53 protein-coding genes (2 of these 53 cut by a window edge) are annotated in these 56,762 nt (G+C 69.1%); 17 read left to right on the top strand and 36 right to left on the bottom strand.

Annotated elements, in window-relative coordinates:
- The 3 genes from ilvC to AB4Z09_RS12300 all read right to left on the bottom strand — a co-directional run.
- Nucleotides 1-885, bottom strand: the 5' portion of a protein-coding gene (gene ilvC / locus AB4Z09_RS12310; protein ID WP_174914848.1) for a ketol-acid reductoisomerase. 117 nt of this gene lie to the left of the window's left edge; only the first 885 of its 1,002 coding nucleotides appear in the window; the start codon lies at nt 883-885; its stop codon lies beyond the left edge, outside the window.
- Between the two features lie 77 nt (nt 886-962).
- Nucleotides 963-1,466, bottom strand: coding sequence for an acetolactate synthase small subunit (gene ilvN / locus AB4Z09_RS12305; protein ID WP_174911658.1), 504 nt, complete (start codon nt 1,464-1,466; stop codon nt 963-965).
- Nucleotides 1,463-3,403, bottom strand: coding sequence for an acetolactate synthase large subunit (locus AB4Z09_RS12300; RefSeq protein WP_174911661.1), 1,941 nt, complete (start codon nt 3,401-3,403; stop codon nt 1,463-1,465). Before AB4Z09_RS12300 ends, ilvN begins: the two co-directional genes overlap by 4 nt.
- 268 nt (nt 3,404-3,671) lie before the next feature.
- Here AB4Z09_RS12300 and AB4Z09_RS12295 point away from each other — a divergent pair, with 268 nt between their 5' ends.
- The 3 genes from AB4Z09_RS12295 to AB4Z09_RS12285 all read left to right on the top strand — a co-directional run bounded on the left by AB4Z09_RS12295 (nt 3,672) and on the right by AB4Z09_RS12285 (nt 7,289).
- Nucleotides 3,672-4,205, top strand: coding sequence for a PH domain-containing protein (locus AB4Z09_RS12295; RefSeq protein ID WP_442239813.1), 534 nt, complete (start codon nt 3,672-3,674; stop codon nt 4,203-4,205).
- Nucleotides 4,206-4,392: 187 nt separating this feature from the next.
- Nucleotides 4,393-6,234 (top strand): dihydroxy-acid dehydratase, encoded by a 1,842-nt coding sequence (ilvD, locus tag AB4Z09_RS12290; RefSeq protein ID WP_174911663.1) that lies wholly within the window; start codon nt 4,393-4,395, stop codon nt 6,232-6,234.
- 155 nt (nt 6,235-6,389) lie between these two features.
- Nucleotides 6,390-7,289: a hypothetical protein gene (locus AB4Z09_RS12285; RefSeq protein WP_442239808.1), complete on the top strand. Its 900-nt coding sequence runs from the start codon at nt 6,390-6,392 to the stop codon at nt 7,287-7,289.
- Between the two features lie 78 nt (nt 7,290-7,367).
- Here the strand turns inward: AB4Z09_RS12285 and AB4Z09_RS12280 are convergent, their stop codons facing one another.
- Entirely contained in the window at nt 7,368-8,279 is a 912-nt protein-coding gene (locus AB4Z09_RS12280; protein WP_442239807.1) for a DoxX family protein, read from the bottom strand.
- Between the two features lie 111 nt (nt 8,280-8,390).
- Here AB4Z09_RS12280 and AB4Z09_RS12275 point away from each other — a divergent pair, with 111 nt between their 5' ends.
- Complete coding sequence (locus AB4Z09_RS12275; protein WP_174911666.1) at nt 8,391-9,536, top strand: PQQ-dependent sugar dehydrogenase; 1,146 nt, start codon at nt 8,391-8,393, stop codon at nt 9,534-9,536.
- Between the two features lie 3 nt (nt 9,537-9,539).
- Here the strand turns inward: AB4Z09_RS12275 and AB4Z09_RS12270 are convergent, their stop codons facing one another.
- From AB4Z09_RS12270 to AB4Z09_RS12250, 5 genes are all read right to left on the bottom strand, one after another.
- Nucleotides 9,540-10,772 (bottom strand): cation:proton antiporter, encoded by a 1,233-nt coding sequence (locus tag AB4Z09_RS12270; RefSeq protein WP_174911668.1) that lies wholly within the window; start codon nt 10,770-10,772, stop codon nt 9,540-9,542.
- 22 nt (nt 10,773-10,794) lie between these two features.
- A complete protein-coding gene (gene gatB / locus AB4Z09_RS12265; protein WP_174911671.1) occupies nt 10,795-12,306 on the bottom strand; it encodes an Asp-tRNA(Asn)/Glu-tRNA(Gln) amidotransferase subunit GatB in 1,512 nt (503 codons plus the stop codon).
- 22 nt (nt 12,307-12,328) lie between these two features.
- Complete coding sequence (locus tag AB4Z09_RS12260) at nt 12,329-13,360, bottom strand: ATP-dependent 6-phosphofructokinase (RefSeq protein WP_442239806.1); 1,032 nt, start codon at nt 13,358-13,360, stop codon at nt 12,329-12,331.
- 82 nt (nt 13,361-13,442) lie between these two features.
- A complete protein-coding gene (locus AB4Z09_RS12255) occupies nt 13,443-14,105 on the bottom strand; it encodes a response regulator (protein WP_114722520.1) in 663 nt (220 codons plus the stop codon).
- A gap of 9 nt (nt 14,106-14,114) precedes the next feature.
- On the bottom strand, nt 14,115-15,278 hold the full coding sequence (locus AB4Z09_RS12250) for a sensor histidine kinase (protein ID WP_114722605.1): 1,164 nt from the start codon (nt 15,276-15,278) through the stop codon (nt 14,115-14,117).
- Nucleotides 15,279-15,520: 242 nt separating this feature from the next.
- Between AB4Z09_RS12250 and AB4Z09_RS12245 the strand changes: the two genes are divergently transcribed.
- From AB4Z09_RS12245 to AB4Z09_RS12235, 3 genes are read left to right on the top strand one after another with little or no spacing between them, the layout of a single operon-like run.
- On the top strand, nt 15,521-16,174 hold the full coding sequence (locus tag AB4Z09_RS12245) for a hypothetical protein (RefSeq protein WP_442239805.1): 654 nt from the start codon (nt 15,521-15,523) through the stop codon (nt 16,172-16,174).
- On the top strand, nt 16,171-17,532 hold the full coding sequence (locus tag AB4Z09_RS12240; protein ID WP_442239804.1) for an alpha/beta-hydrolase family protein: 1,362 nt from the start codon (nt 16,171-16,173) through the stop codon (nt 17,530-17,532). Before AB4Z09_RS12245 ends, AB4Z09_RS12240 begins: the two co-directional genes overlap by 4 nt.
- A 44-nt stretch (nt 17,533-17,576) precedes the next feature.
- Nucleotides 17,577-18,104 carry a mycothiol transferase gene (locus AB4Z09_RS12235; protein ID WP_174911683.1) on the top strand — a complete coding sequence of 176 codons (528 nt, stop codon included), beginning with the start codon at nt 17,577-17,579 and terminating at the stop codon, nt 18,102-18,104.
- Here the strand turns inward: AB4Z09_RS12235 and AB4Z09_RS12230 are convergent.
- From AB4Z09_RS12230 to gatC, 3 genes are all read right to left on the bottom strand, one after another.
- On the bottom strand, nt 18,031-19,545 hold the full coding sequence (locus AB4Z09_RS12230; protein WP_442239803.1) for a flavin-containing monooxygenase: 1,515 nt from the start codon (nt 19,543-19,545) through the stop codon (nt 18,031-18,033). The genes AB4Z09_RS12235 and AB4Z09_RS12230 overlap by 74 nt on opposite strands.
- Nucleotides 19,546-19,673: 128 nt before the next feature.
- Nucleotides 19,674-21,158: an Asp-tRNA(Asn)/Glu-tRNA(Gln) amidotransferase subunit GatA gene (gene gatA / locus AB4Z09_RS12225; RefSeq protein ID WP_442239802.1), complete on the bottom strand. Its 1,485-nt coding sequence runs from the start codon at nt 21,156-21,158 to the stop codon at nt 19,674-19,676.
- Nucleotides 21,155-21,454: an Asp-tRNA(Asn)/Glu-tRNA(Gln) amidotransferase subunit GatC gene (gatC, locus tag AB4Z09_RS12220; protein ID WP_031938977.1), complete on the bottom strand. Its 300-nt coding sequence runs from the start codon at nt 21,452-21,454 to the stop codon at nt 21,155-21,157. Before gatC ends, gatA begins: the two co-directional genes overlap by 4 nt.
- Before the next feature lie 186 nt (nt 21,455-21,640).
- Here gatC and AB4Z09_RS12215 point away from each other — a divergent pair, with 186 nt between their 5' ends.
- Nucleotides 21,641-22,291 carry an ACT domain-containing protein gene (locus tag AB4Z09_RS12215; protein ID WP_114722526.1) on the top strand — a complete coding sequence of 217 codons (651 nt, stop codon included), beginning with the start codon at nt 21,641-21,643 and terminating at the stop codon, nt 22,289-22,291.
- A gap of 2 nt (nt 22,292-22,293) precedes the next feature.
- Here AB4Z09_RS12215 and AB4Z09_RS12210 read toward each other — a convergent pair whose 3' ends face one another.
- The 7 genes from AB4Z09_RS12210 to AB4Z09_RS12180 all read right to left on the bottom strand — a co-directional run bounded on the left by AB4Z09_RS12210 (nt 22,294) and on the right by AB4Z09_RS12180 (nt 30,353).
- A complete protein-coding gene (locus AB4Z09_RS12210; RefSeq protein WP_114722527.1) occupies nt 22,294-22,782 on the bottom strand; it encodes a GNAT family N-acetyltransferase in 489 nt (162 codons plus the stop codon).
- Nucleotides 22,783-23,056: 274 nt separating this feature from the next.
- A complete protein-coding gene (gene ligA / locus AB4Z09_RS12205) occupies nt 23,057-25,201 on the bottom strand; it encodes an NAD-dependent DNA ligase LigA (protein WP_254623014.1) in 2,145 nt (714 codons plus the stop codon).
- Between the two features lie 79 nt (nt 25,202-25,280).
- Entirely contained in the window at nt 25,281-26,312 is a 1,032-nt protein-coding gene (locus AB4Z09_RS12200) for a methionine synthase (protein WP_174911691.1), read from the bottom strand.
- Nucleotides 26,309-27,397 carry a tRNA 2-thiouridine(34) synthase MnmA gene (gene mnmA / locus AB4Z09_RS12195; protein ID WP_174911695.1) on the bottom strand — a complete coding sequence of 363 codons (1,089 nt, stop codon included), beginning with the start codon at nt 27,395-27,397 and terminating at the stop codon, nt 26,309-26,311. Before mnmA ends, AB4Z09_RS12200 begins: the two co-directional genes overlap by 4 nt.
- Complete coding sequence (locus AB4Z09_RS12190; protein WP_174911698.1) at nt 27,398-28,624, bottom strand: cysteine desulfurase family protein; 1,227 nt, start codon at nt 28,622-28,624, stop codon at nt 27,398-27,400.
- A gap of 53 nt (nt 28,625-28,677) precedes the next feature.
- The gene (locus AB4Z09_RS12185; RefSeq protein WP_442239801.1) at nt 28,678-29,526 is read right to left on the bottom strand and encodes a lysophospholipid acyltransferase family protein; all 849 of its coding nucleotides are present in this window, start codon (nt 29,524-29,526) and stop codon (nt 28,678-28,680) included.
- Nucleotides 29,523-30,353 carry a GNAT family N-acetyltransferase gene (locus AB4Z09_RS12180; RefSeq protein ID WP_114722533.1) on the bottom strand — a complete coding sequence of 277 codons (831 nt, stop codon included), beginning with the start codon at nt 30,351-30,353 and terminating at the stop codon, nt 29,523-29,525. Before AB4Z09_RS12180 ends, AB4Z09_RS12185 begins: the two co-directional genes overlap by 4 nt.
- A gap of 581 nt (nt 30,354-30,934) precedes the next feature.
- Here AB4Z09_RS12180 and AB4Z09_RS12175 point away from each other — a divergent pair.
- Nucleotides 30,935-31,108, top strand: a complete 174-nt coding sequence (locus AB4Z09_RS12175) for a hypothetical protein (RefSeq protein WP_254622588.1) — start codon at nt 30,935-30,937, stop codon at nt 31,106-31,108.
- Between the two features lie 123 nt (nt 31,109-31,231).
- Here the strand turns inward: AB4Z09_RS12175 and AB4Z09_RS12170 are convergent, their stop codons facing one another.
- Nucleotides 31,232-32,188: an electron transfer flavoprotein subunit alpha/FixB family protein gene (locus AB4Z09_RS12170; RefSeq protein ID WP_114722535.1), complete on the bottom strand. Its 957-nt coding sequence runs from the start codon at nt 32,186-32,188 to the stop codon at nt 31,232-31,234.
- A gap of 45 nt (nt 32,189-32,233) precedes the next feature.
- Nucleotides 32,234-33,034 (bottom strand): electron transfer flavoprotein subunit beta/FixA family protein, encoded by an 801-nt coding sequence (locus tag AB4Z09_RS12165; RefSeq protein ID WP_114722536.1) that lies wholly within the window; start codon nt 33,032-33,034, stop codon nt 32,234-32,236.
- 240 nt (nt 33,035-33,274) lie between these two features.
- Between AB4Z09_RS12165 and AB4Z09_RS12160 the strand changes: the two genes are divergently transcribed.
- Genes AB4Z09_RS12160 through AB4Z09_RS12150 form a run of 3 tightly spaced genes read left to right on the top strand, consistent with a single transcriptional unit; the run spans nt 33,275 to nt 36,917 of the window.
- Nucleotides 33,275-34,090, top strand: coding sequence for a class I SAM-dependent methyltransferase (locus tag AB4Z09_RS12160; protein WP_429519861.1), 816 nt, complete (start codon nt 33,275-33,277; stop codon nt 34,088-34,090).
- Nucleotides 34,087-35,673: a 1,4-alpha-glucan branching protein domain-containing protein gene (locus AB4Z09_RS12155; protein ID WP_174911704.1), complete on the top strand. Its 1,587-nt coding sequence runs from the start codon at nt 34,087-34,089 to the stop codon at nt 35,671-35,673. The genes AB4Z09_RS12160 and AB4Z09_RS12155 overlap by 4 nt, the downstream gene beginning before the upstream one ends.
- A complete protein-coding gene (locus AB4Z09_RS12150; RefSeq protein WP_114722537.1) occupies nt 35,673-36,917 on the top strand; it encodes a glycosyltransferase family 4 protein in 1,245 nt (414 codons plus the stop codon). Before AB4Z09_RS12155 ends, AB4Z09_RS12150 begins: the two co-directional genes overlap by 1 nt.
- 29 nt (nt 36,918-36,946) lie before the next feature.
- Here the strand turns inward: AB4Z09_RS12150 and AB4Z09_RS12145 are convergent, their stop codons facing one another.
- The 3 genes from AB4Z09_RS12145 to ald form a co-directional block, all read right to left on the bottom strand.
- Nucleotides 36,947-37,726 (bottom strand): acyltransferase, encoded by a 780-nt coding sequence (locus AB4Z09_RS12145; RefSeq protein WP_442239800.1) that lies wholly within the window; start codon nt 37,724-37,726, stop codon nt 36,947-36,949.
- A gap of 53 nt (nt 37,727-37,779) precedes the next feature.
- Nucleotides 37,780-38,127: a hypothetical protein gene (locus AB4Z09_RS12140; protein WP_254622589.1), complete on the bottom strand. Its 348-nt coding sequence runs from the start codon at nt 38,125-38,127 to the stop codon at nt 37,780-37,782.
- 123 nt (nt 38,128-38,250) lie between these two features.
- Nucleotides 38,251-39,375: an alanine dehydrogenase gene (gene ald, locus AB4Z09_RS12135; RefSeq protein ID WP_174911707.1), complete on the bottom strand. Its 1,125-nt coding sequence runs from the start codon at nt 39,373-39,375 to the stop codon at nt 38,251-38,253.
- Between the two features lie 194 nt (nt 39,376-39,569).
- Between ald and AB4Z09_RS12130 the strand changes: the two genes are divergently transcribed.
- Nucleotides 39,570-40,877 carry an outer membrane protein assembly factor BamB family protein gene (locus tag AB4Z09_RS12130; protein ID WP_442239799.1) on the top strand — a complete coding sequence of 436 codons (1,308 nt, stop codon included), beginning with the start codon at nt 39,570-39,572 and terminating at the stop codon, nt 40,875-40,877.
- A gap of 3 nt (nt 40,878-40,880) precedes the next feature.
- On the opposite strand, the gene AB4Z09_RS12125 is transcribed toward AB4Z09_RS12130, so the two are convergent.
- From AB4Z09_RS12125 to ctaD, 8 genes are all read right to left on the bottom strand, one after another.
- Complete coding sequence (locus AB4Z09_RS12125; RefSeq protein WP_174911712.1) at nt 40,881-42,038, bottom strand: THUMP-like domain-containing protein; 1,158 nt, start codon at nt 42,036-42,038, stop codon at nt 40,881-40,883.
- 17 nt (nt 42,039-42,055) lie between these two features.
- Nucleotides 42,056-43,039 (bottom strand): class I SAM-dependent methyltransferase, encoded by a 984-nt coding sequence (locus AB4Z09_RS12120; RefSeq protein WP_114722542.1) that lies wholly within the window; start codon nt 43,037-43,039, stop codon nt 42,056-42,058.
- A gap of 129 nt (nt 43,040-43,168) precedes the next feature.
- Nucleotides 43,169-43,948 (bottom strand): enoyl-CoA hydratase/isomerase family protein, encoded by a 780-nt coding sequence (locus AB4Z09_RS12115; protein WP_174911715.1) that lies wholly within the window; start codon nt 43,946-43,948, stop codon nt 43,169-43,171.
- A gap of 10 nt (nt 43,949-43,958) precedes the next feature.
- Nucleotides 43,959-44,822, bottom strand: a complete 864-nt coding sequence (locus tag AB4Z09_RS12110) for an NUDIX hydrolase (RefSeq protein ID WP_442239798.1) — start codon at nt 44,820-44,822, stop codon at nt 43,959-43,961.
- 55 nt (nt 44,823-44,877) lie between these two features.
- Nucleotides 44,878-45,708 (bottom strand): ABC transporter ATP-binding protein, encoded by an 831-nt coding sequence (locus AB4Z09_RS12105; protein WP_114722545.1) that lies wholly within the window; start codon nt 45,706-45,708, stop codon nt 44,878-44,880.
- Nucleotides 45,709-45,768: 60 nt separating this feature from the next.
- Nucleotides 45,769-46,518, bottom strand: a complete 750-nt coding sequence (locus AB4Z09_RS12100) for a peptidyl-tRNA hydrolase (protein ID WP_174911721.1) — start codon at nt 46,516-46,518, stop codon at nt 45,769-45,771.
- Nucleotides 46,515-47,738, bottom strand: coding sequence for a phosphoserine phosphatase SerB (serB, locus tag AB4Z09_RS12095; protein ID WP_174911724.1), 1,224 nt, complete (start codon nt 47,736-47,738; stop codon nt 46,515-46,517). The genes AB4Z09_RS12100 and serB overlap by 4 nt, the downstream gene beginning before the upstream one ends.
- A 154-nt stretch (nt 47,739-47,892) precedes the next feature.
- Nucleotides 47,893-49,629 (bottom strand): aa3-type cytochrome oxidase subunit I, encoded by a 1,737-nt coding sequence (gene ctaD, locus AB4Z09_RS12090; RefSeq protein WP_114722548.1) that lies wholly within the window; start codon nt 49,627-49,629, stop codon nt 47,893-47,895.
- Nucleotides 49,630-50,020: 391 nt separating this feature from the next.
- Here ctaD and AB4Z09_RS12085 point away from each other — a divergent pair, with 391 nt between their 5' ends.
- The 3 genes from AB4Z09_RS12085 (at nt 50,021) to AB4Z09_RS12075 (ending at nt 52,529) form a co-directional block, all read left to right on the top strand.
- Complete coding sequence (locus tag AB4Z09_RS12085) at nt 50,021-50,986, top strand: ABC transporter substrate-binding protein (RefSeq protein ID WP_441346827.1); 966 nt, start codon at nt 50,021-50,023, stop codon at nt 50,984-50,986.
- A 99-nt stretch (nt 50,987-51,085) separates the two neighbouring features.
- A complete protein-coding gene (locus AB4Z09_RS12080; RefSeq protein ID WP_174914853.1) occupies nt 51,086-52,045 on the top strand; it encodes an ABC transporter substrate-binding protein in 960 nt (319 codons plus the stop codon).
- Nucleotides 52,046-52,052: 7 nt separating this feature from the next.
- Nucleotides 52,053-52,529 carry an NUDIX hydrolase gene (locus AB4Z09_RS12075; RefSeq protein WP_174911729.1) on the top strand — a complete coding sequence of 159 codons (477 nt, stop codon included), beginning with the start codon at nt 52,053-52,055 and terminating at the stop codon, nt 52,527-52,529.
- 15 nt (nt 52,530-52,544) lie between these two features.
- Here AB4Z09_RS12075 and AB4Z09_RS12070 read toward each other — a convergent pair whose 3' ends face one another.
- Nucleotides 52,545-52,931 carry a VOC family protein gene (locus tag AB4Z09_RS12070; RefSeq protein WP_174911731.1) on the bottom strand — a complete coding sequence of 129 codons (387 nt, stop codon included), beginning with the start codon at nt 52,929-52,931 and terminating at the stop codon, nt 52,545-52,547.
- Between the two features lie 144 nt (nt 52,932-53,075).
- On the opposite strand from AB4Z09_RS12070, the gene AB4Z09_RS12065 reads away from it, so the two are divergent.
- On the top strand, nt 53,076-53,564 hold the full coding sequence (locus AB4Z09_RS12065) for an RDD family protein (RefSeq protein ID WP_174911734.1): 489 nt from the start codon (nt 53,076-53,078) through the stop codon (nt 53,562-53,564).
- 78 nt (nt 53,565-53,642) lie between these two features.
- Here AB4Z09_RS12065 and nrdF read toward each other — a convergent pair whose 3' ends face one another.
- From nrdF to nrdE, 3 genes are all read right to left on the bottom strand, one after another.
- On the bottom strand, nt 53,643-54,644 hold the full coding sequence (gene nrdF / locus AB4Z09_RS12060) for a class 1b ribonucleoside-diphosphate reductase subunit beta (RefSeq protein ID WP_442239797.1): 1,002 nt from the start codon (nt 54,642-54,644) through the stop codon (nt 53,643-53,645).
- 255 nt (nt 54,645-54,899) lie between these two features.
- Complete coding sequence (locus AB4Z09_RS12055) at nt 54,900-55,811, bottom strand: hypothetical protein (RefSeq protein ID WP_442239796.1); 912 nt, start codon at nt 55,809-55,811, stop codon at nt 54,900-54,902.
- A gap of 207 nt (nt 55,812-56,018) precedes the next feature.
- On the bottom strand, nt 56,019-56,762 hold the 3' portion of the coding sequence (gene nrdE, locus AB4Z09_RS12050; protein ID WP_442239795.1) for a class 1b ribonucleoside-diphosphate reductase subunit alpha. It continues 1,443 nt past the right edge of the window; only the last 744 of its 2,187 coding nucleotides appear in the window; the start codon falls outside the window, past its right edge; it ends in the stop codon at nt 56,019-56,021.

Raw genomic sequence — 56,762 nt, 5'->3', positions numbered from 1 at the left:
GCCGTTCTCGACGTTGGCGACCAGGCGACGGGTGAACTCACCCGACTGGATGTCGGCCAGGATGGCCTTCATGCGCTCCTTGGTGCCGGCGTCGATAACGCGCGGGCCGGACAGGTAGCCACCGAACTCGGCGGTGTCGGACACCGAGTAGTTCATGCGGGCGATGCCACCCTCGTACATGAGGTCGACGATCAGCTTGAGCTCGTGCAGCACCTCGAAGTAGGCCATCTCGGGGGCGTAGCCCGCCTCGACCATGACCTCGAAACCGGTCTTGACCAGTTCCTCGGTGCCACCGCAGAGCACGGCCTGCTCACCGAAGAGGTCCGTCTCGGTCTCTTCCTTGAACGTGGTCTTTATGACGCCGGCGCGGGTGCCACCGATGCCCTTGGCGTAGGACAGAGCCAGGGCCTGGCCCTCACCCTTCGGGTCCTGGTGGACGGCGATCAGGGCCGGGACGCCCTTGCCGTCGACGAACTGACGACGCACCAGGTGGCCGGGGCCCTTCGGGGCGACCATGCCGACCGTGACGTTCTCCGGAGCCTTGATCAGGTCGAAGTGGATGTTGAGGCCGTGGCCGAAGAACAGCGCGTCGCCGTCCTTCAGGTTCGGCTCGATGTCGTTCTTGAAGATCGACGCCTGAGCGGTGTCGGGGGCGAGCACCATGATGACGTCGGCCCACTCGGCAACCTCGGCCGGCGTGCCTACGGTCAGGCCCTGCTCCTCAGCCTTGGCGCGGGACTTCGAACCCTCCTTGAGGCCGATGCGCACATCGACACCGGAATCGCGCAGGCTCAGCGAGTGCGCGTGGCCCTGGCTGCCGTAGCCGATGACCGCGACCTTGCGGCCCTGGATGATCGACAGGTCTGCATCGTCGTCGTAGAACATCTCGACTGCCACAGTTCTTACCTTCCCTCTGGGTTCTATGAACGCTTGATTGTCTGTTGTTGTCGGGTGTGACGGTACTAGCGGGTGGCCGTGATGGACTTCGGCCCACGGCCGACCGCCACCACACCGGACTGCACGATCTCGCGGATGCCGAACGGATCGAGCATGCGCAGGAGCGCATCGAGCTTGGAGCGGGTACCCGTGGCCTCGATCGTGACGGCCTCCGGCGCGACGTCGATCACCTTGGCGCGGAACAGGTTCACCGTCTCGATGACCTGCGTGCGCACGCTGGCATCTGCGCGCACCTTGATCAGGATCAGCTCGCGCGCCACCGACGCGTCGGTGTCCTGCTCGACGATCTTGATCACGTTGACCAGCTTGTTGAGCTGCTTCGTGACCTGCTCGAGCGGGAACTCGTCGACCGTCACGACGATCGTCATGCGCGAGATGTCGGGGACCTCGGTGCCGCCGACGGCGAGCGACTCGATGTTGAATCCCCGGCGGGAGAAGAGTGCGGCGACGCGGGCCAGCACGCCCGGCTTGTCCTCGACGAGAACACTGAGGGTGTGACTGGTGCTCACTGGCGATCCTCTCCTGCTGCGGCCTCGCCGGCACGCTGCTCGCGTTCCATGGCCTCGTGGATGGCGGCGGGCTCGGACACAGCCTCGTCGTCGTCGAACAGCGGCCGGATTCCCCGGGCCGCCATGATCTCGTCATTGCTGGTGCCGGCGGCGACCATCGGCCACACCTGGGCGTCGGCGCCCACGATGAAGTCGATGACGACGGGCTTGTCGTTGATCGACTGTGCGGTGCGGATCGCGTCCTCGACGTCCTCCTCGCGCTCGACCCGGATGCCGACACAGCCGAGAGCCTCCGCCAGCTTCACGAAGTCCGGGATCCGCACCGCGCCATGGGTGCCCAGGTTCGTGTTGGAGTAGCGCTCGTCGTAGAACAGGGTCTGCCACTGGCGGACCATGCCGAGGTTGCCGTTGTTGATCAGCGCGACCTTGATCGGCACGCCCTCGACGGCGCACGTGGCCAGTTCCTGATTGGTCATCTGGAAGCAGCCGTCACCGTCGATTGCCCACACCTCGGTGCCGGGCATGCCCATTTTGGCGCCCATCGCGGCGGGCACCGCGTAGCCCATGGTGCCCAGGCCGCCCGAGTTGAGCCACGTGCGCGGCTTCTCGTAGTTGACGAACTGCGCGGCCCACATCTGGTGCTGGCCGACGCCGGCGCAGTAGATCGCATCGGGGCCCGCGAGGCGGCCGACGGTCTGGATCACGTACTCGGGCGAGAGCGCGCCATCCGCCGGGCGGTCGTACGCCAGCGGGTAGGTGCGCCGGATGCCGTCGAGGTACGCCCACCACTCGGTGAGGTCGAGGGTGGTGCCCGTCGCCCGGTCGGCACGGATCGCCTCGATCAGCTCGGTGATGACCTCCTTGCAGTCGCCCACGATCGGGACGTCCGCATGGCGGTTCTTGCCGATCTCGGCAGGGTCGATGTCCGCGTGGATCACCTTGGCGTCGGGCGCGAACGAATCGAGCTGCCCGGTGACGCGGTCGTCGAAGCGAGCGCCGAGCGTGATCAGCAGGTCACTCTTCTGCAGCGCAGCAACGGCGGCCACGGTGCCGTGCATGCCCGGCATGCCGCAGTTGAGCTGGTGGCTGTCCGGGAACGCGCCGCGCGCCATGAGCGTGGTGACGACGGGGATGCCGGTGAGCTCGGCCAGTTCGAGCAGCTCGGGCGAGGCGTCGGCCTTGATCACGCCGCCGCCGACGTACAGGACCGGCGACTTGGCGTCGGCGATGAGGCGCGCAGCCTCACGGACCTGCTTGCCGTGCGGCTTGGTGACCGGGCGGTAGCCGGGCAAGTGCATCTCCGGCGGCCACGAGAATGTGGTCTGCGCCTGCAGGATGTCCTTGGGGATGTCGACGAGAACCGCGCCCGGGCGGCCGCTCGACGCCAGGTAGAACGCCTCGGCCAGGATCCGCGGGATGTCGACGCCGTCGGTGATGAGGAAGTTGTGCTTGGTGATCGGCATGGTGATGCCGGAGATGTCGGCTTCCTGGAAACCGTCGGTCCCGATCAGCGAACGCGCCACCTGGCCGGTGATCGCGACGACAGGGACCGAGTCCATCTGAGCATCGGCGAGCGGGGTCACCAGGTTGGTCGCACCCGGACCCGACGTCGCCATGCAGACGCCGACCTTGCCGGTCGCCTGGGCGTAGCCGGTCGCGGCGTGACCCGCGCCCTGCTCGTGACGCACCAGGACGTGCCGAACCTTCTGCGAATCGAAGAGCGGGTCGTACACCGGCAGAACGGCACCACCCGGGATACCGAACACAGTGTCGACCTCGAGCTCCTCGAGGGCGCGGACCACGGACTGCGCGCCGGTGACCCGCTCGGGGGCGACCTGACGACGGTTACCGGTCGGCGTGGCGGCGGCCGCGGTTGTCGGGCTGGCTGCTCCCGACTTGCGCGGCGTGGGTTGAGGCCGTGCGGTTGGTGCGCTCACTGGAAAGTCCTCTGATTCTGGCTCCGGGCAACAAAAAACCCTCGTCAGCATCCGCTGTACGAGGGTGGCGCGTCGTTATCTGGCGAGTTGTAAGAACCGGCTCAGGCGACGACGCGCCGGCCGATTACGAGCAACTCATTCTGCTTCACGCGCTCGACGGTAGGCGCGTCAATGGTAGACAGTCAACTTTGGTGAGTGCGCTGTCCCAGAATGTAAGATGCCTCGGCTGCAGTGCGAAGATGTAGAGGTGTCATCTCCTCAGCAGCCCGTGCCACCGGTGCCATCATCCCATACGCCCTCAGACGACCGACAGGTCATCCGGATTTCCCCACTCGCCCTGATGGCGTGCTTGTTCCTGTTGTTCTGCTTGAGCTTCCCGGTTCTCGGATGGCCGGCCGCGTTCGGCTGGACGCTGGTGATCCCGTTCCTGATCGGGGCCTGGGTCTTGCGCGTGCGGACCACCGTCGGCCCGGACGGCCTCGAGCTGCGCCGAGCCTTCTCTTCGCAGTCCATATCGTGGGATCAGATCAAGGGCTTCCGCTTCCCCAAACGCGGCTGGGCACGCGCCGAACTCCTCGACGGCAACGAGGTCTCCCTGCCCACCGTGACCTTCGGACGCCTGCCGCAACTCGCGTCGGCGAGTGGCGGCCGCATCACCGACCCGTACGCCGCAGCCCGCGAGGCACAGGCGGAGAAGTCTCGCGCCGAGGCCGCGGCGGCCGACGAGGCCGCCCAGTCCATCGAATCTCCGGGGGCCGCGAAGCCCGAGTCCGCCGGCGATTCGGAGCCGGATACCGACTAGCTCGCGCGCGGGGGTAGCGTCCAACCAGGATGTCTCTCGCTCCCACCGGAGATGACGAGGCTGCCACACCAGCCGAAATCGGGTCCAGCGACCAGCACCTTCACGGACCCACCAGTTCACGTATTACGCCGCGCTCGGCGAGCACAGCCCGCCGCCGAGAACCGCTGATCGACGAAGGAATTCGCCCATGCCCCCGCTGAGGTCACGCACCACCACCGTCGGACGCAACGCTGCCGGAGCCCGTTCGCTCTGGCGCGCAACCGGTATGACCGACTCCGACTTCGGTAAGCCGATCGTCGCGATCGCGAACTCCTACACGCAGTTCGTGCCCGGCCACGTTCACCTGAAGAACGTCGGCGAGATCGTCGCCGAGGCCGTCCGCGCAGCGGGTGGCGTGCCGCGCGAGTTCCACACCATCGCCGTCGACGACGGCATCGCGATGGGCCACGGCGGCATGCTCTACTCGCTGCCGAGCCGCGAGATCATCGCCGACTCCGTCGAGTACATGGTCAACGCGCACACCGCCGACGCCCTGGTGTGCATCTCGAACTGCGACAAGATCACCCCCGGCATGCTCAATGCCGCGATGCGCCTGAACATCCCGACGGTCTTCGTCTCCGGCGGCCCGATGGAGGCCGGCAAGGCCGTCGTCGTCGGCGGCGTCGCGCAGGCCCCCACCGACCTGATCACCGCGATCTCGGCGAGCGCCAACGACTCCGTGTCCGAGGAGGGCCTGGACGAGGTCGAGCGCAGCGCGTGCCCCACGTGCGGTTCGTGCTCGGGAATGTTCACCGCCAACTCGATGAACTGCCTCACCGAGGCACTCGGACTCGCACTGCCCGGTAACGGTTCCACGCTGGCCACCCACGAGGCGCGTCGCGCCCTCTTCAGCAAGGCCGGCACCACCGTCGTCGAGGCGGCGCTGCGCTACTACCGCGACGAGGACGAGTCGGTTCTGCCCCGGAACATCGCCTCCCCCAAGGCGTTCCGCAACGCGATGGCACTCGACGTCGCGATGGGCGGCTCCACCAACACGGTGCTGCACACCCTCGCGGCCGCGCAGGAAGGCGAGGTCGACTTCGACCTGAGCACCATCGACGAGATCAGCCGTCGCGTGCCGTGCCTGTCGAAGGTCTCCCCCAACTCGGACTACCACATGGAGGACGTCCACCGCGCCGGTGGCATCCCCGCTCTCCTCGGTGAACTGCGCCGCGCGAACCTACTCGAGACCGACGTCTCGACCGTCCACACCAAGAGCTTCGACGAGTGGCTCGACACGTGGGACATCCGCTCCGGCAAGGCGTCCGACGAAGCACTCGAGCTGTTCCACGCAGCCCCCGGCGGTGTGCGCACCACCGAGCCGTTCTCGACGAACAACCGCTGGTCCGCGCTCGACACCGACGCCGAGGGCGGCTGCATTCGCGACCTCGAGCACGCGTACACCGTCGAGGGCGGCCTGTGCGTGCTGCGCGGCAACATCGCCGTCGACGGCGCGATCCTCAAGACCGCGGGCATCGACGAGGAGCTGTTCTCGTTCCAGGGTCCGGCCGTCGTCGTCGAGTCTCAGGAGGCGGCGGTCTCGGTGATCCTCCAGAAGCAGATCAAGCCGGGCGACGTCATCGTCGTGCGTTACGAGGGCCCCAAGGGTGGTCCGGGCATGCAGGAGATGCTGCACCCCACTGCCTTCCTCAAGGGCGCCGGTCTCGGCAAGGTGTGTGCACTGGTCACCGACGGTCGCTTCTCGGGTGGCACGTCCGGCCTGTCGATCGGGCACATCTCCCCCGAGGCTGCGTCGGGCGGTGTGATCGGTCTGGTCGAGGACGGCGACCAGATCCGCATCGACGTCGCGACCCGCACCCTCGAGGTCCTCGTCGACGACGAGACGCTCGCGCAGCGCCGCGCCAAGATGGAGGCCTCCGAGCGCCCGTGGCAGCCGGTGGATCGTCAGCGCTCGGTCACCACCGCACTGCGCGCCTACGCGGCGCTGGCCACGTCGGCCGACAAGGGCGCCGTCCGCCACGTGCCGTAAGAGGTCCTGCCGCTCCGCTTTTCGCTGTGCCGCGTCCCCGATCGGGGGCGTGGCACAGCCGTTTCCGGAGCGGCAGATCTGTGGATACCGAGAAATCCACCCACAGATCGCGGATCGAGCACCGTCGACGGCTCCGGCGACGTCAGGCTCGATACATGGAATTCGACGGCACACCACTGGTGTTCAGGTCCGACGCACTCGGTCGCGGCTTCACCGACCACGAACTACGCGCGGCCCGACGGTCGCGGGAACTGCTCGCGGTCCGACCCGGGGCGTACGTCCGCGCCGCCGACCTCGCCCGACTCGATTCCGTCGCGCAACACAGACTGGCGGTCCTCGCCGCGGCGTCGGCGTGCCCGGATGCCGTCGTCAGCCACGTGTCGGCGGCGGTACTGCACGGGATCGCCGTGTGGGCCGTGCCGCTGCGGCGGGTGCACTCCACCCTCGACCGCGCCTCCGGCGGCAAGATCACCACTCGTCGACATGTGCACGTCGCACGGCTGCCCGCCGAGGTCATCGTCGTCGTGGACGGTGTGCCGGTCACAGCGCCCGCCCGAACGATCGTCGACCTCGCGCGGACGACGCCGTTCGAGAGCGCGGTGGTGTCGGGTGACAACGCGCTCGCCACCGGACTGGTGACGCCCGAGGATCTCGAGGACGCGCTCGTCCGGTGTCGTGGCCGACGCGGGGCGGCGCGGGCGGCCGCGTTCATGGACGGTCGGAGCGAGAGTGTCGGCGAATCCCGCAGCCGTGTACTGATCCACCGTGCCCGGCTGCCGGCGCCGGAACCACAGCGGGACCTGTTCGACGGCGATTCCTGGATCGGCCGTGTCGACTTCTGGTTCGAGGGCGAGCGCGCGGTCGGCGAGTTCGACGGGCTCGGCAAGTACGCCGAGCATCTGCGCCCCGGTCAGACCACCGAACAGGCGGTCATCGAGGAGAAGCTGCGCGAGGACCGGATCCGCACGGCCGGATACGGCGTCGCGCGATGGGGTTGGCGGGAGCTGAGCACACCCGAGGAGGTGGTGCGACGGCTGCGGCGCGCATTCGGCTGAGCCCGCCGCCGCTCCGGAAATGGTCGTGCCGCTCCCCCGATGGGACCAGCGGCACGACGAGAACCGGAGCGGCAGGCGTCAGATGACGGGGTTTGCCCCGTTGAGGAAGATCCACACGCCGACACCCACGGCCGCACCGAGGATCAGGATCACCGTCGATCCGACGTACGGGCGGGTGGCCCACTTGCGGCGGCCGTCCAGGGAGATCCGGCCCGGACCGGTCAGGATGATCGCGGCCGYGGCCGCACCGAGCACCGTCTCGTACTCGATGCCCTCGGGCGCGAAGTACTCGAGGCCGGGCACCATGGACTGTTTGAGGCACCACGCGTTGATCATCACGGCGACCACCGTGGCGGCCGCGATCGGAGTGAGCAGGCCGAGGATCAGCAGTGCACCGCCGGCCACCTCGCCGACCGCGCCGGCCACCGCAAGAACCCGCGCGTGGTCGAACCCGGAGTCCACCAGGATGTCCCGGTAGCCGCCGAGGCCCGGCCCGTTCCACCATCCGGTGAGCTTCTGCAGGCCGTGCGCGAGCAGCGTGCCGCCGACCACGAGTCGCAGGACCAGCAGACCGAGATCCAGCGTGCCGCGCCGGTTGTCCGCCCCGCCGTCCGAGCCCGGCATCGGCGGGACCGCGACCGGGGCGGCGACCGTCGACGCATCGCCGATCGGCTCCGACACGATCGGCTCGGACACGATCGGCGGGGACAGGGTCGGCGTCGGCACGGTGGCGTCGTCGCGCTGGATCACGGTGGTGGGCTGGTCCTCGATGCCGGTCGGCGCGGGAGCGGGGCGGAAGGCGGGAATCTGCTCCGTCGGCAGACTCGAGGCGCCCCTGTCGTCGAAGTCGAGGTCGTCGTCGGTGTGCGCCAACGGTCGGCTCCCCCGGTCGACGGACTGCGCGGCGAACCTCTCGGTCGGCTGATCGAACGGGCTCGGCGCGGACCCCGCGCCGGTGGACTCGGTGTGATCTTTCGACTTGTCAGTCACGCATGGCAGCCTAGGACGGTTCGTGGAGCTTGACCGGGTAGCGAGGCCCGGCGCGCCGGTCACACCGCGCCGCGTGGCGCACCCCGCCCGGGCTTCCGTAACGTCTGCACCATGACGAAGGGTGTACCGGGCCGGAAGGTTCGAGGGGCGGCCACGGCAGCCATCTGTTCGATCGCTGTGGTGGCGGCCGCCGGATGCGCGCGGTTCGACGACTCCACATCGTCGCCGTTCACCCCCGAGCCGACGTTCGGTTCCGGTGCGGAGGTGCAGCCTCGCGAACCGTCCGCACCCTCGTCGGTGCTGCCCGAGCCGTCGGTGCCGAACGACCCCTGCTTCGACCGCGACCCCAATGTCATTGCCACGTGCCTGGATGCGACCGGCGGGCTGGTGATGCTGCCCGACGGCGGCTCCGCATTGGTGGCGGAGCGTCGCACCGGGCGCATCGTGCGGGTGGCGCCGGGTGAGAAGCCGACCGAGTTCGCCAGGATCCCCGTCGATTCCGGATCCGACGGCGGCCTGCTCGACATCGCGCTGTCCCCCACGTACACCGAGGACAACCTCCTCTACGCCTACATCACGACGGGCAGTGACAACCGGGTGGTCCGCATCGCGCCCGGGGACACGCCCAAGGACGTCCTCACCGGAATTCCGCGCGGCGACGTCGGAAACGCCGGCGCACTGACGTTCTCGACGCCCGGAGAATTGATGGTCCTGACGGGCGACACCGGCAATCCCGCGGCCGCGGCCGATCCCGCGTCGCTCGCCGGAAAGCTGCTCGGTGTGACCGCGCTGTCCTCGACCCCGAATCCGCCACGGCCCGCCGTCGTACTGTCCGGGCTGGGTCGGGTGGGCGACGTGTGCGCGGATCCCGGTGGTGGCGTGTGGGTCACGGACCGTACAGCACTCGAGGATCGGATCCAGCGCGTCCGACCGGACGGAACCGTCGGGGCGCCCGCGTGGACGTGGCCGGACAAGCCCGGGGTCGCCGGATGCGCCGCCGCACGGGGCGCGGTCGCGGTCGCCCTGACCGACGCGCAGGCGATGGCGGTCCTGGCTACCGAGCACGACACCGGTGCCGTCACCTCGGCGCCGGCCCTGCTGGCGCAGAAGCTCTACGGCCGTCTCGGTGGGACGGTGATCAGCGGTGCCGGCGAGATCTGGGCGGCCACGGTGAACAAGTCCGGCGGGGAGCCCGGTCCCACCGACGATCGTGTCGTGAAGCTTCCGCTGCCGAGCGGTGGCGGCGGGACCGACTGACGCTCAGGCGCTCGCGGGTCTGGCCGTCTGCGGGTCTCGCCGATCTCCGTGCTCGCCCCGGTCGCCGCGTGCCAGCGCGCTCGCGAGCATCGGCAGCACCAGCACCGTGATGGCTCCGGCCGCGACGAGGATCGACGCCGTCGCATTGGACATCTCGCCCGCCGACACCGCGACGCCGGTGACTGCGACGATGAGCGGAAGACCCGTGGTCGAGTACAGCGCGATCTGGAGTTGCTCGCGGGTGTCGAAATTCGCGCCGGCCGGTCCCCGGTCGTAGCGCGACGCGACGAACACCGGGAGACCGCGGGCCACCAGCAGCAGGCCGAGGAAGGCGAGCAGGACCACCGGCTCGCCCGCCACCGCGGACACGTCGATCGCCATCCCGGACGTGACGAAGAAGATCGGGATCAGGAGCCCGAACGCCAGGCCCTCGAGTTTCGCCTCGAGCTGCTCGTTGCCGTCGGGCACCGCGCGTCGCAGGATGAACCCGGCCGCGAAGGCGCCGAGGATGACGTCGAGGTCGAACACCGCCGCGACGGCGATCAGCGCCACCAGCAGGAGCATCACCAGGCGAACCGTCGTCTGGGCCGTGGTGTCCGCGCCGCGGCGGATCACCGCGAGCAGGTCCGAGCCCTCGCGCAGGATCCTGGTCGGCAGCATCGCGACGACGACCGCCACCACCGCGAACGCCGCGAGCACGACGAGGGACATGATCGCGCCGCGGGCGCCGAGCAGCACGGCCATCGCGATCACCGGGCCGATCTCGCCGACAGCGCCGTGGTTGAGTACCGCCTTGCCGATCGGCGTCTCGACGAGCCCGCGATCCTTGAGGATCGGCAGCAGCGTGCCGAGTGCCGTCGACGTCAGCGCGATCGCCACGGCGATCTCCGAGTGCACCAGACCCGCCGCCCCCAACGCGGCGACGATCCCGAACGCGACGGCCAGGCACACCAGCCACGTGACGAGGGCGCGCCGACCGCCGCGGCCGGTCAGCTCCTCACGGTCCACCTCGTATCCGGCGAGGAGGAACAGCATGCCCAGTCCGAGTTCCCGCAGCATCTCGATCTCGCTGCCGGCGTCGGCAAGTTCGAGCACGTAGGGACCGATCACGATCCCGGCCACGAGCAGCAGCACGACCTCGGGCACGAGCTTGCGGGGCAGTGATCCGGCGACCAACGGCGCGACCACGGCCGCGACGGCGATCCAGAACAGTGAGGTGGCGACGGCGGCGTCCATGCGCCGCTACATTACTGCCCGATCAGCTGCACGCCGCGATGACGAGCTCCTTGACGCGCGCCGGGTCGGCCTGCCCGCGAGTTGCCTTCATCACGTCGCCGACAATCTTGCCGGCCGCCGCGACCTTGCCGCTGCGGATCTTGTCGGCGATGTCGGGGTTCGCGGCCAGGGCCTCGTCGACCGCGGCCTGCAGCTTGCTGTCGTCACGCACGACCACGAGCTCCGGGTGCGCGGCGAGGATCTGTGCCGGATCGCCCTCACCGTCGAGCACGTAGTCGACGACCTTGCGGGCGAGCTTGTTGGTGAGCTTGCCCTCGGCGACGAACCCGATGACCTCGGCGACCTGCGCGGGCGTGATGGGCAGCGCGGTGAGCTCGACGCTCCGGGTGTTGGCCTGCTGGCTCAGGTAGGCGACCCACCACGAGCGGGCCTCGGACGCGGGCGCGCCGGCCTCGGTCGTCGCGATCACCAGGTCGAGTGCGCCGGCGTTGACGAGGTCGCGCATCTCCTCGTCCGAGACACCCCACTCCTGCTGGATGCGCGCGCGGCGCAGCCACGGCAGCTCGGGCAGCGTGCCGCGGAGTTCCTCGACCCAATCGGCGTCAGGCGCGACGGGCTCGAGGTCGGGCTCGGGGAAGTAGCGGTAGTCCTCGGCGGTCTCCTTGCGGCGACCGGCGGACGTGGTGCCGTCGGCCTCCTGGAAGTGCCGCGTCTCCTGGATGATCTCGCCACCGGAGACGAGGACGGCGGCCTGACGGCGCATCTCGTGGCGGACTGCGACCTCGACGCTCTTGAGCGAGTTGACGTTCTTGGTCTCGGTGCGGGTGCCGAACACCTCGGCGCCGATCGGCATCAGCGAGACGTTCGCGTCGCAGCGCAGCGAGCCCTGGTCCATGCGGACGTCGGAGACATCGAGGGCCTTGAGCAGATCACGCAGGGCGGCGACATACGCGCGGGCCACCTCGGGCGCGCGCTCACCTGCACCGGTGATGGGCTTGGTCACGATCTCCACGAGCGGGACGCCGGCGCGGTTGTAGTCCAGCAGCGAGTGGCTCGCACCGTGGATTCGGCCGGTGGCGCCACCGACGTGCAGCGACTTACCGGTGTCCTCCTCCATGTGCGCGCGCTCGATGTCGACACGCCACGTGCTGCCGTCGTCGAGCACCACGTCGAGGTAGCCCTCGGTCGCGATGGGCTCGTCGTACTGCGAGATCTGGTAGTTCTTCGGCTGGTCCGGGTAGAAGTAGTTCTTCCGCGCGAACCGGCCCCACGGGGTGATCGAGCAGTTCAGCGCCAGGCCGATGCGGATCGCGGACTCGACGGCGGCCTGATTGACCACCGGCAACGCTCCGGGCATGCCGAGGCACACGGGGCACACCTGGGTGTTGGGCTCGGCACCGAACTCGGTGGGGCACGGGCAGAACATCTTGGTCTTGGTGTGCAGCTCGACGTGCACTTCCATGCCCAATACGGGCTCGAACTTCGCGAGGACGGCGTCATAGTCGAGAAGGTCAGCGGACACGGCGGCAGTCATGGCCATGAGTTTATGCGCCCCGTCACCCGAAGAACGCGGCCGCCTCCCGGTAGCGCTCGACGGGCACGGTCTTGAGCTGTTTGGTCGCCTCCGACAGCGGCACCAACTCGATGTTCGTGCCGTGCAGCGCCACCATCTGACCGAACTGGTTGCTGTGGGCGGCGTCGGTCGCGTGGACGCCGAATCGGGTCGCGAGGACCCGGTCGTACGGGGTCGGCGTCCCGCCGCGCTGCACGTGCCCGAGCACCGTCGTGCGCACCTCCTTGCCGATGCGGTGTTCGATCTCGACGGCCAACTGCTGCGCGACACCGGTGAAGATCTTGTGTCCGTACTCGTCGATGCCGCCCTCGCGGAGCGTCATCGACGCCGGGTCGGGCGAGGCCCCCTCCGCGACCACGCAGATGAAGTGCGAGTCGCCGCGCTGGAAGCGCTTCTTGACCAGCGCGCACACCTCGTCGACGTCGAACGGCTCCTCGGGCACCAGCGTCAGATGCGCGCCCGACGCCATGCCGGACTGCAACGCGATCCAGCCCGCGTGCCGGCCCATCACCTCGACGAGCATCACCCGCTGGTGTGATTCGGCGGTGGTGTGCAGCCGGTCGATCGCGTCGGTGGCGATGGTCAAGGCGGTGTCGAAGCCGAACGTGACGTCGGTGCAGTCGATGTCGTTGTCGATCGTCTTGGGCACCCCGACGACGGGGACACCGCTGTCGGCGAGCCAGCTCGCGGCGGTGAGCGTGCCCTCGCCGCCGATCGGGATCAGCACGTCGATGCCGTTGTCGTCGAGGGTCTGTTTGATCCGGTCGAGGCCGTCGTGCAGTTTCTGCGGGTTCACCCGCGCGGTGCCGAGGATGGTGCCGCCGCGCGCGAGGATCCGGTCAATGCGGTCCTCGTTGCGCATCTGCATCTTGCGGTCCTCGAGCAGACCCCGCCAGCCGTCCTGGAACCCGACGACGGTACTGCCGTAGCGCGCGTCCGCAGTGCGCACGACAGCGCGGATGACGGCGTTCAATCCGGGGCAGTCGCCGCCCCCGGTCAGGATTCCGATGCGCATCACGGCCCCTCTCGGCCATCGCGGAGCAGAGCGGTCCCTTCTCATCTTGCCGCGCCCGCGCCGATCAGGCACGCCGAGTCGATCAACCGGGCGTGACCAGTCCCGTTTCGTAGGCGAGGACGACGGCCTGCGCACGATCCCGCAGCGACAGCTTCGCCAGCACCTTCCCGACGTGCGTCTTGACGGTCTGCTCCGCAACGAACAGGCGTTCGGCGATCTCGGTGTTCGACAGCCCGGCCGCGATGAGTTCGAGGACCTCACGCTCGCGCGGCGTGAGCGACTCCAACCGAGTGTTCCGCGGGCGCGGCGCCGAACGCCGACGGGTGACGTCCGCGATGAGACGACGCGTGACGCTCGGCGCGAGCAGCGCCTCACCGGCCGCGACCACCCGCACCGCCCGGATCAGCTCCTCGGCCGGCGCATCCTTGAGCATGAACCCGCTCGCCCCCAGCCCGAGGGCCTCATAGACGTACTCGTCGATGTCGAACGTTGTGAGCATCAACACCCGAACCGGATGTTCCGTTGTGGCGGAAAGGATTTCACGTGCCGCGTCGAGACCGTTCATCTCCGGCATCCGCACGTCCATCAGCACCACATCGGGGCGCAGGCGCTTGACCTCGCTGACGGCGACCCGCCCGTCCGGCGCGTCACCGATGACACTGATGTCCGGCTGTGCACCGAGCAGCGCGCCGAAACCCTGCCTTACCATCGCCTGGTCGTCCGCAATGAATACCGTGATCGCCACCGTGACAGACTAGGCGGCCGGCCCGGCCGGGGTGCCGGCCACAACCGGGACACTCCCCGGAATATGGGCCCGGACCTCGAATCCCCCGCCGTCGAGTGCGCGGGTGTCGAGTGTGCCGCCGACGGCGCGGGCACGATCCCGCATGCCGGCGATCCCGCTGCCACCCGACGACTCGGGACGCGGTTCGGCTCCCACCGCGGGACCGTTCGTCACGACGAGCGACGTAACGGCGGGCGAGAAGTCGACGACGACCTCCACGTGCGCGCCCGGACAGTGCCGGCTGGCATTGGCCAGCGACTCCTGCAGGATCCGGTACACCGTCAGCCCCGTCGTCTCGGAGATCGCGGACGGCTCCCCGGAGATGCTGCGCGACAGCGACATACCGGCACGGACGCTGCCGTCGAGCAGTTCCTCGATCTGCGCGACGCCGGGCTGCGGGGCCCGCTCGGTGGTGTCCCCGTCGCTGCGCAGCACGCCGAGCAGGCCTCGGATCTCGTTGAGCGCCTCCCGCGCGGTGGCACCGATGGATTCGAACTCCGCCCTCGCCTCGTCGGACACCGAGTCCAGCCGATACGGCGCGCTCTGCGCCTGCACCACGACCATCGACATGTGGTGGGCGACGACGTCGTGCAGGTCACGGGCGATCCGCGCCTTCTCCTCGAGGATCGCGCGGCGGGCTCGTTCGAGTTCGCTGGTCTGCTCCTGGGCGGCGAGCTGGCGCCGCGAGATCACCAGCCAGCGGATCAGCAGCCCGAACAGCACGAGGACCGTGAGACCCACCGCCCAGCCGCGCCCGTCCTGGCCCGGCGTGTCGGCGAGGAAGAGCAGCGTCGTCGCGCCCCACGCGACCGCGACCACCGGGATCGGCGACCGCAGGCTCACCGCCAGCAGCAGCGCCATCAGCACCATCACGTGGACCACCTGCCACGGGAAGTCGTAGTCGTCGGCGCGCTGGTACACCACCGGGATCACCAGCGCGCCCGCCGCCGAGATGGCCCATCCCAGCGCCGGATTAGCCCGGATCAGCAGGAGCGGCAGCGCGGCGAGCCCTCCGATCAGCGGCTGCACGCCGGCGGGCACATGGTGCGTCACGTGGAGCGTGGGCCACGCGATCGCGTACAGCACCGCGGTCACGAACAGCACCACCAGGTCCAATCGCTGCCCCGTGCTCATCCGCTTCAGGCGCGGGGCCGCGGCCGAGACCGCGCCCTGTGCCGCACGGTCGAGTGCACGATTTCGTTTCCTCACACCCGGAAACACTAGGAACCGGGACTCGAAATGTCCTCATACCCAGGGGTGAGATGCGACTGGCTCCGGGGTATCAGGCGCCGGTCGCGATCACTCCCGCGACGTGCCACGGTTCGGCACCGCGGGGTGATGTCGCAGGGTAGCGCCCATTTCTAGCGTCGTTTGTCATGCGAACTACGAGATGGATCGGATCCGTCCTCGCCGTGGCGATCGGCGGGATGACRCTCACCGGGACGGTGTCGGCCCCCACCGCCGACGCGCACTCCCCGGCACGGGAGAACCGAGCGGCCGCGGCCGCCGTGACGTTGCTGACCACCGACGACCACGCCCTCGCCGCGTCCGCGATTCCCGACGACTTCGCCGCCGTCATGGGATATCGGCCGACGGTGATCGACGGCACGGTCGTCAATCCACTCGGCGCGTGCTCGTCGCCGATACCGCTGCCTGCCGAGTTCGACACGGCCTGCAAGGCACACGATCTGGGGTACGACCTGCTGCGTTACGCACACCGCGGCGGCGGCGACCTCGGGGCCTGGGCGCGCACCGAACTGGACGCGCAACTCGACCGACGGATGCACGCGGCGTGCGACGCCCGGGCTGCAGACCGGACGTCCTGCTTCGCGATGGCGAACACCGCGACGGCCGCCGTGGGGATGAACTCGATGCGTCAGGGGTTCGGCGCACCGGTCGACGAACCGTGGATCCGGTACGGCCTGGGTGGGCTGCTCGGCGCCCTCGGAGCGCTGCTCGTGACCCTGACTCTGCGGAGGATCAGGCCGATGCTCGGCCTTGTCGCTCCCAGCCCGGCGGTGGCGGCATGAGCGCGATCCCCGGCGCGCATGCCGGGAGCGCCCGATTCGCGGTCACCGTTGCGTTGCCGCGGGTGAGCACGTCGGTGGCCATCGCCACCGGAGCCGTCGCCTCGCTGGCGCCGTCGCTACTCCCCCGAACCCCTGTCGCGCAGGGCGTGTTCACCGGAATTCTGGTGGCGCTGTGCTGGGGCGTGGCCGCACTCCTCCGACGGCCGCGACCGGCCGGCGGCAGCCACACGCACGACGCCGCCCGGGCCGGCGCAGCCGTGCTGGCAGGCCTGATCCTCGCGTGGTCGGTGGCGTCGGCAGACCACTGGCAGAACGCGCTCCGCTCGGCGATGAGCCTGCCCGCGATCGGTCCGGGACACTGGGCGCAGGTCGCGTTCTGGGCGGTCGCGGTGTGTCTCGTACTGTTCGGTCTCACCCGGGGATGCGTCACGCTCGCGCGACGCCTGGGATGGGTGCGCTGCGTCGGCCTGCTGGTGGCGATCGTCCCCCTCGCGAGCCTGATCGCGGTACCGCGGGCGGCTTCGGCTGCAGCGCAGCATTTTCGGACCACCAGCTCGGTCATCGACACCAGTCTCGTTGCAAACGAACAAAACTCGATCGTTCCATGGAAGACGCTCGGCGCGGAGGGCCGGCGGTTCGTGGCCGGCGTATCCGATCCGCGGGCCGTCCGCACGTATGTCGGGCTCGACTCGGCGCCCGACGTCGCCGCCCGGGCCGCGCTCGCGGTGGACGAGCTCGACCGCACGGGCGCGTTCTCCCGATCGCACGTCGTGGTCGCCGTCCCGACGGGTTCGGGATGGATCGACGGCGAGGCCGCCCGCGGTATCGAGCGCAGGTTCGCCGGCGACGTCGCGACCGTCGGCATGCAGTACTCGTACGCGCCCAGCTGGGCGACGTTCCTGTTCGGCCGGGCCGACGCGGAGGAATCTGCGCGGACACTGTTCGCGGCGGTGTCGACACGGATCGCCGAACTGCCCGCCGATGCCCGGCCCGCGCTGCACGTGTACGGCCAGAGTCTCGGGTCGGTGGGCGGCAGCGCGATCTTCGACGACGCCGACGACCAGCGGGCGCGCGCGTGCAGCGTTCTGTGGGCCGGACCCCCGGCCGGGGCGGTGCGCACCGACGGTGCGACGGTGCTCGCGAACAGTTCCGATCCGGTGGTGTGGTGGTCACCGTCGCTGCTGACCCGGGCACCCGACCTCGGCGACGTCCGCGTCGACGCACCTGTGCCGCAATGGATTCCCGGTATCAGCTTCCTGCAGACCGGCGTGGACATGCTGTTCGCGCTCGACGCTCCCACCGGGCACGGGCACCGGTACGGCGCCGATCAGGGACTACGGATGCCGGACTGCGCCTGATCCGAAGACGCCCACGACCGGCGGTGTGCGCTTACCGTGGACACATGACCCCACAGAAGGAGACGGACGCGGCCCGCGAGATCCTGCGGGACAACTTCGAGCGCATCCGGGAACTCGTGGTCGAGGTGTGCGCCGGCCTGACACCCGAGATGTCCGACTACCGGCCGGGGCCGAACGCCAACTCGATCGCGTGGCTGATCTGGCACCTGACCCGGGTCCAGGACGATCACGTGAGCGACATCGCCGACGTGGAGCAGGCCTGGACGTCCCGGGGTTGGCGGGAGCGGTTCGCCCTGCCGTTCCCGGCCGGCGACGTCGGCTACGGGCACAGCAGCGCCGACGTCGGCATCGTGCACGCGGACGCCCGATTGCTCGCCGACTATCACGGCGACGTGCACCTGGCGACACTCGAGTACATCGACGAACTCACCGCCGACGAGCTGGACCGGATCGTCGATCGCCGCTGGGATCCGCCCGTGACCGTCTCGGTGCGCCTCGTCAGTGTGATCGGCGACTGCCTGCAGCATCTGGGGCAGGCCGCGTACGTGCGGGGGCTGTTCGAGGCGCGGTGATCCGGAAGTCGCGGCGGTCGGGGCGTCGGGTCCGGCGCCGGTAGGCCGTGACCGTGCCCGGCCAGTTGGTGGTGATCTTGCCCGACGCGGTGCGATACCAGCTGCTGCACAGGCTCCACACCGAGTCGGCGAGCTTGCGTTGGATGCGGTCGTCGAATCGGCGCTCGACACCGGCGTCCACCTCGACCGCACACCCCGGCTGCTCGACGAGCCACTCGACGAGTCCGGCGATGTGCCGGGCCTGGGACTCGAGCATGTACACGATCGATCCCGAGCCGAGGTTCGTGTTGGGACCGTACATCAGGAACAGGTTGGGGAACCCGGCCGTCGTGACGCCGAGATACGCGTGGGCGCCGTCGGACCAGGCGTCGTCCAGACTCCGTCCGGCGCGTCCGCGAATCTTCATAGGCGCGAGGAATTCCGTTGCGGCGAAACCGGTCCCGTAGATGATCACGTCGGCCGGGTGCAGGGTTCCGTCGACCGTCCGCACACCGTCGGGTTCGATGCGGTCGATGGCGCCGACGACGACGTCGACGCTGCCGCGCGTCAGTGCCGGGTAGTACTCGTCCGACAACAGCATCCGCTTGCAGCCGGGCTCGTAGTCCGGCGTCAGTGCCGCCCGTAGCGCCGGATCGGTGACCTGCTTGCGCAGGTGCCTGCGCGCCAGTGCGCCCGCGATGCCGCCGCGCCACCTGGTGTCGAGCAGGCCGACGGTGAGCAACTCGAATATCCCCCAGGTGACGAGGCGTTCGCCCCGCAACGTCGCCGGCACCGACCGGAAGATCCGGTGATGCCGGTCCCCGTACACACGATCGGGTTTCGGGAGGATCCACGGCGCCGATCGCTGGAACAGCGTCAGCCGGCCCACGTCGGCGGCGATCGCCGGCACGAACTGGACCGCGCTGGCACCGGTGCCGATCACCGCGACGCGTCGGCCCGCCAGATCGACGTCGTGGTTCCACTCGGCCGAGTGGAAGGCGGGCCCGGCGAACGTCTCGCGTCCCGGAATGTCGGGCAGCGCCGGGCGCGACAACTGGCCGACCGCGGTGACGAGGACGTCGGACTCGACGATCTCACCATCGGCGGTCCGCACCGACCACCGGTTGACGTGCTCGTCGAACTCGGCCTCGATGACCGTGACCCCGAACCGGATCAGCGGCCGCAACTGATGCCGCTCGGCGATGTCGCGCAGGTACGCCAGGATGTCGGGCTGCTCCGAGAACCGCCGCGACCATTCGGGATTGGGCTCCGACGAGATCGAATACAGCGGCGACGGCACGTCGCACGCCGCGCCGGGATACGTGTTGACGCGCCACACACCGCCGACGTCGTCGCCCTTCTCCAGGATCGTGATGTCCGTGAGCCCGGCACGACGCAACTCGAGCGCCATTGCGATTCCGCCGAATCCGGCGCCGATGATCGTGATCGACGGCTTTCCCACTTCGATCCTCCTGGCATCCCGCACACATCCTGCTGCCCCGGAGCCTAGTCCCCCACGACAGCGAACAGCCCGGATCCGAATGTCCGGATCCGGGCTGTTGCCGAACGCGTTCGGTGACGCGCCGGGCGTCAGCTCACGGGCGACGCGATCGGCCCGCGGGCGGCCTCGTAGGCCGCGCCGACGCGGTACAGGCGCTCGTCGGCCAGAGCCGGGGCCATGATCTGCAGACCGACGGGCAGGCCGTCATCCGCGGACACACCCGACGGAACCGACATCGCGCAGTGGCCCGCCAGGTTGGTCGGCAGGGTGCACAGGTCGGACAGGTACATCGCGAGCGGGTCGTCGACCTTCTCGCCCAGCTTCCACGGCGTGAACGGGCTGGTCGGCGAGACCAGCACGTCGACCTTCTCGTACGCGGCGTCGAAGTCACGCGCGATCAGCGTGCGGACCTTGAGCGCCGAACCGTAGTAGGCGTCGTAGTAGCCCGACGACAGCGCGTAGGTGCCGATCATGATGCGGCGCTTGACTTCCTTGCCGAAGCCGGCAGCGCGGGTCGCGGCCATGACCTGCTCGGCGCTCATGTCGCCGTCGTCGACCCGCAGGCCGTACCGCATGGCGTCGAAGCGCGCGAGGTTGGACGACACCTCGCTGGGCAGCACCAGGTAGTACGAGGCCAGCGCGTACTCGAAGTTGGGGCACGAGACCTCGACGACCTCGGCACCGAGGGCCGTCAACTGCTCGACCGCGGCGTCGAACGACGAGATGACGCCCGGCTGGTAGCTGTCGGAGTGCAGTTCCTTGACGACGCCGACGCGCACGCCCTTCAGGTCGCCGGTCGCGCCCTGGCGGGCCGCCTCGACGACGGGGCGGACGGGCTCGTTCAGCGACGTGGAGTCACGCGGGTCGTACCCGGCGATCACCTCGTGCAGCAGCGCGGTGTCGAGGACGGTGCGGCCGCACGGGCCACCCTGGTCGAGCGACGACGCGCAGGCGACGAGACCGAAGCGCGAGACGGTGCCGTACGTGGGCTTGGTGCCGACGGTCGCGGTGACCGCGGCGGGCTGCCGGATGGAGCCGCCGGTGTCGGTGCCGATCGCGAGCGGGGCCTGGTACGACGCGAGCGCCGCGGCCGAGCCGCCGCCCGAGCCACCCGGGATCCGCGTGGTGTCCCACGGGTTGCGGGTGGGCCCGTACGCGGAGTTCTCGGTGGACGAGCCCATCGCGAACTCGTCCATGTTGGTCTTGCCCAGGATCGGGATCCCGGCCTTGCGCAGCTTGGTGGTGAGCGTCGCGTCGTACGGCGACACCCAACCCTCGAGGATCTTCGACGCGCACGTGGTCGGCATGTCGGTGGTGGTGAAGACGTCCTTGAGCGCGATCGGCACGCCCGCGAGCGCCGACGACGGCGCCTCACCGGCAGCGAGAGCGGAGTCGACCTCCTTGGCCGCGACCAGCGCCTGCTCGCCCGCAATGTGCAGGAACGCGTGCAGTTCGCCGTCCACCTGACCGATCCGGTCGAGGTGTGCCTGCGTGGCCTCCACCGACGAGATCTCGCGCGAGTGGATCTTCGACGCCAGCTCCGAGGCGTCGAGACGAGTCAGATCGGTGCTCATTCGCCCTCTCCCAGGATCTGCGGAACGGCGAACCGATCCTGTTCGACGGCCGGCGCACCCGACAGCGCCTGCTCGGGCGTCAGCCCCGGCACGATGACGTCCGGCCGCGTCACGTTCGCGATCGGATTGGGGTTCGCGGTGGGCGGGACATCATCTGCCGCGACCTCGGACACCGCCTTCACGTGGCTGAGAATCGAATCCAGCTGACCGGCGAACTCGTCGAGTTCTGCGTCGGTCAGGGCAAGCCGGGACAGCCGGGCGAGGTGGGCGACCTCGTCACGGGAGATGGCAGGCACCTTCGGTGACCCCTTTCAGGTCGAAGTGAACGTTCCCGACCAGCCTAGAGCGTGGCCGGATCGGTCGTGCAGCCCGTCACCCCAGCGGACGCGAGCCCGGGGTGAAAGGATAGGGAACGGCGGGGGTGCGCACTGTGTCCCGTCTTCGGCGTCGGACCCGGCACCGAACGAACGGAAAGGCAGCACGTGTCCTACCTGCTCCGCGTCCAACTCCCCGACCGACCCGGCAGCCTCGGCGCACTCGCCGTCGCACTCGGCTCGGTGGGAGCGGACATCCTCTCGCTCGACGTCGTCGAGCGAGGATCCGGATTCGCCGTCGACGACCTGGTGGTCGACGTCGAGGCCGGGTCACTGCCGGACACTCTGATCACCGCGGCGGAGAAGCTCCCCGACGTCCGGGTCGACTCCATCCGCCCCTACTCCGGCATCCTCGACACCCACCGCGAGCTGGAGTTGATCGACCACGTCGCCACCGCGCACTCCGACCGCCTGCAGGTCCTCGTCGACGGGGCGCCGCGGGTGCTGCGGGTCGGCTGGTCCACCGTCATGGACATCGGCCCGCACGGCTCGTTCCGTGTCGTCGGTAGCCCGGGCGCACCCGAGACCCACGCCGGCGACGCGCCCTGGATGCCACTGAAGAAGGCCACGGTCCTCGACGGCAACGACGACTGGGTGCCGCAGGTGTGGCGCGACATGGACACCACCCTCGCGGCCGCCCCGCTCGGCAGCACCGGCCGGGCACTGCTACTCGGGCGCCCCGGCGGACCGGAGTTCCGCCCGTCGGAGGTGGCGCGACTGGGCTACCTCGCCGGCATCGTCGCCACCGTCCTGGGCTGACGTCAGACGAGTTCGCGCACCAGCGCGGTCAGCTCCATGCCGGGGATCGGTTCCCAGTTGCGCTCGGGCGCGGGAACGAAACCGTTGCGGTCGTATATGCGTCGCGCGTCGACCATGTCGGGCTGCGTGGAGATGACGACCGCGCGGTCGCCGCGGTCGTACGCGACGTCGAGCACGTGGCGCACCAGCGCGGAGCCGACGCCCTTGCCGCGCGCCGACGCCGCGACCGCGAGCATGCGGAACTCGAGTTCACCCTTCTCGGCGACGTCCGCGAACGGCGACTCCGGCTCGGCGATTGTCACCGAGCCGACGATCTCGCCGTCGACCAGCGCCACCACGACATCGGCCTGGTCGGCACGGGTCGCGGTGTCGCGCAGTCGCTCCGCGTACATGTCGCTGTCCGATACGAAACCACCGTCGATGTAGACGTCGGCAGTGAGCTCGCCGACAGTGTCGTAGTCGGCAGGTGTGACGGGCCGGATATCGATCATGGCGTCACTATGTCAGCCACTGGCCGCCGTCAGAAAACCGATTCAGATGCCCCGAGCGGCGCAAATGAGACACGCGCCACATTTGGGACGGTCTGCGATCGAGGCCGCCACTGCCCCGGCCGACGCCGCGACTCCGGGTGCACGCCCGCCCCCGAACTATTCCGACCAGCATCGATGGCGCGAAGTTCACCATGCGCACACTCGGCGGTCCGTCGCGAATTTCCGGCCGTCGGAATTCCACCGAAAACGACACCACGTCGTAGCGTGGCGTTCATCACGTAGACAAGCGCGGCGCGACAGTGTGAATGTTCCTGTCGCGCTGTGCTTCTGCCACGAAACGTCGGATGCCGTCCGGTCCGTTTTCGAGCAGACGGCGGAATCCTGCCTCGTCGAGGATCGGCACACCGAGTTCCTCTGCCTTGGCCGCCTTGGAACCGGGGGCGTCGCCGATCACGACGAACGCCGTCTTCTTCGACACCGAACCGGCGGCCTTGCCGCCGCGGATCAGGATCGCTTCCTTCGCCTCGTCCCGGGAGAACCCCTCGAGCGAACCGGTGACGACGATCGACAGGCCCTCGAGGCTGCGCACGATCGACTCGTCACGCTCGTCCTCCATCGACACCCCCGCCGCGCGCCATTTCTCGACGATGTCCCGGTGCCAGTCGACGGCGAACCATTCGACGACGGCCGCCGCGATGGTGCCGCCCACCCCGTCCACCGCCGCCAGTTCGTCGACACCGGCGTTCTCGATGCGCTCCAGGCTGCCGAACTCGCCCGCCAGCGCCCGCGCCGCCGTCGGGCCGACGTGCCGGATGGACAGCGCGACCAGCACGCGCCACAGCGGTTGCTGCTTGGCCGAGCCGAGGTTGTCGAGCAGGCGCCGGCCGTTCGCCGACAGCTTCCCCGCCTTGGTGCGGAACAGCGACGCCTGCATCAGGTCGTCCTCGGTGAGCGAGAACAGGTCGCCCTCGTCGCGGATGACGCCGGCCTGCAGCAGCGCCGTGGCCGCCTCGTACCCGAGGACCTCGATGTCGAACGCGCCTCGGCCCGCGACGTGGAACACGCGCTCGCGCAACTGCGCCGGGCACGAACGCTGGTTGGGGCAGCGGATGTCCGCATCGCCCTCCTTGGCCGGGGCGAGCGTCGTGCCGCACTCGGGGCACTCGGTGGGCATGACGAACTCGGTCTCGGTGCCGTCGCGCACGTCGACGACCGGGCCCAGCACCTCGGGGATCACCTCTCCGGCCTTGCGGATCACGACGGTGTCGCCGATCAGCACGCCCTTGCGCTTGACCTCGGAGCCGTTGTGCAGCGTCGCCAGCGCGACCGTCGAACCGGCCACCAGGACCGGCTCCATGTACGCGAACGGGGTGACCCGGCCGGTGCGGCCGACACTGACCCGGATGTCGAGGAGTTTGGTGGTGGCCTCCTCCGGCGGGTACTTGTACGCGACCGCCCAGCGGGGCGCGCGCGACGTGGAACCGAGGCGGCGGTGCAGGGCCATCTCGTCGACCTTGACGACCAGACCGTCGATCTCGTGCTCGACGTCGTGGCGGTGCTCGTCCCAGTACTGCACCTTCTCGACCACCGCGTCGATGCCGACCACGCGCGACGTGTGCGACGACACCGGCAGCCCCCACGCCGCGAGTGCGGTGTAGGCGTCGTACTGGCCGACCGGGTCGAAGCCCTCGGTGCGGCCGAGCCCGTGACAGATCATGCCGAGCCGCCGCCGTGCGGTGACGGCCGGATTCTTCTGCCGCAGCGAGCCGGCCGCCGAGTTGCGCGGATTCGCGAAGGGCGCCTTGCCTTCCTGGACCAGGGACGCGTTGAGGGCCGCGAAGTCCTCGAGCCGGAAGAACACCTCGCCGCGCACCTCGAGCAGCGCGGGAATCGGGTATTCGTCACTGGGCGTGAGAGTTTCGGGGATGTCGGCGATGGTGCGCGCATTGAGCGTGACGTCCTCGCCGGTGCGACCGTCACCGCGGGTGGCCGCGCGGACCAGCTTACCGTTCTCGTACACCAGATTGAGCGCGACGCCGTCGATCTTCACCTCGCACAGGTAGTGCAGATCAGGACCGGTCTCGACTTCTACACGCCCGGCCCAGGTGCGTAGTTCGTCGTAGTCGAAGACGTTGTCGAGGCTGAGCATCCGCTCGAGATGGTCGACGGCCTTGAACTCGGTCGCGAACCCGCCGCCGACGAGCTGCGTGGGCGAGTCCGCCGTCCGCAGGTCCGGGTGGCGTTCCTCGAGCGCGTTCAGCTGCCCGAACAGTGCGTCGAACTCGCCGTCGGAGACGACCGGCGAGTCGAGCACGTAGTAGCGGAACTGGTGGTTGCGGACCACCTCGGCCAACTCCTGCCAGCGTTCGCGATCCTCGGCACTCGCAGGCTCCACCGCGGCGTCGGACGGGCTGGTCATTGCGGTAGCGGCTTCGTTCTGGTCCACCTGGGAAGGTTATCGCAGCCAGCTGACAGTTTTCGCGGCCGCAAACTCCCGTTCAGGCCATGGCGGACGGGTCGGCACCGTCGGCGAAGGCGCGGGTCAGCTCGTTCGCCGACCGCAGGGCCGTGCGGGCCCAGTCCGCGTCCGCGCCCGCCAGACCGCACGCCGGGGTCACCGTCACGCGCGACGACAGCAACTCACGCGCGAAGCCCAGGCGATCGAGCAGACGGGTCGCCGGCTCGGCCAGGTCCCGCCAGCCCGGTGTGCGTTCGGGCGCGGTGGTGGGCACCAGGCCCAGCGCCAGGTCGATTCCCGCGTCGAGCAGTTCGCCGATGCCGTCGAGGTCCGCGGTGCGCAGCGTGGTCACGTCGAGGCCCACCATCGACGCACCACTGCGATGCAGCAGACCGAGGGGGGCGTCGGCGGCGCAGCAGTGCACCAGCACGGGCGCGCCGACCCGCTCGATCGCCGACTGCAGCAGTGCCAGGGCCTCCGGTTCGGGCAGCGCACGCGGGGTCTGCAGGATCGACACTCCGGACAGCAAACCCGCGAGGACCGCGGGCAGTCCGGGCTCGTCGAACTGGACCACGACCGGTGAACCGAGGCGCCGCGCCGTGTCCGCGACATGGGCCGCGACACCCTCCGCGAGCGATTCGGTGAGATCGCGCAGCGCACCCCGATCGGTGAGCACCCGGTGCCCGGCGTGCAGTTCCAGTTGCGATGCGAGCGTCAGCGGGCCGACGGCCTGCACCTTCACCGGCTGGTCGGTGCCCCGGCGTCCCGCCAGCTCCCACGCCTCCTCGAGGGCATCGAGGTCGCGGGCCAGCAGGTCGCGGGCGGTGCGGGTGGCCGCGCCGACCCGTTGCGTGAGGCGGTAGCCGGTCGTGGAGGTGTCGAGCGGCATGGAGATCAGCAGCGCCGCGGCGCGGCCGATCATGTCGGCCCCGATGCCGCGGGCCGGAAGTTCCACCAGGTGTGGCAGGGCGGGCAGTTCGCCGACGACGATCTCGGCGGCCGCCCGCGGATCGGTCCCGGGCCAGGAGCCGACGCCCGTCGCGACGCCGACGGGAACGCGGGCGCCCGTCACGGACGGTCCGCGGAGGTTCCCGAGATGGTGCCGCTGCCGATGACCACGTCCCCGTCCTCGTCCGGGTGGTACAGGACCACGGCCTGCCCCTTCGCGACACCGGTGAGCGGTTCCGACAACTGCACCGAGATCCCGCCGTCGACTTCCTCGGCCACCGCGCGGGCGGTGCCACCGTGGGCACGCACCTGAACGACGCACTCGATCGGACCCTCGGGCGCCTGCCCGGACGTCCAGATCGCGCGCTCGGCGGAGATGGTCCACACCTTGAGCCGCTCGGCCGAACCGACCCGGACCGTACCGGTTTCGGGCTCGATCGACGTCACGTAGCGGGGCTGACCGTCCGCGGCCGGGCCCTTCACACCGAGCCCCTTGCGCTGACCGATGGTGAACCCGTGGACGCCGTCGTGCTCGGCGAGGACCTCACCGGAGTCGGCGTCGACGACCGCGCCGGGACGGATCCCGATCTTGGCGCCGAGGAACGCGCGGGTGTCACCGGACGGGATGAAGCAGATGTCGTGGCTGTCGGGCTTGTTCGCCACGGCGAGGCCGCGCTCGGCGGCCTCCTCGCGGATCTGCTCCTTGGGGGTGTCGCCGACCGGGAACATGGCCCGCGACAACTGCTCCGAGGTGAGCACCGCGAGCACGTAGGACTGGTCCTTGTCGGCGTCGACGGCGCGGCGCAGGACGCCGTCCTCGAGCCGCGCGTAGTGACCGGTCGCGACGGCGTCGAAGCCCAGCGCGATCGCGCGGTCCGCGAGCGCCGCGAACTTGATCTTCTCGTTGCATCGCAGGCACGGGTTGGGGGTCTCCCCCGCCGCGTACGCCTCCACGAAGTCGTCGATCACGTCTTCCTTGAAGCGCTCCGCGAAATCCCAGACGTAGAAAGGGATTCCGAGCACATCCGCCGCACGCTTGGCGTCGCCCGCGTCCTCCTTGGAGCAGCAGCCACGCGACCCGGTCCGCAGTGTGCCCGGCGCCGTCGACAGTGCGAGGTGAACACCGACCACGTCGTGGCCGGCCGCCACCGCACGGGCCGCCGCGACCGCGGAGTCCACGCCGCCGCTCATCGCTGCCAGAACTCGCATCTACCGATTCCCTCCGTGTGTTCCCCGAGCGCCGGCACTCGCCAGTCCGGCGGCGCGGGCACGCTCGATCACCTGCGGCAGCGCCGACAACAACGCCTCGACGTCCCGCTCGGTCGACGTGTGCCCCAACGAGAATCGCAGTGATCCACGCGCGAGGACGGGGTCGACGCCCATCGCGGTCAGCACGTGACTCGCGCTCGCGACGCCGGCCGTGCACGCCGAACCCGTGGAGCACTCGACGCCGGCGACGTCGAGCAGCATCAGCAGCGAGTCGCCCTCACAGCCGGGAAAAGTGAAGTGCGCGTTACCCGGAAGCCGCCCGGCACCGGTGGCGCCGTTGAGGATCGCATCGGGGACCGCGCGCCGGACGCCGTCGATCAGGCTGTCCCGCAGGGCCGCCAGCTCGGCGCCGCGCACGTCCATGTCGGCGGTCGTGATCTGCAGCGCGGACGCCAGTCCGACGATCGACGCGGTGTCCTGGGTTCCGGAGCGCAGGTCGCGTTCGTGCCCGCCGCCGTGCAGCAGCGGCACACACGACACCTGCCGGCCCAGCAGCAGGGCGCCGACGCCCTGGGGGCCGCCGAACTTGTGCCCGGCGATGCTCAGCGCCGACAGGCCGCTCGCTGCGAAGTCGACCGGCAGATGCGCCGCGGCCTGCACCGCGTCGCTGTGGATCGGGACGCCGAACTCTGCGGCGACGGCCGCGATCTGCGCGATCGGGTTGATCGTGCCGATCTCGTTGTTGGCCCACATGACGGTGACGAGGGCCGTCTCGTCGGCGTGCACCGACAGCTCGGCCCGCACGACGTCGGGGTCGACGGCACCGTCCGCATCCACGGGCAGCCACGTCACGTGGGCTCCCTCGTGGGCCACGAGCCACTCGACGGCGTCCAACACGGCGTGGTGCTCGACGGCACTGGCGAGGATGCGGGTGCGTTTGGGGTCGGCGTCGCGGCGGGCCCAGTAGATGCCCTTGACGGCGAGGTTGTCGCTCTCGGTACCACCGGAGGTGAAGATCACCTCGGACGGCCGGGCCCCGAGGCAGGCGGCGATGGACTCGCGGGACTCCTCGATCCGGCGCCGGGCCGACCGACCCGATCCGTGCAGTGACGAGGCGTTACCCACCGTGGCGAAGACCTCGGTCATCGCCTCGATCGTTGCCGGATACATGGGTGTGGTCGCGGCGTGGTCGAGGTAGACCGCTGAGCTGGTGGCAGACGAGATCATGACTCGACAAGGATAGCCGTTCACCCGGACCCGTCACGCCGCGGAGACCCCCGTCACGCAGCACGTGCGCGACGACGACCTTCCAGACGCGCAAGGATGCGGTCCGCGCCCACCGCAGCGCCGCGGCGGACCTCGCATTCACACCGCTCGGCCAGCTCCCGACGGTCGCGGCCCGGGGCCTGCAGCGCCCCCAGCGTCACCCGGGCCCGCAGGCCGCGACTCCTGAGCACCCGGCGCATCGAGGCTCCGATCGAGTCGTCGCCCACGAAGCACGGCCCGGTCGTGTGCGCCCCCGCCGCGTCGACATACTCCACCAGCACCGGCTGGACGGGCCGCTGCGCGTCGACCGCGGCCTGGAACAGCGCCGGCCGGAACCGACCGAACGCCCGACCACACCACGTGGTCCCCTCCGGAAAGACGATCACCGTGTCCCCCGCGAGCAGCCGATCCCGCGCGGTGGCGACCGTGTCCGGCAGGCCGCGCAGGTTGCCCCGCTCGATGGGGATCACCCCGGCCCGCCGGGCCACGCCACCGAGCAGCGGCCAGGTCAGCAGGTCGGCGCGGGCGACGAACCGACCCGGCAGCACCGCCGCGAGCACCAGGACGTCGAGCCACGAGACGTGCCCGGCCACCACGAGCGTCCCGCCGGGCACTCGGGCCGGCGATGCGGACACGTCGATCCGGATACCGATGCCGCGCAGTGCTGTTCGCGCGAACATTCGATGGCATGCCACCCGCGGCTGCCGCGGGAGCAGTCGCACGATCGGCAGCAGCACCGACGCCRACGCCACCGCCACCAGCGCGATCCAGCGGCCGCACGCGAGCGCGACCGGGACCCGCTCGGGGCGCCGCGGCAGGCAACCGTCGCCGCACGGGCTCGTCGGCAGCCACGAATGACTCATGCCGCGGCCTCGATCACCGCCGACGCGCGCCGCAACCGCTCGAGGTAGCGGGTGTCGGCGTCGTGCAGGCTCTGCAGGGCCACGAAGTCGGCGACACCGAAGTCCGGGTCGTGCGCGGGTTCGCCGCAGATCTTCGCGCCCAGCCGCAGGTAGCCACGCAGCAGCGGCGGCACCGACGGCCGCAGCGGCGCGGCGATGTCGTCGAGGGGACGGCCGTCCACCCGGACCGGACGCAGCGGTCGCGCCCACGTCGACGGATCGGCGGCGTGGCGGCTCAGCAGGAAATCGCGCACGCCGCGCACGTTCGCACCGGCAACCGCGTCGGGGCGGTCCTGCATCGGCACCGACACACAGCCCATGACGGTGTCGTGGCCGGTGAGCTGCAGGTAGTGCAGGATCCCCGCCCACATCAGTGCCAGGACCGAGCCCGAGCGGTGGTCGACGTCCACACAGGCCCGTCCCATCTCGACGACCCGCCGTCTCGCAGGGTCGAGCGCCGACAGGTCGAACTCGGTCGCGGTGTAGTAGCCCCCGGCCGCGACCGCGGCGTCGGGCGGCAGCATCCGATAGCAGCCGACGAAGTCACCGGAGACGTTGTCGCGGACGAGGAGATGGTCACAGAAGTCGTCGAACCGATCGGCATCGATCCGCTCGGCAGACGGGGGGAGGACGAAGCCGGGTTCGGCGGCGAACACGCGGTAGCGCAGGCGCTGCGCCGCCTCACGATGCTCGCGGTCGGAGGAGACGAGGAGGGAGTAGCGGGATCTGGTGGTCCCTGAAGTCACGGGCGCGGTGTAGACGGTCTCGACGAGTGGCGAAGTTGTCATGCCAGAGGTCTATCGAGCCCGTCCGGCGACGAGGCATCAGCCGCATGTCGACGGGATGCCGGTTCGGTGAACGTCACTGCCGCGCGCGAATTGACGCCCCGCGCGCACGATTGCACGCGCGGGAGACGAATTCGCGCGCGCGGCGGCTGTGGACAACGTCGGAGTTGTCCACAGCAGCGCGAACAGGCGTCGCGCATCGCATCTGCGACGTCGAAGATCGAGGCCATGACCGAGCCTGCACCTCGAACACTGAGACGACGCGATGCGCTCTCCCGAGGCTTCACCGACGCCGAGATCCGCACGCTCTGCCGAAACGGAGGTCTGCGCAGGCTCCGTCCGGGCACATACCTGAGCGCAGTAGCCGATGCCTCGATGGACCCCGCGCAGCGACACCGCGAACTGATCCGGGCGACGCTACCGGGACTGAATCCCGACGCCGTCGTCAGTCACCAGTCCGCCGCGGTGCTGCACGGCCTGTCATTGTGGGACATCCCACTCGACCGCGTATACGTCACGCGGAACCGGACGGGAGGTGGACGGCGCACCCGGCACTTCGCCCAGGCCAGGATGCCGGCGATGCCGTGTTCGCAGAAAAGCAACGTGAGGACAGGATCCGCGACGCCGGCTGGGAGGTCGCGCGGTGGACGTGGCGAGACCTCGACCGTCCGGACGTGATCGGAGCGAGAGTTCGTCGATCGATGCAGCGGCGCGACGACCGGCCCCGCCCCCTGGGCGCGGTGCTGCGCGCGAATTGACGCCCCGCGCGCACGATTGCGCGCGCGGGAGACGAATCCGCGCGCAGCGGGAAGTGGACGGGCACAACACAAAACCCCCGCCACCGGAACCGGTGACGGGGGCGTGCGAGCCTGGGACTGGGATCAGCCCTTGTGAGCCTTGACAGCCTCGGTGAGCTGCGGTGCGACGTTGAACAGGTCGCCGACGACGCCGAAGTCCGCGATCTCGAAGATCGGGGCCTCTTCGTCCTTGTTGACCGCGACGATGGTCTTCGAGGTCTGCATGCCGGCGCGGTGCTGGATGGCACCGGAGATGCCGAGCGCGATGTACAGCTGCGGCGAGACCGTCTTACCGGTCTGACCGACCTGGAACTGGCCCGGGTAGTAGCCGGAGTCGACGGCGGCGCGCGATGCACCGACGGCGGCACCGAGCGAATCGGCGAGCTCCTCGACGACCGAGAACTTGTCGGCGCTGCCGACGCCACGGCCACCGGAGACGACGACCGACGCCTCGGTGAGCTCCGGACGATCGCCACCGACGATCGGGGCACGCGAGACGACCTTGACGGCGCTCTCGTCCTGAGCCGGAACCTCGACGACGACCTGCTCGCCGGCAGCAGCCTGCGGCTGGGCCTCGACGGCACCCGGGCGGACCGAGATGACCGGAACCTCGCCGTTGGCCTTGGCCTCGACGGTGAACGCGCCACCGAAGATCGAGTGGACGGCGCTGCCGTCGGCCTTGACCTCGACGACGTCGGACAGCAGGCCGGAGCCGATGCGAGCTGCCAGGCGACCGGCAACTTCCTTGCCCTCGGTGCTGGCGGCGGTGACGACGGCGGCCGGGCCGGCGGTCTCGACCAGGCCGGCGAGGACGTCGACCTTGGGGGTCACGAGGTAGCCGTCGATGTCGTCGGACTCGGCGACGTAGATCTTCGCGGCACCGGCGGCAGCCAGCGCGTCGGCCAGCTTCGCGGCGGTACCGGCCGGGCCGGTGACGACGGCAGCCGGCTCACCGAGAGCGCGGGCGGCCGTGATGAGCTCGGTGCTGACCTTCTTGAGTGCACCCTCGGCGTGCTCGACGAGCACGAGTACTTCTGCCATTGCTTACTTCTCCCTGTCTTCTCTGCTGGTCTCGAGGGGGCGCGATCAGATGATCTTCTGGCCCACGAGGTACGCGGCGATCTTGGAGCCGCCGTCGCCCTCGTCGGCGACACGCTCACCAGCGGTACGCGGGGGCTTGGGGGTGGATGCGGTGACGGTGGTGCCGGCGTTGGCGACGCCCACGGTCTCCGGATCGACGCCGAGGTCGGCCAGGGTGAGGACCTGAACTTCCTTCTTCTTCGCGGCCATGATGCCCTTGAAGGACGGGAAGCGGGGCTCGTTGATCTTCTCGGTGACCGAGACGATGGCCGGCAGACCGGCCTCGAGGCCGAAGACGCCCTCGTCGGTCTCGCGCTCGCCGGTGACCTTGCCGTCGGCGAGGGTCAGCTTGCGCAGCTGCGTGAGCTGCGGCAGGCCCAGGTACTCGGCGATGATGGCCGGGACGGCGCCGATGCGGCCGTCGGTGGCCTCGTTGCCGGCGATGACGAGATCGGCGGCCTCGCCGTTCTCGAAGCCGATCTGGCCGAGGGCCGCGGCGAGGGTCCAGCCGGTCTGGACGGCGTCGGAGCCGTGCAGGGCGGGATCGTTGACGTGGACGGCCTTGTCGGCGCCCATCGACAGAGCCTTGCGGATGGCGTCGGTGGCACGGTCCGGTCCGGCGCACAGCACGGTGACCTCGCCGCCCTGGGCCTCCTTGATGAGGAGAGCCTCTTCGACTGCGCGCTCGTTGATCTCGTCGAGCACGGCGTCGGCGGCCTCGCGGTCAAGCGTGAAGTCGCCGTCGGAGAGCTTGCGCTCGGACCACGTGTCGGGGACCTGCTTGATCAAAACGACGATGTTCGTCATGGGTCTTCGTCGACCTCCTGTGTCTATCTACCTGATGATCGCGAGCGGCTCCGCGAGATGCCGAGCTCTCGTAAGTAATTTCGTTGCACGTTGGCTGTGCGACAGATTACCCCACGTTAAGTTACCCACGGGTAACTTAGGCGAAATCCGGTCTCACCATAACCGCCTACCGGGCGTTTCATGCGTGTGATGTGGACCACCCCGACCGCCGTCGACACCGCGGGCACTAACCTCGCTGGGGTGAGCGAATCCACAGTTGGTTCCACCGCCGAGTCCCTCGACACCACGACGCCGTCCCCCGACGACGCCGCGACGCTGCCGTTGACCGGCGAGCGGACCGTGCCCGGAATCCCCGAGGAGAACTACTGGTTCCGGCGCCACGAGGTGGTCTACCGCGACCTGCTCCCCCGCTGCACCGGCCGCACCGTCCTGGAGGCCGGATCCGGAGAAGGCTACGGCGCCAACATGATTGCCGACGTCGCGAGCAAGGTCACCGGGCTCGACTACGACATCTCCGCCGTCGAACACGTCCGTGCCCGGTACCCCCGGGTGGAGATGCTGCACGGCAACCTCGCGGAGCTTCCGCTCGCGGACGGTTCCGTCGACACGGTCGTGAACTTTCAGGTGATCGAGCACCTGTGGGACCAAGCGCAGTTCCTGCGCGAGTGCCACCGTGTCCTGACGCCGGGCGGCGAGCTGCTCGTCAGCACGCCCAACCGGATCACGTTCTCCCCCGGCCGGGACACCCCCCTCAACCCGTTCCACACGCGTGAACTCAACGCCGCCGAGCTCACCGAACTGCTCGTCGAGGCCGGCTTCCGGGTGGCGGTCATGACCGGCGTCCACCACGCCGCGCGTCTGCGCGCGCTCGACACCAAGCACGGCGGCTCGTTCATCGACGCCCAGATCGACCGCGCCCTGGCCGGCGAGCCGTGGCCCGAGGATCTCACCCGGGACGTCGAGGGCATCGACGTCGACGACTTCGAACTCCGCGAAGCCGACATCGACGACAGCCTCGACCTCGTCGCCATCGCGATCAAGGATCCTGTGGCATGACCGGCACTCAGGGGGGTCGGGCCGCCGAGGCCCGAGAGCCGGGCATGTTCTGCCTGGTCCTGCACTCGCATCTGCCGTGGCTCGCGAACCACGGCCGGTGGCCGGTGGGCGAGGAGTGGCTGTACCAGTCGTGGGCGGCGACGTACCTGCCGGTGACGGCCGTGTTGCGCCGGCTCGCCACGGAGGGCCGCTCACGGCTGCTGACGCTCGGCATCACGCCGGTGCTCGCTGCCCAACTGGACGACCCGCACTGCCTTGACGGCATGCACCACTGGCTCGGCAACTGGCAGATCCGCGCGCACGAGGCGGCGGGGATGCCGTCGGCGTCACACAAGGAACTCGGTGCGCGCGAGCACCGCGCGTCCGCCACGGCGCTCGCGGACTTCGAAACCCGTTGGCGCCACGGCGGATCCGCGGTGATCCGCGAACTGATCGACGCCGAGGCGATCGAACTGCTCGGCGGCCCGCTGGCCCATCCGTTCCAGCCGTTGCTCGATCCCCGCCTGCGCGCGTTCTCGCTCGCGGAGGGCCTCGCGGACGCGAAGGCCCGCTGGGACCACACACCGTCCGGCATCTGGGCGCCCGAGTGCGGCTACACGCCGGGCATGGAAATCGGTTACGCAGCCGCGGGCGTGTCGCACTTCATGGTCGACGGCCCCGCGCTGCGCGGCGACACGTCGGCGGGTCGGCCGGTGTGGGACTCCGACGTCGTCGCGTTCGGCCGCGACCTCGAGGTCAGCTACCGCGTGTGGTCCCCCAAGACCGGGTACCCGGGCCACGCCGCCTACCGCGACTTCCACACGTACGACCACGACACCGGGCTCAAGCCCGCGCGCGTCACCGGGCGCAGTGTGCCGTCCGAGCAGAAGGCCCCGTACGACCCGGACCTGGCCGCCGCGGCGATCGACAAGCACGTCGAGGACTTCGTCGAGACGGTCCGACGACGACTCCGCAGCGAGTCCGAGCGCATCGGCAGGGACGCACTGGTCGTCGCCGCGTTCGACACCGAACTCTTCGGGCACTGGTGGTTCGAGGGCCCGCAGTGGCTCGAGAAGATGCTGCGCGCGCTGCCCGAGGCCGGGATCGACGTCGGCACCCTCGCCGATGCACGCGCCCGTGGCTACGTCGGCGCACCCGTGGAACTGCAGGACTCGTCGTGGGGTTCGGGCAAGGACTGGCGGGTGTGGGCCGGCGACCAGGTTTCCGACCTGGTCCAGCTCAACGCGGAGGTCGTGCAGACCGCACTCGACACCATCGACAAGTCGCGCGATGCGAATCCGGGCAGACCGGAACTTCGCAATCGGGTCCACGACCAGATGTTGCGTGAGACGCTGATGGCGGTCTCGAGCGACTGGGCGTTCATGGTCAGCAAGGACTCGGCAGCCGGGTACGCGCGGGATCGGGCCCACAAGCACGCCCACGCGCTGCGGGAAATCGCCGACGCGGTCGCGTCCGGCCGGGACGACGTCGCACGCCGTCTCGCGGACGGATGGAACGCCGCCGACGGCCTGTTCCCCGCCCTCGACGCGCGGCGCCTGCCCGGTCCGCTGACTGATACAGCCGCATTCGCTGGGAGCGTGTGATGAAGATTCTGATCGTGTCGTGGGAGTACCCGCCGGTCGTGGTCGGCGGGTTGGGACGGCACGTCCATCACCTCGCGACCGAACTGGCCGCCGCCGGCCACGAGGTGGTGGTGCTGTCGCGGCGGCCGTCGGGCACCGATCCGACGACGCACCCGACCGTCACGGAGATCTCCGAGGGCGTTCTGGTGGTCGCGGTCGCCGAGGATCCGCCACACTTCATCTTCGGTGAGGACATGCTGGCGTGGACGCTCGCGATGGGCCACGCGATGGTCCGCGCCGGGGTCGCGCTGTCGAAGGGCGGCATCGGTGAGGGCTGGCAGCCCGACGTCGTCCACGCCCACGACTGGCTGGTGGCGCATCCGGCGATCGCCCTCGCCGAGTTCTACGACGTCCCGCTGGTCTCGACGTTGCACGCGTCGGAGGCAGGCCGGCACAGCGGCTGGATCTCGGGGCGGATCAACCGTCAGGTCCACTCGGTGGAGTGGTGGCTGGCGAACGAGTCGGACTCGATCATCACGTGCTCGGCGTCCATGGAGGACGAGGTCACTCAGCTGTACGGGCCCGAACTGCCGCCGATCACGGTGATCCGCAACGGCATCGATGTCACCACGTGGAGCTACCGCCCGCGCGCACCGCGGTCGGGGCCGGCGACGCTGCTGTACGTCGGACGGCTCGAGTACGAGAAGGGCGTGCAGGACGCAATCGCCGCACTCCCCCGGATCCGGCGCAGCCACCCGGGCACGACGCTGGCCGTCGCGGGCGAGGGGACCCAGTTCGAGTGGCTGCAGCAGCAGGCCCGCACGCACCGAGTGGCACGTTCGGTGACGTTCCTCGGCAACCTCGACCACGAGGAGCTGCTGAGCTGGCTGCACGGCGCCGACGCGATCGTGCTCCCCAGCCGGTACGAGCCGTTCGGGATCATCGCCCTCGAGGCGGCCGCCGCGGGCACACCGCTGATCACCTCGACCGCGGGCGGGCTCGGCGAGGCCGTCGTGGACGGCGTGACCGGACTGTCGTTCGAGCCGGGGGACGTGGACGGACTGACCTCCGCGGCCCGCGAGGTGCTCGACGATCCCGCCGCCGCTCAGACGCGGGCGCGGGCGGCTCGCGAGCGGCTGACCGCCGACTTCGACTGGCGCAAGGTCGCCGAGGAGACGGTCCAGGTGTACTCGGCGGCCAAGCGCCGCGTGCGGCATCCTTTGGCACGCCCCGAGATTCCCGAGCGCCCGCTACCCGGTCGGTAGCGGGCCGCCCGGCCCACGCCCGAGCCCACTCACTGTGAGGCGCCGGCGCCGTTCCCGTTGACGGCGGCGGCGCCGTTCATGGTCTTCTTGCGGGCGATGTCCTCGAGCGCGGCGATGTACTTCGCCCGCTCCGCGGCGCCGGCCTCCCAGTCGACGCGACGGTTCTTGACCGCCTTGGCGGGCGAGCCGACGGCGATGCTGAAGTCGGGGATCTCGCCCTTGACGACGGCGTGCGCGCCCAGCACGCAGCCGCGGCCGACGCGCGTGTTCCGCAGGACCGTGACCTTCGCGGCGATCCACGTGTCCGGTCCGATGCGCACCGGTCCCTTGACGATGCCCTGATCCTTGATCGGGACGTTCACGTCGTCCATCCGGTGGTCGAAGTCGCAGATGTAGCACCAGTCCGCGACGAGGGTCGACGCACCGATCTCGATGTYGAGGTACGTGTTGACGACGTTGTCCTTGCCGAAGACGACCTTGTCGCCGATCCGCAGGGATCCCTCGTGGCAGCGCAGGGCGTTGCCGTCACCGATGTGCACCCACTTGCCGATCTCCAGGCGGGAGAGTCCCGGCGTCGAGTGGATCTCCACGTTCTTGCCGAGGAACACCATGCCGCGCGTGATGATGTGCGGGTTGGCGAGTTTGAACTTCGCCAGACGGTAGTAGCGAACCAGGTACCACGGTGTGTACGCCTTGTTCGCGATGACCCACTTCAGCGAGGCCGGCGTCAGGAAACGTGCCTGCTCACTGTCCCGACGTCGGGATCCACGCCACCTCGAGCGCAACGGTGCGCCCCACATGCTCGTCATGACACGTAAGCCTACGGACCGCCACTGTGCGCCCCGTCACGTGCCCCGTCCGGTCAGAGGGCGGCGTGCCTGCTCACGCTGTGGCCGCCCCACGAGTGACCACTCCAGCGCGGCTTGACCCACACCTGACGCCGCCGGGTGCGCCGACGACGCGACGCCCGGACCCAGTCGTCGTCGTGCGCGACCGCATACGCCACCAGCGCCCCACCGAGTGCGGTGACGAGCATCGCGACCACCGACGCCATCACCAACCCGATCGCGCCGGCGATGCCGGCGACGAGCATCGAGGTGACGACACGGCCCGCGGACGGCGATCCGAGGAGGTGGTTGTCGATATCGGAGACCCCAGGACCGGGGTCGACTGTGACCGCTTCGGATTCTGTCCGCGTTCCCGGCTGCATGGATCTATTAGACACAATTCCTCGCCGCGTGTCGCAGCGGATTTCGATAAACGATCGGCAACGATAGTTTCCCCGACGAATTACATCCATGGCGTTCACTCCAACAGGACAATTCAGTCGGGATCAGCCACACAGTGCGGTCTCGACCGAGACGTACGGCAACGCGTGCGCCAGCGCCACCGGCGCGTGCGTCACCTGACCCGACCAGGCATTCAATCCCATCGCCAGCGCACGGTCGGCGCGCATCGCCCCGCGCCAACCCTTTTCCGCGATCACCGAGACAAACGGCAACGTAACGTTTACCAACGCGCGGGTGGACGTATGGGGAACAATGCTCGGCATATTGGGAACCGCATAAATAATAGAATTGTGAACCATATAGGTGGGTTGGTCGTGGGTCGTGGGACGCGAATCCTCGAAGCACCCGCCCTGATCGATCGCGATGTCCACCAGCACACTGCCCGGCAGCATCCGGGACACCTGCTCGGACGAGACCAACCGCGGCGCGCGGGCACCGTGCACCAGCACGGCGCCGATCACCAGATCCGCGTCGACCAGCGTCCGCTCGAGTTCCGTCCGGGTCGACACGACGGTCGAGATACGGGCCCCGAAGCGGGCGTGCAGCGCGCGTAGGCGCTCGACGTCGCGGTCGAACACGGTCACCCGTGCGCCCATCCCCACCGCGACCGCCGTGGCGTGGGTCCCGGCGCTCCCGGCGCCGATGACCACGACACCGGCAGGTGGAACGCCGGGCACCCCGCCGAGCAGGATGCCGCGTCCGCAGCCGCCCGCGGTGGATTGCAGCGCGTGCGCCCCGACCTGCGTGGCGAGGCGGCCGGCAACCTCGCTCATCGGTGCCAGCAGCGGGAGCGAGCCGTCGGCGCGTTCGACCGTCTCGTACGCGATCGCGGTGACGCCACTCGACAGCAACGCCTCGGTGCACTCGAGCGACGCCGCGAGATGCAGGTAGGTGAACAGCACCTGCCCCCGTCGCATCAGTTCGAACTCCGGCGCGAGCGGCTCCTTGACCTTCACGATCAGGTCGGCCTCGGCCCAGACGTCTTCGGCGTGATCGACGATCCGGGCCCCCGCGGCGACGAACTCACCGTCGGACATCGACGAACCGTCGCCCGCCCCACGCTCGACGACGACGTCGTGTCCCTGCGCACGCAGTTCGGTGACCGAGAGCGGGGTCAACGCGACCCGCAGCTCACCGCTCTTGATCTCCTTCGGCACACCAATTCTCATGATGCCTCCTCCGCGCGGACCTGCCGGGTCACGGAACTGCCGGGTCCCGACGCGCTGCGGATCGGGCGGGATCGAAGCGCGGATCGTGGGACCTTCATCGAGGGTCCCACGAAATGCGCCGGGGCGGTTCGGCGACCGCACATCGCAGCCGGGATAATCTCTGGTCCGAGCAGATCCCTACCCAAGGAGATGTAATGCGGCGTGCCCTACGGTCGTCGGCGGCGGCGCTGACGGCGATCTCGGCCCTCCTCCTCGCAGGATGCGGCGGGGATTCCGGCACCGCGGACGTCTTCGGTGCGGGCGGATGGCCGGGAATGCACGCCGATGCGCGGAGCAGCAACACGAGCCCGGTGACGGGATCCCGGTCGCTCGACTTCCAGTGGTCCCGCCCGATCGGCGGCCCCACCCCCACGAACGCCTCGGTGGCGGCGAACGGACAGGTCTTCCTCACCGCACGCACCGACGAGGGCTGCAACCTCCTCTCGTTCCAGATCGACACCGGCCGCAAGCGCTGGTGCACCCGGATCGGCCCGGGCGCCGCGACCTCGACTCCCGTGGTGGACGCCGCCACCAACATCTACATCGGCGACGAGGGCGCGATGAGCTCGTTCAACGAGCGCGGCCAGTTGCGCTGGCGTACACCGGTGTCCGGCACTCCGCGGTCCGCCCAGTTCACCGGCGACGGCAACCTGCTGTTCATCACGCAGCTCGGCCAGATCAACGTCCTCGATCCGCAGACCGGCTTCAAGGTGGCGCCGTCGTACGACCTGATCCCGCCGGCGTCGTACACGCAGGGCGCCAACGTCGAGCCCGTTCCGAACGACCAGGGCCTCGACGGGTGCCTCGCCGGCGGGCAACAGTGCCCGGTCGCGAACACGCCGGCGATCGATCTGGACAACGGTCGCTTCGTGTTCACATTCTGGCGCCCCTTCGCCCCACAGGCCGACCTGGTCGCGATGCGCTACACCGGAGGTGACGATCCGAGGATCGTCGAGGACTGGTCGACCGGCACCCTGCCGGGCGGCCCCGCCGGCGGCCCGAACCTGTCCGCGGACGGAAAGACCGTGTACACCAACGACAATGCCGGGCACCTGTGGGCCGTCGACGCCGAGACCGGTGAACCGCGGTGGAGCTACGACGTCGGCTACCCGGCCCTGGGCACCCCGTCCACGTCCGCCGGCGGACTGATCATTCCTGCCGGCGCGGAGAAGGGTCGGCTGCTGGCGGTGCGCGATCGCGGCGACCACGCCGAACTGGTGTGGGAGCGAGCCGATCTGCTGCAGCTCGGCGTGCCCGCGCAGACCGCCGGCACCACCGGATACACCGTCGTCCGGGACGGCGACGCCGGACTCGCACTGCTGACGTTCGACACCGAGACCGGCGAAACGCTCGACCAGGACCCCCTGCCCGGGGCCACCGGGTTCACCGTCGGTACCTCGATCGGACCGGACGGCGAGGTGCTCACCCCGACCCTGATCGGGGAACTGTTCGTCCTGAAGTAGGCGTCAGTCCCGCGCGGCACACACGAAAGCGACGGGCGTCCGGCCGATCCTGGTGAGTACCACCGACATCGGCGTGGTGCCGCGCAGTTTCAGGCGCGGCCGCAGCACCGCCGGATCGATGTCGAGACCACGGACCAGGATCTCCGCCGACCCGCAGTCGCGCGCGGCCAGTTCCTGCCGCAGCGCCTTCTCGGTGTACTTGAGCCGCGCCAGTATCCGGAAACCGCGCACGCCGTCGGGCACGCTGTCGCCGGTCAGGTAGGCGATCCGCGGATCCAGCTGCCACAACCCGTGCCGGGCCGCGTAGTGGCGCACCAGGCCGGACCGCACGACGGCTCCGTCCGGGTCGATGATCCACTCCCCCGGTTCGCGCTCCGGGATGTCGTCGGGCTCGGCGTCGGTGATCTCCCAGGTCGTCCCGTCCGAACGCAGCACGCTCGCCCGGCGCCGCACGCCTGGGCCTGCCAGCCCCGGCGACCACAGGCACGCCTCGCGCACCCCGCCGTCGAGCGAGACCACCTCCACCTCGCCGTCCCAGTCGAGCCGGTCGAAGTCGAGGCCCGGGGCGCACTTCACCGCGAGATCACGCCCGGCGTAGACGTCGAGCAGGTCCGGCAGCGGCGGCATCAGGGCCGCCGGGTCGTGTGTGCGCCTACCGCCGGAACGTCGTGCGGGGTCGGCGATCACGACGGTGTCGCGGGTACAGGGTCGTAGCGCGTCGGCGCGCACGAGTGTCGCGCCGGGAACATTGTGGGCCGCCATCGCCAACCGGACGGGGTCGAGATCGCTGCCGATCACGGTGTCCGCCACCGGAACCAGCGCCGAAAGCTCGGCACCGATCGAGCAGGTGACGTCGTGGACGCGGCGGCCCGCGAGCCGGACGCCGCGGTGCCGCGCCACCACGATCGGCGTCGCCTGCTGCAACGCGTCGTCGGTGAACAGCCAGGACTCGGCACCGTCCAGCTTGGCCTGCGCCTTGCGCCGCAGCAGCACCGTCTCGATCAGCAGTGCCGCGCGGTCACCGAAACGCGCACGCGCCCGGCCGATGTCGGCCAGTCGCGTACGCGTCGACAGCTCCGATTCCGCCGTCTCCGCCAGCGCCGCGATGCCGTCCGCGCTGCGCAGGTATCCGACGTCGTCGGTCGTGAAGTCGTATCCCAAAGCTCGTTCGGCTCAGTTCAGTCGGTGGCGCCCGGCTTCACGCCGGTGATCATCACGTTGTAGAAGAAATTGCGCGGAACCACGTGCTGGAGCACCTTGTCGTCCAGCCAGCTCAGCGACTTGAAACCACCGAACGCGAACCTGGCCCAGCCCCAGCCCAGCTTCTCCGGCGGCACGGCGGCCTCGAAGGTGCGGACCGGCCAGCCGAGCAGCGCGGCGGCGAACTCCTCCGTCTTGGCCTTCACCTCGACGGCGCCGGCCGACTTCGCGATGTTCTCGAGGTCGGTGGGATCGAACGTGTGCAGGTCGACGACGGCCTCGAGCGCGGCGGCACGGGACGACTCGTCGAGCTCGGCCTGCGGACGACGCCAGTCGGACAGGAACGGCAGCTTGGTGACGTTCGTGGTCGCAGCCCACGTCGCGCGCCCGAGCCAGCGGGCGTAGAAGTTGCCGATGGTGCTGGGCTCGCCGGCGAAGACGAACCGGCCGCCCGGCTTGAGCACGCGCAGCACCTCGCGCAGCGACTGCTCGACGTCCGGGATGTGGTGCAGGACCGCATGGCCGACGACGAGGTCGAAGGTGTCGTCCTCGTACGGGATGGTCTCGGCATCGGCGACGCGGCCGTCGACGGGCAGCCCGAGGTGCTCCGCGTTGCGCATCGCGACCTTGACCATGCCCGGGGACAGGTCGGTGACCGAACCGGTCTTCGCGACGCCGCCCTGCATGAGGTTGAGCAGGAAGAAGCCCGTTCCGCAGCCCAGTTCCAGCGCCCGCTCGTACGGCAGCGGCTGATCGCCCGCGACGGCGTCGAACCGGCCCCGCGCGTACTCGATGCAACGCTCGTCGTACGAGATGGACCACTTGTCGTCGTAGGTCTCCGCTTCCCAATCGTGGTACAGGACCTGGGCGAGCTTCGTGTCCTTCAACGCAGCCTCGACCTCTTCGGCGGTTGCGTGCGGGTTCGGCGCGGGATCGATCCCGTCGTTCGGGCTAGCAGTCATGCAGCGAATCCTACCCAATGGTAAGGAATGAACAAGTTCTAGTTTTGGGCCTCGGGGGGCCCGATTTGCGCACTTGCCGCGGTTCCGGACGACCGGAAACGCCGACAAGTGCGCAAATCGCGGTGAGCTCTACTTGCCGGTGAACTTCGCCTTGCCGGGGCCGTTCTCGACGAACGACTCCATGCCGATGGTGCGGTCCGCGGTCGCGAACAGCGACGCGAACAGGTGCTGCTCGATCTTCAGGCCGGTCGCCAGGTCGGTGTCGAGGCCCTGATCGATCGCGGCCTTCGCGGCGGCGATCGCGCGGCTCGCGGCGCCGGTGAACTGCGACGCCCACTTGCGGGCGGCGTTGTACACCTCGTCGGGAGCGACCATCTCGTCGATCAGGCCGATCTGCAGGGCCTCCTCGGCGCCGACGAAGCGGCCCGTGAACACCATGTCCTTGGCCTTCGCCGGGCCCACCAGGCGGGCGAGGCGCTGCGTGCCGCCACCGCCGGGAATGACGCCCAGCAGGATCTCCGGGACACCGAGCTTGACGTTGTCGCCGGCGATGCGGCGATCCGCACCCAGCGCGACCTCGAGGCCGCCGCCCAGCGCGTAGCCGGTGATGGCGGCGACGGTCGGCTTCGGGATGTCGGCGATCGCACCGAGCGCCGACTGCAGGTCGGCGATGATCTCGCTCATCTGCACGAAGTCGAGCTCCGCCATCTCCTTGATGTCGGCGCCCGCGGCGAACACCTTCTCACCGCCGTAGACGATGACAGCCTTGACCTCCGGATCGACGGTGGCCTGCCGGGCCGCGGCCCGAATCTCTTCCTGCACCTGACGGTTCAGCGCGTTCATCGGGGGGCGCGCCAGACGGATCGTACCGATACCTTCGGAAACCTCGAGGGTCACAAACTCAGCCATGTGACTGAGGCTACTGGTCGGCGCCCCAGGGCAACGCCCCGGTGTCGTAGTACCCCTCGTCGCCGGGGAAGGCCACCCGCGGCTTGCCGTCCACGAAGCTCAGCTCGGGCAGGATCGGCGAGATCTCCGGCTCCGCAGCCAGAATCGCGTCGACGCCGTCGAACCGGCCGAGCGCGGCGAGCTGACTCCACGTGGGCGGCAACAGGACACTGCGACGCTCACGCCAGTCGTCGACGGCCGCAGCCGGAGTCCGCCACGAGACCTCCGCGGCCTCCGACGTGTCACCGTCCGCCAACTGCCCCTCCGGGAGCACCGCGACGAAGAAGCGCGTGTCGTACCGGCGCCCCTCCTGGACGGGGGTGATCCAGTTGGCCCACGGGCGCAGCAGATCCGTTCGCAGGACCAGGTTCTCGCGCGCGAGGAAGTCCGCGAACGACAGCTCCCGCGACTCGAGCTGGCGACGCGCCCGCGCGTACCCGGTGGTGTCGGCGACGACGGTGTCGACGGTGGGGCCGGCCAGCAGCACGCCGCACTCCTCGAACGTCTCACGAACCGCCGCGCACACGAGGGCCTTGGCACGGGCATCGTCGACGCCGAACCTCTCGGCCCACCACGACAGCGGCGGACCGGCCCAGCGGACGTCGGCGTCCCCGTCGGACGGATCCACGCCGCCGCCGGGAAACACCGTCATACCGCCCGCGAATGCCATCCCCGCCACACGCCGCAGCAGGAAGACCTCGACGCCCGCGTCGCCGTCGCGCACGAGCATCACGGTGGACGCGTCCTTCGGCGCCGGGACGGTGGTGTCCGGTGCGGTGGTATCCGGTGCGACGGCGCCGACGGAAGCGGCGCCCGACTCTCGAGAAGTTCCCATATCCGGAACCTACGCCCCGAGTGACGAACGCCTCACCACCGGTCCGGTCCGCGTGTCAGGCCCGGTGCAGGCCGGGATGCCGCGTGCGGCGGGCGAAGAATCGGCCGTCGACGCGGTCGAGGGTGATCGCCTGGCTGAAAGCCTCGCTCAGGTTCTCGGCCGTGATGACGTCGTCGAGCAGGCCCTGCGAGACCACGCGGCCCTCCGAGAGCAGCATCGCGTGCGTGAAGCCCGGCGGGATCTCCTCGACGTGATGGGTGATGAGCACCGTCGCCGGCGAATCCGGGTCCGCGGCCAGGTCACCGAGGCGCGCGACGAGTTCCTCACGGCCACCGAGGTCGAGGCCCGCGGCAGGCTCGTCGAGGAGCAACAGTTCGGGGTCGGTCATGAGCGCACGAGCGATCAGCACGCGCTTGCGTTCACCCTCGGACAGCGTCCCGTAGGTGCGGGTCGCGAGATGCTCGGCGCCGAGACTCTCGAGCATCTCGACGGCCCGCTCGGTGTCCATGTCCTCGTAGCGTTCCCGCCAGCGTCCGAGCACCGAGTAACCGGCCGACACCACCAGATCGCTCACGATCTCGTCGGCCGGAACCCGATGCGCGAGCGCCGACGACGACAGCCCGATCCGTGGCCGCAGCTCGGTGATGTCGACCTTGCCGAACGTCTCGCCGAACAGTCGGGCCACGCCGGCGGTCGGGTGGACCTCGGCGGCGGCCATGCGCAGCAGCGACGTCTTGCCGGCGCCGTTGGGGCCGAGCACGACCCACTTCTCGTCCAACTCCACTTGCCAGGAGACCGGGCCGACGAGGGTCGCTCCGCCACGGCGAATCAGGACGTCTTCGAAATCGATGAGGAGATCAGGATCTGGTTCCGACACAGCGACCATCTTCCCGTACTCGGTTGCGGCCGCATCGACTGGACCCGGACCTGCGTGTCGCCCTGGGGATCAGGGAATCGGGGCGATCACCGTCATCGAACCGGGTGCCACCTCGGTGAACCCCGCATCCCGCACCGCCACAGCGGCACCCCTGCCGACTTCGTCACACAGCGCGGCCCACGACCGCGGGTCGGCGTCCCGGACGGCGCAGCGGAATCCGTCTGCCGCCCACTGCCGCACGCGGTCGACGGGCATGGCACCCGCCAGGATCATCGACGCGTGCCCCACCTGGGCGGCGGCCTTGCCGACCGTCATCTCGAGGGACGCGTCGATCCACAGCGTCGGCAGTGCCGGGTCGACCGGTCCCGGCTCGTCGTGGTCCAGGTCGGTGCCGCCGATCTGCAGCTTCTTGATCCGCGGATCGAGGTCGCCCACCCGCCCCGGGACGAGCGCGCGGGCCTGCGCGCCGTCCACGTCGACGGTGACGCCGTCGACGTCGCACGCCGCGAGCCACTGGGCTCCGCGGGCGCGGCGGGCCACCTTGCGGATGCGGGCGTCGGTCCACTCCCGGACCGCGTGCTGCCACGGCCCCGGCTCGCCGCCGGCGTCCGGCCCGACACGCTCGTCGAGACACAACGCGACGGTCGCGGAGGCGGCCGCGGCGAGCAGCGCGCTCCGCGCGGGCGGTTCGATCTTCGGGATGTGCAGCACGATCGGCATCGCCAGCACCTGAGCCGGATCGGCCGGATCCGGGCGGTTGCCGTATCCGGCGGCCAGCACGGCGTGGCGTGCCGCGAAACCGTCCCCGGTCAGGGTCATGCGATCGGCACGCGCCGCACGACACCGTCCACCGCGTCGGCGGCCTCGACCTCGTCGCGGGTCACGCCGAGCACGAACAGCACCGCATCGAGGAACGGATGCGACAGCGCGGTGTCCGCGACCTCGCGCAGCGCCGGCTTGGCGTTGAACGCCACACCCAGACCGGCCGCGGTCAGCATGTCGATGTCGTTGGCGCCGTCGCCGACCGCGACGGTCTGCTCCATCGGCACCCCGACCTCGGCGGCGAACTTGCGCAGCGCGACCGCCTTCGCGGCGCGGTCGACGATGTCGCCGACCACACGCCCGGTGAGCTTGCCGTCGACGATCTCGAGGGTGTTGGCCTGGACGAAGTCGAGCTCGAGCTCGTGCGCGAGGCCCTCGATCACCTGACGGAAACCACCCGACACGACACCGCAGTGGTAGCCGAGGCGCCGCAGCGTCCGGATCGTGGTCCGCGCACCGGGCGTGAGCTGCAGATCGGCGGCGACGTCGTCGATGACCGACGCGTCGAGTCCGGCGAGGGTCGCGACGCGCTGGTGCAGGGACTCGGTGAAGTCGATCTCGCCGCGCATTGCCGACTCGGTGACCGCGCGGACCTCGTCCTCGACACCGGCCCGCGCCGCGAGCATCTCGATGACCTCACCCTGCACGAGCGTCGAGTCGACATCGAACACGATGAGCCGCTTGGCGCGCCGGGCGAGCCCGCCGCGCTCGACGGCGACGTCGACGTTCTCACCGGCCGCGACCTCGGCCAGGCCGGCACGCAGCTGCGCGTCCGCCTCGACGCCGGTGCCCGACGCGGTAACCATCAGCTCGAGGCCGGTGACCGGATAGTCGGCGACACCGCGGATGGAGTCGATGTTGGCGCCCTGCCGTGCCAGCTCACGCGACAACGAACGGAACGCCCGGGCGCTGACCGGGCTGCCGAGCACGACGACCGCGTGGGTCGACACCTGACGGCTCGCCGCGTCGGCGCCGATCTCGACATCGACGTTCATGCCGACCGTGTCCATCGCCTCCTCGAGCTCCTCCTGGAGGGCTTCCGGGTCGGCGGGACACAGGACCAGCACGCCGAGCGTGAGGCGACCGCGGATCACCACCTGCTCGACATCGAGCAGGCTCACATCGTGGCGGGACAGTGCCCCGAAGAGCACCGACGTGACGCCGGGCCTGTCCGGACCTGTAACCGTCACCAGAACAGTGGCGTCTGACGCACCCACCGAGAACTCCGTTCGTTTGGGCTCGAACTACGTACAAAGAAATCCGGCCCCCATTCTGCCAAGTCGAGGTGGCGGCACGGGAAAGGCCCCGCCAGCTCCCTCGACATCGGGGATCGGGCGGGGCCTTCCGGCAGAGCAGGGACCTTCCGGTCCGCTAGGACTTGCTGTCTTCCAGGACCGCGGTGGCGTGCTTGCCGCCGTGTCCGATACCGACATGAGCCTCGTCGCGCAGGCGCTCGACCATGTGCGGGTAGTGCAGCTCGAACGCCGGACGCTCCGAACGGATCCGGGGCAGCTCGGTGAAGTTGTGGCGCGGCGGCGGGCAGGTGGTGGCCCACTCGAGCGAGTTGCCGTAGCCCCACGGGTCGTCGACCTTGACGACCTCGCCGTACCGGTAGCTCTTGAAGACGTTCCACAGGAACGGCAGCGTCGAGGCACCGAGGATGAACGAGCCGATCGTGGAGATCGTGTTCAGCGTGGTGAAGCCGTCGCTGGGCAGGTAGTCCGCGTAGCGACGCGGCATGCCCTCGGCACCGAGCCAGTGCTGGACCAGGAAGGTGGAGTGGAAGCCGACGAACGTGGTCCAGAAGTGCCACTTCGCGAGGCGCTCGTCCATCATGCGGCCGGTCATCTTCGGGAACCAGAAGTAGATACCCGCGTAGGTGGCGAACACGATGGTGCCGAAGAGCACGTAGTGGAAGTGCGCGATCACGAAGTACGTGTCGGTGACGTGGAAGTCGATCGGCGGGCTTGCGAGCAGGACGCCCGACAGACCACCGAAGAGGAAGGTCACGAGGAAGCCGACCGAGAACAGCATCGGCGACTCGAACGTCAACTGTCCCTTCCACATCGTTCCGATCCAGTTGAAGAACTTCACACCGGTCGGGACCGCGATGAGGAACGTCATGAAGGAGAAGAACGGCAGCAGGACGGCGCCCGTCGCGTACATGTGGTGCGCCCACACGGCGATCGACAGGGCCGCGATGGCCATCGTGGCGTACACCAGACCGCTGTAACCGAAGATCGGCTTACGCGAGAAGACCGGGAAGATCTCCGAGACGATGCCGAAGAACGGCAGCGCGATGATGTACACCTCGGGGTGACCGAAGAACCAGAACAGGTGCTGCCACAGCAGGACGCCACCGGTTGCCGGGTCGAAGATGTGGCCACCGAGGTGACGGTCGACGAACAGGCCCATGAACGCGGCGGTGAGCAGCGGGAACGCCAGCAGGATGAGGATGGCGGTGATGAGGATGTTCCACGTAAAGATCGGCATCCGGAACATGGTCATGCCCGGTGCGCGCAGGCACACGATGGTGGTGATGAAGTTGACGCCACCGAGGATGGTGCCCAGACCGGCAACCGCGAGGCCCAGGATCCACAGGTCCGCACCGATGCCGGGCGAGTGCAGCTCGCTCGTCAGCGGGGTGTAGGCGGTCCAGCCGAAGTCGGCCGCGCCACCCGGGGTGATGAAGCCGGCGGTGGTGATGATGGCGCCGAACAGGTACAGCCAGTAGCTGAACGAGTTCAGACGCGGGAACGCCACGTCGGGCGCGCCGATCTGCAGCGGAACGATGTAGTTCGCGAAGCCGAACACGACCGGGGTCGCGTACAGCAGCAGCATGATCGTGCCGTGCATCGTGAACAGCTGGTTGAACTGCTCGTTGGACAGGAACTGCAGGCCCGGAACAGCGAGTTCGGTTCGCATCAGCAGGGCCATGAGGCCACCGATGAGGAAGAAGGCGAACGACGTCACCAGGTACATGATCCCGAGCACCTTGGGGTCGGTGGTCGTGATCATCTTGTAAATGAACGAGCCCTTGGGTCCCTGCCGTGGCGGGTAAGGCCTCGCTGCTATCTCTGGGACTGGCTGGGGCGCTACGGCAGTCACTAATCCTCCTGAATGTGCCCTTGATCGCTCCGCAGGCTCCGCTCTGAGCGCCGATCCCGGGCTGGCGAGATAGGCGTTCGCTGGCTTGCGCTCATCGAATCGTAGACGGTGCCTTCGGGGCCCGCGGACCGGGTCCTACTCCCTGTCGTACTCGGGCCGTAGTTCCCTCGGCCCACAGAGCCGCGAGCAGGACTTTAGTCCCCCACCGGACCATCCGCCGGATGCGTCACGGCGTGTCGGTGCCGGTCGACCGACGCCCGAGCGTCACACCACAGAAGTCGACCACCGGGAACCCCACATCCCCGGTTGTTAAGGTTTTGCTTACCTAACCCCCTTCCTCTTGGAGTCTCGACCCGTGCACACACAGACCCGACGCCGCACCCTCACGTCCCTGGCCGCAGTCGGCGTGGCCGTCAGCCTCGCCCTCACCGGTTGCTCGTCCAGCGGGAGCACCGCCGATACAACGGCGTCCGCGACCGACGAGTTCCCGCGGACCGTCCAGCACTTCCGCGGCGCGACCGACATCGACGCCCAGCCGCAGCGGATCGTCACGCTCGACAACAGCTACGCGGACGCCGTCCTGCTGCTCGAGTCCCCTCTCGTCGGCTACGTCGACTACCGCGGACAGGGCCTGCCCGACTACCTCGGCGACGCGCGCGACAAGTACGCCGCCGACGCCACCTCGGTCGGCAAGGTGTCCAACGCGAGCCTCGAGAAGGTCGCGCAGCTGCAGCCGGACCTGATCCTCTCCGCCGAGGTCCGCGACGGAAAGAACTACGAGGCGCTCTCCGCCCTCGCCCCGACGGTGTTCTCCCAGTCGACCGGCCCCACGTGGAAGGACAACATCCGCCTCGTCGCGAAGGCTCTCGGCAAGGAGGATCTGGCCGAGCAGAAGATCGGCGAATACGAGGCCCGGGCGAAGGCGATCGGCAACGAGATCAACGCCAAGGCGGACAACCCCGACGTCTCCGTCGTGCGCTTTGCCGGCGAGCCGACCGCCCGCCTCTACCGGACGACGTCGTTCAGCGGCATCGTCCTCGCCGACGCCGGACTGGCCCGGCCGGACAGCCAGGGCCCGGACCCGGCCGACGCCGGCAGCATCATGAACTCGATCAGCCCCGAGCGGATCAACGAGGCCGACGCCGACGTCGTCTTCGTCGCGACGTACGAGGATCCCGAGGGCAAGTCGATGAAGGCGGCGGAGGCCTTCCTGCAGAACCCACTGTGGGGGACGCTGAAGGGCCGCATCGTGGAGGTCGACGACGCGATGTGGATGACGCCGGTCAGCATCCAGGGCGCGCACAAGATCCTCTACGACCTCGCGCAGGCATTCGGGGTGGATCCGCACAACGGCTAACCTGAGTCGGCCGCACCCGCCGAGCTCGTCGAACAGGAAGTCGTCGCATTGTCCAGTTCCCAGCCCGTCCGCACCGTCCGTCGAACCGCCGTGGCCGCGATGGCGGCCGCGACGCTGGTGGGACTCGCCGGCTGCAGCAATACGCCGGACGACGACGCGAGCACGATCGTGCGGACCACGACGAAGATCGCCGGCGCGGGTGTCGTGGGCATCGAACGCGACACCCACGCCGCGTGTGCGCCGGCCACCCCGGCCGACCCCGGGGCCCCGGATCCGCAGCGCATCGTCGTACTCGACAGCGCCGCAATGGATTCGGTATGCGCACTGGGACTGTGGCAGCGCGTCGTGGGTGCCGCGACGTCCGACGCCGGAACCCCGCAGCCGTCGTACCTCGGTGCCGGGGTCTCGGCGCTGCCGAGCGTCGGACCGGCCGGCTCCCCCGACGTCGGCCTGATCGCGGCGGCCGCCCCCGACCTGATCCTGGGCTCCGAACCGGCCGATCCGGCACTCGCCGACCGCCTTCGGGCGGTGGCACCCACCGTGTTCGTCGGCGCCGACCCGGTGCAGTGGAAGGACCGCTTCCTCGCATCAGGGAAGGCGCTGGGTCGCGGCATCTCCGCGCAGCAGGCTCTCGACGCCTACACCGCGGATGCCGCCCGAGTCGGGGCCGAGATCAACGCCCGGCAGACGCAGGCGTCGGTGGTCCGGTTCGGTTCGGATTCCTTGGCGATCGAGGGGCCGGGCAGCTTCTCGGGTCAGGTCCTGGCCGACACCGGCGTACAGCGACCGGCGTATCAGCGACTCGACGTGGCGTCCAAGGACATCGACGATCTCGGCGACGCGGAGGGCGATCTGATCTATGTCAGCTTCGACGGACCGGGCGGGCTCGAACACGGAACGTCGGTCATGGAGTCCGACGACTGGCACGAACTCGGTGCCGTGACCGACAAGCGCGTCTTCGCCGTCGACGACGCGATCTGGAACGACGGCAACGGCCTCGTCGCAGCACGGGCGGTCGTCACCGACCTGCAGCGCAGCCTCAACGAGTACGTCAGCTAGGCCGACGATGCCGGTCCCCGAATTCGTTGCGGCCCTACGTGAACACGTCGGTCACGCCCCGCTGTTCCTGTCGGGCGTCAGCGCCGTCGTGATCGACGACGACGGTCGCCTCCTGCTCACCCAGCGGTCCGACAACGGCCGGTGGGCCGTCGTCTCCGGCATCCTCGAACCCGGCGAGAAACCCGGCGCCGCCGTCCTGCGGGAGATCCGCGAGGAAACCGGGGTGGACGCGGAACTGGTGCGTGTCACCAGCGTCGACACCGCCGGCCCCGTCACGTATCCCAACGGCGACATCGCCAGCTATCTCGACGTGTGCTTCCTCGTGCGCGCCGTGTCGGGTGAGGCGCGCGTCGCGGACGAGGAGAACCTCGACGTGCGTTGGTTCTCGCCCGACGGCCTCCCCGCCGACCTGACCGAGTCGTCACGGATGCGGATCGAGAAGGCGCTCGGCGACGACCCGCGGGCCTGGTTCGTCCGCGAGTGAGTGCGTCACTCCCCCTCAGCCTTTCGCGGTCTCCCACAACCCCATGACGTTGCCCTCGGTGTCCCGGAAGTAGGCGGCGAAGCCCATCTCGCCGACGGGCTGCTTCGCCGAGACCGTCGCGCCACCGAGCGACTCGATCTTCGCGAGCGCGGCATCGATGTCGGGGACGTCGATCGTGATCACCGGCCCCTGGGGATCCTGGTCCGCGCGCCGGAACATGCCGCCACCGATGTACCCGGGTTCGTTCGGCATCCCCGAATCCTCGACCGGCCCGGTGGACACGCCGGTGTACTCGAGCTCGGGCATCTCGGTGACGTTCCAGCCGAATGCCACCTTGTAGAAACTTCGTGCCCGGTCACCGTCGTCGAACGGTACCTCGAAATGCACTACTCGACCACTCATTACCGTCTCCTAGATCGTCGTCGGGCATCGTCGGCTCGGTCCTACAACCTCGACACTAGGCGCGGCTCACCTCCGCGACAACGGTCCGAACGAAACCTGGCCCTCGCCATTGCCTTTCGCGGCAGCGTCCGTCACTCTTCTGCGGTGACCACATCAGGGTTCGACGCAACCAGGCCCCCGGGAACGACACCGGTGCCGACGGAACTTCCGGACAAGCACGGCGAGTCGGACGACCCGCGGTATCCGTCGCCGCGCCAACTGCGTCAGGCGATCGCCTTCGTCATCGACCTCGTCCTGCACATCGCAGTCGGCGTCGTCGGAATGATCGTGTGCCTCGATATTCCGGCAGTGTCGGATTGGGCACCGCTCGCGCTCCCGATCGGATGGATCCTCGCGTCACTCCTGCAGCGCGTCGTGGCCCAGCGGATCTTCCACACGACCGTCGGCAAGGCACTGGCCGGCGTGTGTGTCATCCGCCCGTCCGACGGGCAGTGGCCGACCACCGGCTACCTGCTGAAGTGGTGGCTGATCGGGGCGTTCGACGTCGTCGGCACCTTCACGGACAGCACGTGGTTGGGCGACTACGACGACTCGCCGGCCGTCGTCCGCCGCAGGGACGTCACCCTTCCCTGAAAACACCGACGGCCGAATGTCACACCGGTTCAGTCCAACTGAACCGGTGTGACATTCGGCCGAAGTGGTGCGGGTGGGCTAGAAGTCCCAGTCCTCGTCCTCGGTGTTGACAGCCTTGCCGATGACGTAGCTCGAACCGGAGCCCGAGAAGAAGTCGTGGTTCTCGTCCGCGTTGGGCGAGAGCGCCGACAGGATCGCCGGGTTGACGTCCGTCTCGTCCTTCGGGAACAGGCCCTCGTAACCGAGGTTCATCAGCGCCTTGTTGGCGTTGTAGCGCAGGAACTTCTTGACGTCCTCGGTGAGCCCGACCTCGTCGTACAGGTCCTGCGTGTACTCGACCTCATTGTCGTACAGCTCGAACAGCAGCTCGAACGTGTAGTTCTTGAGATCGTCCTTCTCGGCCTGGGTCAGCTGCTCGAGTCCGCGCTGGTACTTGTAGCCGATGTAGTAGCCGTGCACGGCCTCGTCACGGATGATGAGGCGGATCATGTCGGCCGTGTTGGTGAGCTTGGCCCGCGAGGACCAGTACATCGGCAGGTAGAAGCCCGAGTAGAACAGGAAGCTCTCGAGCAGCGTCGAGGCGACCTTGCGCTTGAGCGGGTCGTCACCGCGGTAGTAGTCGAGGACGATCTGCGCCTTGCGCTGCAGGTTCGGGTTCTCCTCCGACCAGCGGAACGCGTCGTCGATCTCGCGCGTGGTGCACAGGGTCGAGAAGATCTGCGAGTAGCTCTTCGCGTGCACCGACTCCATGAACGCGATGTTGGTGAGCACGGCCTCCTCGTGCGGGGTGACCGCATCGGGGATCAGGCTCACGGCACCGACGGTGCCCTGGATGGTGTCGAGCAGCGTCAGGCCGGTGAACACGCGCATCGTGAGCTGCTGCTCGKYCGGCGTGAGAGTGGCCCACGACTGGATGTCGTTGGACACCGGCACCTTCTCCGGCAGCCAGAAGTTGCCGGTGAGGCGATCCCACACCTCGGCGTCCTTGTCGTCGGGGACGCGGTTCCAGTTGATCGCCGACACCCGGTCGATCAACTTGATCCGGGCCCCGTCGGCAGGTGAATGCGGAGCGGCAGTCATCGCGTGTCCTCTACTAGTTCGAGTCTTTCAGCACACTGCTGCGGTCGTCGCTCTTTAGACTCGCGCTCGACGGCCTCAACAACGCCCCCTCACCCTACAACATGCCGCCCGCATCACTACCCAATCGGTAGATCCAAGAACGGAACCAAACCCTCCTTGCGCCAAGCCTTTTCGCAATGACACATGCCCGAGGCGGCAATCTGCAACCCGGGCATGTGACGTCATACACCGATGTACCGCGACGCCTCTCACGCGCTACGCGGCCAACTTCCGACCTTCCGCGATCAGCCTCCAACGAACATGACCTTCGAACATCTCGACCAGGTCGGTGTCGGCGCGCAGCGCACGCAGGGCGACCGCTCGATTCGTCCGCACCCCTGGACCCACACCCGGATTGGCGCGAAGCACATTCTTCGGCGTTTTATGCAGCCGGTCACCAGACAACATCACCGCGCCCTGCGCCTGAACGAAGTCCAGCACGGTCTTCTCGTAGAACCGTTCTGAACTCATCAGAAGATTCTTGCGAGCCCACTCGATTGGAACCAGGAGGAGCGGTTCGCCGTTCACCATGGGCAACTCCATCAACTCGACACTCCAGTCAAGCCCGACCGGATCCCATACTTGACGTTCGACCAGTTCAACCACATGCGAGCCGACCGTGAACTCGGGGTACCGCTCAACAACTCCACGCGTGAACCGCGCGAGGGCAGAGAACATCAACCGAGTTGTAACGTCAGAGGTGATGTCGTCACCGACTCCTTCTACGAAGAGCGGCAGATGCTCAACACGCGACAGCACACCAACACCCATGAGTGCGACAAGGTCATTGACCAGTGCGTCCCAGATCGCCGATCCGACATCGTCTGCGCCACCGTGCCCACGAAAGCCTGACGCGGCAAGTCCGAATCGGGTTTCCCATGGCTCCACAAACTGCTGCAGCAGCATGCGGGCGTGAGCACGGATGCCTGGGTCACCCGACATCGCGGCACGTGCGATTGTCTCAAAGAACGTCTCCAAAGCATGGAGCGCTTCAGACCGGTAGGGCTCCGGGCCGACCGTCATCCGAACCGCACATGCGTCGAGAAACAATCGGCTGTCGATGTCGACGTCGACATCGCAGAACGGCACGGGACCGCTGATTCCGTAGTGGTCAGTGATTGTAGCCATTTGGCCTCCTGTGTGACTTTGACCCAAAGTCAGGGAGCGAGACTGAATGTCTCAAGAGGATCCGCTAGGCTGATGAAGACTGAGGAAGTCATTCATCCGCCCCTTTGGGTCGGATCTGGCCTGGTTCCGCGCCAACGGAACCAGGCCAGACTTCTATTGACTATCGGCTAGAGCACTGAAGGCCGCCGATCCATGAGCTGGGATCGCCTACAACATGCACGAGACGCAACCCTCGACCTCGGTGCCCTCGAGTGCCATCTGACGCAGGCGGATGTAGTACAGCGTCTTGATGCCCTTGCGCCACGCGTAGATCTGCGCGCGGTTGACGTCACGCGTGCTGGCGGTGTCCTTGAAGAACAGCGTCAGCGACAGGCCCTGGTCGACGTGCTGCGTGGCCGCGGCGTAGGTGTCGATGATCTTCTCGTASCCGATYTCRTACGCGTCCTGGTAGTACTCCAGGTTGTCGTTCGTCAGGTACGGCGCCGGGTAGTAGACGCGACCGATCTTGCCTTCCTTGCGGATCTCGATCTTCGCGGCCACCGGGTGGATCGAGCTGGTGGAGTTGTTGATGTACGAGATCGAGCCGGTCGGCGGGACGGCCTGCAGGTTCTGGTTGTAGATGCCGTACTTCTGCACCGACGCCTTGAGCTCACGCCAGTCGTCCTGCGTCGGGATGTGCACGCCGGCGTCCGCGAACAGCGCACGCACCCGCTCGGTGGCGGGCTCCCACACCTGGTCGGTGTACTTGTCGAAGTACTCACCCGACGCGTACTTGGACTGCGGGAAGCCCTTGAAGTGGGTGCCGCGTTCCTTCGCGATCTCGTTCGACGCACGGACCGCGTGGAACACGACCGTGTAGAAGTAGATGTTCGTGAAGTCGACGCCCTCTTCGGAGCCGTAGTGGAYCCGYTCGCGRGCSAGGTAGCCGTGCAGGTTCATCTGCCCCAGGCC

It is taken from the genome of Rhodococcus sp. TAF43 (assembly GCF_052113525.1).
Taxonomy (GTDB): Bacteria; Actinomycetota; Actinomycetes; order Mycobacteriales; family Mycobacteriaceae; genus Prescottella.
This window is presented reverse-complemented; position numbering and strand designations above follow the sequence as displayed.

Excerpts from the sequence above, each read along its gene's own strand:
- ilvD (WP_174911663.1), top strand. The coding sequence starts at position 4,393 with ATGCCCCCGCTGAGGTCACGCACCACCACCGTCGGACGCAACGCTGCC.
- AB4Z09_RS12285 (WP_442239808.1), top strand. The coding sequence starts at position 6,390 with ATGGAATTCGACGGCACACCACTGGTGTTCAGGTCCGACGCACTCGGT.
- AB4Z09_RS12275 (WP_174911666.1), top strand. The coding sequence starts at position 8,391 with ATGACGAAGGGTGTACCGGGCCGGAAGGTTCGAGGGGCGGCCACGGCA.
- AB4Z09_RS12270 (WP_174911668.1), bottom strand. The coding sequence starts at position 10,772 with ATGGACGCCGCCGTCGCCACCTCACTGTTCTGGATCGCCGTCGCGGCC.
- gatB (WP_174911671.1), bottom strand. The coding sequence starts at position 12,306 with ATGACTGCCGCCGTGTCCGCTGACCTTCTCGACTATGACGCCGTCCTC.
- AB4Z09_RS12260 (WP_442239806.1), bottom strand. The coding sequence starts at position 13,360 with ATGCGCATCGGAATCCTGACCGGGGGCGGCGACTGCCCCGGATTGAAC.
- AB4Z09_RS12250 (WP_114722605.1), bottom strand. The coding sequence starts at position 15,278 with ATGAGCACGGGGCAGCGATTGGACCTGGTGGTGCTGTTCGTGACCGCG.
- AB4Z09_RS12240 (WP_442239804.1), top strand. The coding sequence starts at position 16,171 with ATGAGCGCGATCCCCGGCGCGCATGCCGGGAGCGCCCGATTCGCGGTC.
- AB4Z09_RS12235 (WP_174911683.1), top strand. The coding sequence starts at position 17,577 with ATGACCCCACAGAAGGAGACGGACGCGGCCCGCGAGATCCTGCGGGAC.
- gatA (WP_442239802.1), bottom strand. The coding sequence starts at position 21,158 with ATGAGCACCGATCTGACTCGTCTCGACGCCTCGGAGCTGGCGTCGAAG.
- AB4Z09_RS12210 (WP_114722527.1), bottom strand. The coding sequence starts at position 22,782 with ATGATCGATATCCGGCCCGTCACACCTGCCGACTACGACACTGTCGGC.
- ligA (WP_254623014.1), bottom strand. The coding sequence starts at position 25,201 with ATGACCAGCCCGTCCGACGCCGCGGTGGAGCCTGCGAGTGCCGAGGAT.
- mnmA (WP_174911695.1), bottom strand. The coding sequence starts at position 27,397 with ATGCGAGTTCTGGCAGCGATGAGCGGCGGCGTGGACTCCGCGGTCGCG.
- AB4Z09_RS12190 (WP_174911698.1), bottom strand. The coding sequence starts at position 28,624 with ATGATCTCGTCTGCCACCAGCTCAGCGGTCTACCTCGACCACGCCGCG.
- AB4Z09_RS12180 (WP_114722533.1), bottom strand. The coding sequence starts at position 30,353 with ATGACAACTTCGCCACTCGTCGAGACCGTCTACACCGCGCCCGTGACT.
- AB4Z09_RS12170 (WP_114722535.1), bottom strand. The coding sequence starts at position 32,188 with ATGGCAGAAGTACTCGTGCTCGTCGAGCACGCCGAGGGTGCACTCAAG.
- AB4Z09_RS12165 (WP_114722536.1), bottom strand. The coding sequence starts at position 33,034 with ATGACGAACATCGTCGTTTTGATCAAGCAGGTCCCCGACACGTGGTCC.
- AB4Z09_RS12155 (WP_174911704.1), top strand. The coding sequence starts at position 34,087 with ATGACCGGCACTCAGGGGGGTCGGGCCGCCGAGGCCCGAGAGCCGGGC.
- AB4Z09_RS12150 (WP_114722537.1), top strand. The coding sequence starts at position 35,673 with ATGAAGATTCTGATCGTGTCGTGGGAGTACCCGCCGGTCGTGGTCGGC.
- AB4Z09_RS12140 (WP_254622589.1), bottom strand. The coding sequence starts at position 38,127 with ATGCAGCCGGGAACGCGGACAGAATCCGAAGCGGTCACAGTCGACCCC.
- ald (WP_174911707.1), bottom strand. The coding sequence starts at position 39,375 with ATGAGAATTGGTGTGCCGAAGGAGATCAAGAGCGGTGAGCTGCGGGTC.
- AB4Z09_RS12130 (WP_442239799.1), top strand. The coding sequence starts at position 39,570 with ATGCGGCGTGCCCTACGGTCGTCGGCGGCGGCGCTGACGGCGATCTCG.
- AB4Z09_RS12120 (WP_114722542.1), bottom strand. The coding sequence starts at position 43,039 with ATGACTGCTAGCCCGAACGACGGGATCGATCCCGCGCCGAACCCGCAC.
- AB4Z09_RS12115 (WP_174911715.1), bottom strand. The coding sequence starts at position 43,948 with ATGGCTGAGTTTGTGACCCTCGAGGTTTCCGAAGGTATCGGTACGATC.
- AB4Z09_RS12110 (WP_442239798.1), bottom strand. The coding sequence starts at position 44,822 with ATGGGAACTTCTCGAGAGTCGGGCGCCGCTTCCGTCGGCGCCGTCGCA.
- AB4Z09_RS12105 (WP_114722545.1), bottom strand. The coding sequence starts at position 45,708 with ATGGTCGCTGTGTCGGAACCAGATCCTGATCTCCTCATCGATTTCGAA.
- AB4Z09_RS12100 (WP_174911721.1), bottom strand. The coding sequence starts at position 46,518 with ATGACCCTGACCGGGGACGGTTTCGCGGCACGCCACGCCGTGCTGGCC.
- AB4Z09_RS12080 (WP_174914853.1), top strand. The coding sequence starts at position 51,086 with ATGGCGGCCGCGACGCTGGTGGGACTCGCCGGCTGCAGCAATACGCCG.
- AB4Z09_RS12075 (WP_174911729.1), top strand. The coding sequence starts at position 52,053 with ATGCCGGTCCCCGAATTCGTTGCGGCCCTACGTGAACACGTCGGTCAC.
- AB4Z09_RS12070 (WP_174911731.1), bottom strand. The coding sequence starts at position 52,931 with ATGAGTGGTCGAGTAGTGCATTTCGAGGTACCGTTCGACGACGGTGAC.
- AB4Z09_RS12055 (WP_442239796.1), bottom strand. The coding sequence starts at position 55,811 with ATGGCTACAATCACTGACCACTACGGAATCAGCGGTCCCGTGCCGTTC.